The organism is Corynebacterium evansiae (genome assembly GCF_027570065.1).
Taxonomy (GTDB): Bacteria; Actinomycetota; Actinomycetes; order Mycobacteriales; family Mycobacteriaceae; genus Corynebacterium; species Corynebacterium evansiae.
Window position 1 is genome coordinate 288,358 of record NZ_JAKMUT010000003.1, and the last position, 56,517, is coordinate 344,874.

Annotated in this window: 56 protein-coding genes (2 of these 56 cut by a window edge); 14 read left to right on the plus strand and 42 right to left on the minus strand. The window is 63.1% G+C overall.

The features are described 5' to 3' along the window. The 3 genes from L8V00_RS04910 to L8V00_RS04920 all read right to left on the minus strand — a co-directional run. On the minus strand, positions 1–709 hold the 5' portion of the coding sequence (locus tag L8V00_RS04910) for a resuscitation-promoting factor (protein WP_034988183.1). Its footprint begins 467 nt before the window's first position; the window shows 709 of its 1,176 coding nt (coding positions 1–709); the start codon lies at positions 707–709; its stop codon lies off the left edge, out of view. Between the two features lie 313 nt (positions 710–1,022). After that, the gene (locus L8V00_RS04915) at positions 1,023–1,940 is read right to left on the minus strand and encodes a TatD family hydrolase (RefSeq protein ID WP_269944364.1); all 918 of its coding nucleotides are present in this window, start codon (positions 1,938–1,940) and stop codon (positions 1,023–1,025) included. Positions 1,941–1,985: 45 nt separating this feature from the next. After that, complete coding sequence (locus tag L8V00_RS04920; protein ID WP_269944365.1) at positions 1,986–3,269, minus strand: MFS transporter; 1,284 nt, start codon at positions 3,267–3,269, stop codon at positions 1,986–1,988. A 136-nt stretch (positions 3,270–3,405) separates the two neighbouring features. Here L8V00_RS04920 and L8V00_RS04925 point away from each other — a divergent pair, with 136 nt between their 5' ends. After that, positions 3,406–4,086: an HAD family hydrolase gene (locus tag L8V00_RS04925; protein ID WP_034988180.1), complete on the plus strand. Its 681-nt coding sequence runs from the start codon at positions 3,406–3,408 to the stop codon at positions 4,084–4,086. A 4-nt stretch (positions 4,087–4,090) separates the two neighbouring features. Here L8V00_RS04925 and metG read toward each other — a convergent pair whose 3' ends face one another. From metG to rsmI, 3 genes are all read right to left on the minus strand, one after another. Beyond that, positions 4,091–5,929, minus strand: coding sequence for a methionine--tRNA ligase (metG, locus tag L8V00_RS04930; protein WP_269944366.1), 1,839 nt, complete (start codon positions 5,927–5,929; stop codon positions 4,091–4,093). A 48-nt stretch (positions 5,930–5,977) separates the two neighbouring features. Next, on the minus strand, positions 5,978–7,663 hold the full coding sequence (locus tag L8V00_RS04935; protein WP_269944367.1) for a BCCT family transporter: 1,686 nt from the start codon (positions 7,661–7,663) through the stop codon (positions 5,978–5,980). A gap of 172 nt (positions 7,664–7,835) precedes the next feature. After that, entirely contained in the window at positions 7,836–8,759 is a 924-nt protein-coding gene (gene rsmI / locus L8V00_RS04940) for a 16S rRNA (cytidine(1402)-2'-O)-methyltransferase (protein ID WP_269944368.1), read from the minus strand. Between the two features lie 10 nt (positions 8,760–8,769). Between rsmI and L8V00_RS04945 the strand changes: the two genes are divergently transcribed. Continuing rightward, positions 8,770–10,440 carry a dolichyl-phosphate-mannose--protein mannosyltransferase gene (locus tag L8V00_RS04945; RefSeq protein WP_269944369.1) on the plus strand — a complete coding sequence of 557 codons (1,671 nt, stop codon included), beginning with the start codon at positions 8,770–8,772 and terminating at the stop codon, positions 10,438–10,440. Here the strand turns inward: L8V00_RS04945 and L8V00_RS04950 are convergent. The 6 genes from L8V00_RS04950 to L8V00_RS04975 all read right to left on the minus strand — a co-directional run bounded on the left by L8V00_RS04950 (position 10,437) and on the right by L8V00_RS04975 (position 16,149). After that, the gene (locus L8V00_RS04950; RefSeq protein ID WP_035004479.1) at positions 10,437–11,219 is read right to left on the minus strand and encodes a zf-HC2 domain-containing protein; all 783 of its coding nucleotides are present in this window, start codon (positions 11,217–11,219) and stop codon (positions 10,437–10,439) included. The genes L8V00_RS04945 and L8V00_RS04950 overlap by 4 nt on opposite strands. Before the next feature lie 36 nt (positions 11,220–11,255). After that, the gene (locus tag L8V00_RS04955; RefSeq protein WP_080722694.1) at positions 11,256–11,678 is read right to left on the minus strand and encodes a DoxX family protein; all 423 of its coding nucleotides are present in this window, start codon (positions 11,676–11,678) and stop codon (positions 11,256–11,258) included. 15 nt (positions 11,679–11,693) lie between these two features. Continuing rightward, a complete protein-coding gene (gene sepX / locus L8V00_RS04960) occupies positions 11,694–13,088 on the minus strand; it encodes a divisome protein SepX/GlpR (RefSeq protein WP_269944370.1) in 1,395 nt (464 codons plus the stop codon). Positions 13,089–13,197: 109 nt separating this feature from the next. Continuing rightward, positions 13,198–13,911 (minus strand): GNAT family N-acetyltransferase, encoded by a 714-nt coding sequence (locus L8V00_RS04965; RefSeq protein WP_269944371.1) that lies wholly within the window; start codon positions 13,909–13,911, stop codon positions 13,198–13,200. A gap of 7 nt (positions 13,912–13,918) precedes the next feature. Further along, entirely contained in the window at positions 13,919–15,220 is a 1,302-nt protein-coding gene (glp, locus tag L8V00_RS04970) for a molybdotransferase-like divisome protein Glp (RefSeq protein ID WP_049049200.1), read from the minus strand. Between the two features lie 11 nt (positions 15,221–15,231). After that, on the minus strand, positions 15,232–16,149 hold the full coding sequence (locus L8V00_RS04975; protein ID WP_192816650.1) for a UTP--glucose-1-phosphate uridylyltransferase: 918 nt from the start codon (positions 16,147–16,149) through the stop codon (positions 15,232–15,234). 86 nt (positions 16,150–16,235) lie between these two features. Between L8V00_RS04975 and L8V00_RS04980 the strand changes: the two genes are divergently transcribed. Continuing rightward, the gene (locus tag L8V00_RS04980) at positions 16,236–16,850 is read left to right on the plus strand and encodes a 5-formyltetrahydrofolate cyclo-ligase (protein WP_269944372.1); all 615 of its coding nucleotides are present in this window, start codon (positions 16,236–16,238) and stop codon (positions 16,848–16,850) included. A 51-nt stretch (positions 16,851–16,901) separates the two neighbouring features. Beyond that, entirely contained in the window at positions 16,902–17,336 is a 435-nt protein-coding gene (gene mscL, locus L8V00_RS04985; protein ID WP_035004486.1) for a large conductance mechanosensitive channel protein MscL, read from the plus strand. 13 nt (positions 17,337–17,349) lie between these two features. On the opposite strand, the gene L8V00_RS04990 is transcribed toward mscL, so the two are convergent. The 7 genes from L8V00_RS04990 to L8V00_RS05020 all read right to left on the minus strand — a co-directional run bounded on the left by L8V00_RS04990 (position 17,350) and on the right by L8V00_RS05020 (position 22,856). Continuing rightward, positions 17,350–17,586 (minus strand): hypothetical protein, encoded by a 237-nt coding sequence (locus tag L8V00_RS04990; RefSeq protein ID WP_269944373.1) that lies wholly within the window; start codon positions 17,584–17,586, stop codon positions 17,350–17,352. 1 nt (position 17,587) lies between these two features. After that, positions 17,588–18,241 carry a MogA/MoaB family molybdenum cofactor biosynthesis protein gene (locus L8V00_RS04995; RefSeq protein WP_083293821.1) on the minus strand — a complete coding sequence of 218 codons (654 nt, stop codon included), beginning with the start codon at positions 18,239–18,241 and terminating at the stop codon, positions 17,588–17,590. Positions 18,242–18,327: 86 nt separating this feature from the next. Next, entirely contained in the window at positions 18,328–19,824 is a 1,497-nt protein-coding gene (locus tag L8V00_RS05000) for a S1C family serine protease (protein WP_269944374.1), read from the minus strand. 134 nt (positions 19,825–19,958) lie between these two features. After that, entirely contained in the window at positions 19,959–21,512 is a 1,554-nt protein-coding gene (locus L8V00_RS05005) for a sensor histidine kinase (protein WP_269944375.1), read from the minus strand. Continuing rightward, positions 21,509–22,204, minus strand: coding sequence for a response regulator transcription factor (locus L8V00_RS05010; RefSeq protein WP_034988140.1), 696 nt, complete (start codon positions 22,202–22,204; stop codon positions 21,509–21,511). The genes L8V00_RS05005 and L8V00_RS05010 overlap by 4 nt, the downstream gene beginning before the upstream one ends. A gap of 145 nt (positions 22,205–22,349) precedes the next feature. Then, the gene (gene rpmF, locus L8V00_RS05015; protein WP_011273951.1) at positions 22,350–22,517 is read right to left on the minus strand and encodes a 50S ribosomal protein L32; all 168 of its coding nucleotides are present in this window, start codon (positions 22,515–22,517) and stop codon (positions 22,350–22,352) included. 75 nt (positions 22,518–22,592) lie between these two features. Then, positions 22,593–22,856, minus strand: coding sequence for a type B 50S ribosomal protein L31 (locus tag L8V00_RS05020; RefSeq protein WP_005293662.1), 264 nt, complete (start codon positions 22,854–22,856; stop codon positions 22,593–22,595). A gap of 462 nt (positions 22,857–23,318) precedes the next feature. Between L8V00_RS05020 and rpmB the strand changes: the two genes are divergently transcribed. From rpmB to L8V00_RS05050, 6 genes are all read left to right on the plus strand, one after another. Then, positions 23,319–23,555: a 50S ribosomal protein L28 gene (rpmB, locus tag L8V00_RS05025; protein WP_005293665.1), complete on the plus strand. Its 237-nt coding sequence runs from the start codon at positions 23,319–23,321 to the stop codon at positions 23,553–23,555. 2 nt (positions 23,556–23,557) lie between these two features. After that, positions 23,558–23,722 (plus strand): 50S ribosomal protein L33, encoded by a 165-nt coding sequence (gene rpmG / locus L8V00_RS05030; RefSeq protein WP_005279910.1) that lies wholly within the window; start codon positions 23,558–23,560, stop codon positions 23,720–23,722. A gap of 3 nt (positions 23,723–23,725) precedes the next feature. Further along, complete coding sequence (gene rpsN, locus L8V00_RS05035; protein ID WP_005293669.1) at positions 23,726–24,031, plus strand: 30S ribosomal protein S14; 306 nt, start codon at positions 23,726–23,728, stop codon at positions 24,029–24,031. Positions 24,032–24,046: 15 nt separating this feature from the next. Further along, positions 24,047–24,295 (plus strand): 30S ribosomal protein S18, encoded by a 249-nt coding sequence (rpsR, locus tag L8V00_RS05040; RefSeq protein WP_005293672.1) that lies wholly within the window; start codon positions 24,047–24,049, stop codon positions 24,293–24,295. A gap of 265 nt (positions 24,296–24,560) precedes the next feature. Next, positions 24,561–25,352, plus strand: a complete 792-nt coding sequence (locus L8V00_RS05045; RefSeq protein ID WP_269944376.1) for an RDD family protein — start codon at positions 24,561–24,563, stop codon at positions 25,350–25,352. A gap of 53 nt (positions 25,353–25,405) precedes the next feature. Continuing rightward, on the plus strand, positions 25,406–26,350 hold the full coding sequence (locus L8V00_RS05050) for an AEC family transporter (RefSeq protein WP_035004496.1): 945 nt from the start codon (positions 25,406–25,408) through the stop codon (positions 26,348–26,350). Here L8V00_RS05050 and L8V00_RS10055 read toward each other — a convergent pair. The 17 genes from L8V00_RS10055 to L8V00_RS05135 all read right to left on the minus strand — a co-directional run bounded on the left by L8V00_RS10055 (position 26,339) and on the right by L8V00_RS05135 (position 45,031). After that, entirely contained in the window at positions 26,339–26,812 is a 474-nt protein-coding gene (locus L8V00_RS10055; protein ID WP_269944377.1) for a CD225/dispanin family protein, read from the minus strand. The genes L8V00_RS05050 and L8V00_RS10055 overlap by 12 nt on opposite strands. A 94-nt stretch (positions 26,813–26,906) precedes the next feature. Further along, positions 26,907–27,353 (minus strand): DUF2752 domain-containing protein, encoded by a 447-nt coding sequence (locus L8V00_RS05060; RefSeq protein ID WP_269944378.1) that lies wholly within the window; start codon positions 27,351–27,353, stop codon positions 26,907–26,909. After that, positions 27,344–28,537, minus strand: a complete 1,194-nt coding sequence (locus L8V00_RS05065; protein WP_269944379.1) for an acetyl-CoA C-acetyltransferase — start codon at positions 28,535–28,537, stop codon at positions 27,344–27,346. The genes L8V00_RS05060 and L8V00_RS05065 overlap by 10 nt, the downstream gene beginning before the upstream one ends. A 106-nt stretch (positions 28,538–28,643) precedes the next feature. Then, a complete protein-coding gene (locus tag L8V00_RS05070; RefSeq protein ID WP_269944380.1) occupies positions 28,644–29,285 on the minus strand; it encodes a CoA transferase subunit B in 642 nt (213 codons plus the stop codon). Beyond that, positions 29,282–30,058: a CoA transferase subunit A gene (locus L8V00_RS05075; RefSeq protein WP_269944381.1), complete on the minus strand. Its 777-nt coding sequence runs from the start codon at positions 30,056–30,058 to the stop codon at positions 29,282–29,284. The genes L8V00_RS05070 and L8V00_RS05075 overlap by 4 nt, the downstream gene beginning before the upstream one ends. A gap of 63 nt (positions 30,059–30,121) precedes the next feature. Then, the gene (locus tag L8V00_RS05080; protein ID WP_269944382.1) at positions 30,122–31,816 is read right to left on the minus strand and encodes an AMP-binding protein; all 1,695 of its coding nucleotides are present in this window, start codon (positions 31,814–31,816) and stop codon (positions 30,122–30,124) included. 100 nt (positions 31,817–31,916) lie between these two features. Continuing rightward, positions 31,917–32,813 carry an HpcH/HpaI aldolase/citrate lyase family protein gene (locus L8V00_RS05085; RefSeq protein WP_269944383.1) on the minus strand — a complete coding sequence of 299 codons (897 nt, stop codon included), beginning with the start codon at positions 32,811–32,813 and terminating at the stop codon, positions 31,917–31,919. Beyond that, positions 32,806–33,306, minus strand: a complete 501-nt coding sequence (locus L8V00_RS05090) for a MaoC family dehydratase (protein ID WP_035004506.1) — start codon at positions 33,304–33,306, stop codon at positions 32,806–32,808. The genes L8V00_RS05085 and L8V00_RS05090 overlap by 8 nt, the downstream gene beginning before the upstream one ends. A gap of 86 nt (positions 33,307–33,392) precedes the next feature. After that, a complete protein-coding gene (locus L8V00_RS05095; protein ID WP_239387458.1) occupies positions 33,393–34,562 on the minus strand; it encodes an acyl-CoA dehydrogenase family protein in 1,170 nt (389 codons plus the stop codon). A gap of 75 nt (positions 34,563–34,637) precedes the next feature. After that, entirely contained in the window at positions 34,638–36,746 is a 2,109-nt protein-coding gene (locus L8V00_RS05100; protein ID WP_269944384.1) for an acetyl/propionyl/methylcrotonyl-CoA carboxylase subunit alpha, read from the minus strand. A gap of 48 nt (positions 36,747–36,794) precedes the next feature. Further along, positions 36,795–38,408 (minus strand): acyl-CoA carboxylase subunit beta, encoded by a 1,614-nt coding sequence (locus L8V00_RS05105; protein WP_370642231.1) that lies wholly within the window; start codon positions 38,406–38,408, stop codon positions 36,795–36,797. Between the two features lie 195 nt (positions 38,409–38,603). Beyond that, positions 38,604–39,218 (minus strand): TetR/AcrR family transcriptional regulator, encoded by a 615-nt coding sequence (locus L8V00_RS05110; RefSeq protein WP_269944385.1) that lies wholly within the window; start codon positions 39,216–39,218, stop codon positions 38,604–38,606. 50 nt (positions 39,219–39,268) lie between these two features. Then, positions 39,269–40,060 (minus strand): hypothetical protein, encoded by a 792-nt coding sequence (locus tag L8V00_RS05115; protein WP_269944386.1) that lies wholly within the window; start codon positions 40,058–40,060, stop codon positions 39,269–39,271. Positions 40,061–40,142: 82 nt separating this feature from the next. Next, positions 40,143–41,015, minus strand: a complete 873-nt coding sequence (locus L8V00_RS05120) for a hypothetical protein (RefSeq protein WP_239317448.1) — start codon at positions 41,013–41,015, stop codon at positions 40,143–40,145. 117 nt (positions 41,016–41,132) lie between these two features. Further along, positions 41,133–42,755, minus strand: a complete 1,623-nt coding sequence (purH, locus tag L8V00_RS05125; protein ID WP_269944387.1) for a bifunctional phosphoribosylaminoimidazolecarboxamide formyltransferase/IMP cyclohydrolase — start codon at positions 42,753–42,755, stop codon at positions 41,133–41,135. A 25-nt stretch (positions 42,756–42,780) separates the two neighbouring features. Continuing rightward, the gene (gene purN, locus L8V00_RS05130) at positions 42,781–43,347 is read right to left on the minus strand and encodes a phosphoribosylglycinamide formyltransferase (RefSeq protein ID WP_035004515.1); all 567 of its coding nucleotides are present in this window, start codon (positions 43,345–43,347) and stop codon (positions 42,781–42,783) included. Next, positions 43,292–45,031: a cell division protein PerM gene (locus tag L8V00_RS05135; RefSeq protein ID WP_269944388.1), complete on the minus strand. Its 1,740-nt coding sequence runs from the start codon at positions 45,029–45,031 to the stop codon at positions 43,292–43,294. Before L8V00_RS05135 ends, purN begins: the two co-directional genes overlap by 56 nt. Positions 45,032–45,531: 500 nt before the next feature. On the opposite strand from L8V00_RS05135, the gene L8V00_RS05140 reads away from it, so the two are divergent. Continuing rightward, on the plus strand, positions 45,532–46,290 hold the full coding sequence (locus L8V00_RS05140) for a M23 family metallopeptidase (RefSeq protein WP_070487971.1): 759 nt from the start codon (positions 45,532–45,534) through the stop codon (positions 46,288–46,290). Positions 46,291–46,464: 174 nt separating this feature from the next. Here L8V00_RS05140 and L8V00_RS05145 read toward each other — a convergent pair whose 3' ends face one another. The 3 genes from L8V00_RS05145 to L8V00_RS05155 form a co-directional block, all read right to left on the minus strand. Beyond that, positions 46,465–47,265 carry an SGNH/GDSL hydrolase family protein gene (locus tag L8V00_RS05145; RefSeq protein ID WP_049050370.1) on the minus strand — a complete coding sequence of 267 codons (801 nt, stop codon included), beginning with the start codon at positions 47,263–47,265 and terminating at the stop codon, positions 46,465–46,467. Between the two features lie 60 nt (positions 47,266–47,325). Next, on the minus strand, positions 47,326–49,008 hold the full coding sequence (locus L8V00_RS05150) for an acyl-CoA synthetase (protein WP_239317442.1): 1,683 nt from the start codon (positions 49,006–49,008) through the stop codon (positions 47,326–47,328). A 160-nt stretch (positions 49,009–49,168) separates the two neighbouring features. Continuing rightward, entirely contained in the window at positions 49,169–51,865 is a 2,697-nt protein-coding gene (locus L8V00_RS05155; RefSeq protein ID WP_269944389.1) for an ATP-dependent helicase, read from the minus strand. Positions 51,866–51,969: 104 nt separating this feature from the next. On the opposite strand from L8V00_RS05155, the gene L8V00_RS05160 reads away from it, so the two are divergent. After that, the gene (locus L8V00_RS05160) at positions 51,970–52,296 is read left to right on the plus strand and encodes a chorismate mutase (protein WP_034988095.1); all 327 of its coding nucleotides are present in this window, start codon (positions 51,970–51,972) and stop codon (positions 52,294–52,296) included. Between the two features lie 28 nt (positions 52,297–52,324). Here L8V00_RS05160 and L8V00_RS05165 read toward each other — a convergent pair whose 3' ends face one another. From L8V00_RS05165 to L8V00_RS05175, 3 genes are all read right to left on the minus strand, one after another. Further along, positions 52,325–53,182: a S1 family peptidase gene (locus L8V00_RS05165; protein ID WP_269944390.1), complete on the minus strand. Its 858-nt coding sequence runs from the start codon at positions 53,180–53,182 to the stop codon at positions 52,325–52,327. A 135-nt stretch (positions 53,183–53,317) separates the two neighbouring features. Continuing rightward, on the minus strand, positions 53,318–54,577 hold the full coding sequence (locus L8V00_RS05170; protein ID WP_269944391.1) for an acid phosphatase: 1,260 nt from the start codon (positions 54,575–54,577) through the stop codon (positions 53,318–53,320). A 179-nt stretch (positions 54,578–54,756) separates the two neighbouring features. After that, positions 54,757–55,512: an NADPH-dependent oxidoreductase gene (locus L8V00_RS05175; protein ID WP_269944392.1), complete on the minus strand. Its 756-nt coding sequence runs from the start codon at positions 55,510–55,512 to the stop codon at positions 54,757–54,759. Between the two features lie 171 nt (positions 55,513–55,683). Here L8V00_RS05175 and L8V00_RS05180 point away from each other — a divergent pair, with 171 nt between their 5' ends. Together L8V00_RS05180 and L8V00_RS05185 are read left to right on the plus strand one after the other, a co-directional pair. Continuing rightward, complete coding sequence (locus tag L8V00_RS05180) at positions 55,684–56,244, plus strand: LemA family protein (RefSeq protein WP_269944393.1); 561 nt, start codon at positions 55,684–55,686, stop codon at positions 56,242–56,244. Between the two features lie 61 nt (positions 56,245–56,305). Then, positions 56,306–56,517: the start of a M48 family metalloprotease gene (locus L8V00_RS05185; RefSeq protein WP_269944394.1), read on the plus strand. The gene runs 910 nt beyond the window's last position; 212 of the gene's 1,122 nt are visible here — the first part of the coding sequence; the start codon lies at positions 56,306–56,308; its stop codon lies beyond the right edge, outside the window.

Below are 56,517 nucleotides of genomic sequence, written 5' to 3' on the forward strand. Positions count from 1 at the left end.
GCATGTTCGGGTCTTCCTTCACACGCTCCGGAGCCGGGATCTCCTCGACCTTGGTCTCCTCGCGGTTGGCGATGCGGGTGACCTCGACGTGCATGCCCTCCTTCAGAGGGGTGTTGGCGGCCGGGGTGACCTTGTCATCCTTGCCCAGTGGGGTGCCACGCATCTCGAAGATCTCGCCCACGGTGCGGGCAGGCAGGCTCATGCGGCCGTCCTTGCCACCGTCGTTCAGGGTGAACTTCTTCGGGGTAACGATCTCCAGCTCCATGCCATCGAGCGGGATCTCCTGGTTACGCGCCTGGGACAGCTCGCTCGCAGCGTCGCTGCGGCCGATCTGGTCCAGCAGGGAGCCGACAGTCAGTGCAGTGGTATCGATCTTCTCCTGCTTGCCGTCGATAGTCAGAGCCACGGTGCGGGCGCTACGGACAGTGATCTTGGAGTTGTCGCCGATAGCCTCGTCCAGCGCCGGGGTGACCATGGCACGGTTGTCGATCTCCACGCCTGCGGACTTCAGCGCGCCCTCGACGTCGCCGGACATGGTGCTGGCCTGGATAATGTCGCCGTTGACGTCCAGAGTGACCGACTTCTGCCCTGCCACCGCAACGCCACCGCCGACAACCAGGGTCGCGAGCATGCCACCCGTGGCGATGCGCAGCGGGGTGGAGCTGGTGTTGTTAATGCGGTGCAGGTGGGACTTCTTCTTCGGTGACACTAGATCGTTGCCTCTCTTGTTACTGACGCCCTTTAGGTTTCAACTTCGCCACGTTCTGTGCACGTAGCAACGGGGCGCCCGAACGCCGATTTTCTCAACTTTTGTCACAATACGATAACGATCCTTGTTAAACAAAGATCCAGGCCAAATTGTTCCGCAAATCACAAATATGGGGGTACAGCTGCGGTAACAGCAGCCACAACCCCCAACATGCATTAATTTCTATACCTTTTCGTTACCTGGCGTCACACCAGAAACAGGAACCTCACTAGCGGAGACACCTGCAGAGATACCGGTAAAACCACAGTGTGCACTAAGCGCCCAGATCGATCCCGTAGAGCCTTTGAGCGTTCGCGGTGACCAGCTCTCCCAGTTCCTGCGGCGCCATCCCCCGCTGCTCCGCCACGCAGGCGGCGGTGTAGCCAACAAAGGCTGGCTCGTTACGCGCACCCCGGAAAGGCTCAGGGGTCATGTAGGGCGCATCGGTCTCCACCAGAATCTGTTCCGCCGGGGCAATGCGCGCCGCCTCGCGCAGCTCCTCATTGCGCTTGAAGGTCACGTTTCCTGCGAAAGACAGCACGTAGCCGCGATCCAGCGATTCCTTGGCCACATCCAGCGGGGAGGAAAAGCAATGCAGGATCACATTCTCCGGCTGCGGCGCGTCGGCGAGCACCCGCAGCAGGTCGGCATCGGCCTCACGGTTGTGGATCATCAGCGCCTTGCCGGATTCGCAGGCTAGGTCGATGTGGAATCGCAGCGCCTCTTCCTGCACCTCGATGCTCGGGGTTTCCTCCCCGTCTCCTGGATCCTTGCCGATCCAGTACGCATCCAGGCCGGTCTCGCCGATCGCTACGCAGCGCGGGTGGAAGGCCATCTCGCGCAAGCGCTCGCGCACTGCCCCCGTCACCGTCTGAGCCTTAGTCGGGTGCACGGCGCAGGCCGCCCACACGCGGTCGTGGAACTCCGCAGCCTGCAAGGCCTTCTCCGTCTCTTCGATACCGTCACCGACGGTGCACACGCCGCGTACACCCACGGCACAGGCGCGATCCATAAACTCACCCACCAGTCGGCGGTGATCTTCCTCCCCAAACGTCCTATCCCCTGCGTCCGACCCCACCACGTCCTGCCGGCGCTGATTCTTCAGCACTGTGGACCACAGGTGGGTGTGCGAGTCGAACAGCGGGACGATCGGCTCGGGCGGAACGGGTGTCGGACGCTTCTTTTTTGCCATGCCCACCACCCTAGCGCTCCCTTAGGCGGTGCTCCCTAGGCGGTTCTACGCGCGATCGTCCACGAACACCTTCCGGCTGGCCACCAGGCCCGCCGCCAGCAAAACGAAGTTGAACCCCACAAGAACCAACAGTCCGGCGGTCCAGGACGCAGTGGCGTCATAAAGAGCACCAAAACCAAAAGGCCCAACGCAGGCAACCGTGTACCCGATACCCTGCGCGCCCGAAGAAAGAACGGCGGCGGCCTTCGGTTCGCGGGTGCGGGTGGCGATTAGCATCAGCCCCAGCGGGAAGGTAGAGCAGCCCAGCGAGACCAGCGAAATCCACATCACTGGCAGGCGCATCGGGTCGGTGATCACCATCAGCAGCGCCACGAACATGCAGCTGCACGACAGGATCGTCACCCATGCCGCGCCGCGCTCAAAGCGGGAGGTCATCCACGGAACGATAAACGACGAGGCAGTTCCGACCAGCGCGAACACTCCGCCGATGATGCCGCCGAGCTGCGCCGATCCACCGGATTCCACGATGATCTTCGGCGCCCATGTGATGAAGCAATAGGAAATGGAGGACGTCATGGCGAACATCACTACGATCCCCCAGCTCACGGGGTTGCGCCACATGTGCCGATACGTGCCGCGCGACTCGCTGTTTTTGTTCTTTATGACGCCCAGTAGCTTCCGCGGGTGCGCCTGTCGCAACATCTCGCTGCCGCGCTGGGCCGCGGTTCCCGGAGTCACCGAGAACACGAGAACACCCCAGCACAGCAGCGCCAACAGCGGCGGAATCGCCCAGACTCCAATCGCCACGCGCCATCCGCCGAGCTCGGCCAGCGGAACGGACACCACGGATGCAGTAGCCATGCTGACCTGCCCGACGGCCATGTAGGCGATAGACATGACCGTTAGCTTGAACGGGAAGTAATCCTTAATAACAGCAGGCAGCAGGGTGTTGGTGATACCCACTCCAACCAGGCCGATCATCGTCCCGGCGAGGAATGCCAGCTCGTTGGGCGCCGCCATGCGCAGGCCGAATCCGGCGGTGGCCAGCACCATGGCGGTACTGATGACCGCGCGGAAGGATAGCGCCTTGGCTAAAGGACTGGAAAGAACCGCGGCGACGGCGAACATGGCCGTAGGCGCCATGCCGACCAGCCCGATGAAAAGGTCGGAGGCGCCGAGGCCAGTGCGAACTTCGTCGGCGATGGGCGGGAAGGCGCTGACAGGGCTGCGCAGGTTGGAGCTGGTCAACAGCACTGCAAATGCAGCGATGAATGCTACCGCGGAGGGCACTCGGCGGGTCGCACTGGCCGCACTGGTCATCTTCGTCATTTTGTTCACCCCCGGTTCGTCTTAGCTTTGCGTCGGCGCCACTTTCTAGTCACGCGGGCGCGTCACACTAGCTACAAACCCTACTAGACCAGCAACCTCCCGCTACATTGCGACTGCAAAGGCAGGCACCAACACCATGGAACACTTGATCGTCTTCGACCTGGGCGGCGTACTGGTTCAGCGCCGCCACACCCTGCGCGAGCTCACCACCGTGATGATCCGCCACGCCAACATTCAGTCTCGCTCCAACAACGGCAGCCAGACCAGTGTCCCCACCATCATCACCGACCCGTTTAGCTTCGAGGCAGCCTACGGCCGCTACCGCGAAAGCTACAGCCTGTCGATGGGGCCGAACGACTACTTCACCACCCTCTGCCGCGCCGCCGGCGTGCAGCCCACCGAGGAACTGATCGCGGAGCTGCTGGAGACCGACACGCGCCTGTGCTCCACCGTGAACACTTCCGTTCTGAACCTGCTGAACCACCTGAACGCCATCGACCAGCCATGGGGCATCTTCAGCAACGCGCCGCGCCCGGTCATGGAGGCCGTGATGGATCAGGATTGGACTAGTGGTGCGGCCGTCACCTGCTTCTCCCCCGACCTGCGCTTCACCAAGCCCCACCAGGGCGCATTCCGCCGCTTTGAGCAGGCTGCGGCGGCCGCCGGCCACGAGTACGCTTCCCTGATCTACTTCGACGACCGGCAGACTAACCTCGATGCCGCCAAGCGTCGCGGCTGGGAGGCCTTCCCCTGGCACGGAGTCGAGTCCGTCCACGAGGTACTCTCGCCCATCACCGGCCTGCGCCGCGCGGACTAGCCCGCTACTTCTGCACCGGCGCCCACTCCGGGCCGGTCTCCGCCAGCTCCGGGTCGAGCTTCGGGAACAGCGGCTTAGGCTTGCTGAGCTTAGTGCCCGGCTGGATCTCCTGGCGCGCCCACGTGGCCTTTTGCTTGGTGTAGTCGCCCATGATGACGGGGTAGGTGCGCCCTTCTTCGGGCAACCCGACGCCCACCGGTTGGCGCGGAGACTCATCCTTGACCTCGACAACCTCCGGCTGGGCCGCCCAGATGCCCTCGCCGCCGAGAGTTTCGAAGATCTTCTGCGCGGAGAATGGCAGGTACGGGGTCAGCAGGGTGTTCACGTCGGAGACAACCTGCAGAGCGGTGTACAGAACCGTAGCCAGGCGCTCGCGCTGGTCTTCGTCCTTCGCCAACTTCCACGGCTCCATAGCCGCGATGTACTGGTTCGCACGTCCCGCGATGCGCATGGCCTCGGTGATGCCGGCCTTGAAGCGGGAGAGGTTGATGTTATCGCCGACAACCTCGAATGCCTTGGCGGACTCGGCGAGCAGCGCCTCGTCCTCTGCGGTCAGCGGTCCCGGGGTGGGAACCTCGCCGAAGTTCTTGTGAGCCATGGAGACGGTGCGGTTCACCAGGTTGCCCCACTCGTTGGCTAGCTCGGAGTTAATGCGGCGAACGAACTCGTCCCAGGTGAAATCCGTATCGGTGGTCTCCGGCCCAGCGGTGGCGATAAAGTAACGCAGCGCGTCGGGGCCGAATTCCTTCAGGAAGTCGCGCACGTAGATCACCACACCCTTGGAGGAGGAGAACTTGGAACCCGACATCGTCAGGAACTCGGAGGATACGACCTCCGTCGGCAGGTTCAGCGCCGGATCGGCCAGATCGCCAGCCTCGCCGCCCTTGGAACCCTGACCGCCATAGCCCAGCAGCTCTGCCGGCCAGATCTGGGAGTGGAAAGTGATGTTGTCCTTACCCATGAAGTAGTAGGACAGGGCCTCCGGGTCGTTCCACCACTTCCTCCAGGCATCCGGGTCGCCGATTCGCCAGGCCCATTCGATGGACGCCGAGAGGTAGCCCACGACGGCGTCAAACCACACATAGAGCTTCTTGGCGTTGTTGTCCTGCCAGCCCTCGACGGGAATCGGCACGCCCCAGTCGATGTCGCGGGACATGGCGCGCGGGCGGATGTCTTCCAGCAGGTTCAGGGAGAACTTCAACACGTTCGGGCGCCAGTCGGTGCGGCCCTTCAGCCACGTGGTGAGGGCTTCTGCCAGTGCCGGCAGGTCGAGCATGAAGTGCTCGGTGTCGATGAACTCCGGCGTTTCACCGTTGATCTTGGAACGCGGATCAATCAGGTCCTCGGGATCCAGCTGGTTTCCGCAGTTGTCGCACTGATCGCCGCGGGCGTCATTGGCACCACAGATCGGGCAAGTGCCCTCGATGTAGCGATCCGGGAGGGTACGACCGGTGGAAGAGCTGATGGCACCGCGGGTGGTCTGAGTGACCATGTAGCCGTTGTTGTACAGGCCGGTGAAGAGCTCCTGCACGACCGCGTAGTGGTTGCGGGTGGTGGTGCGGGTGAACAGGTCATAAGAAAGGCCGAGGCCCGCGAGATCCTCGACGATGATGCGGTTGTAGCGATCCGCCAGTTCCTGGACGGTCGTGCCTTCCTTCTCCGCCTGCACCAGCAACGGGGTGCCGTGCTCGTCGGTGCCCGAAACCATGAGCACCTCATTGCCAGCCATTCGCTGATAACGTGCGAAAACGTCCGAAGGCACGCCGAATCCGGCGACGTGGCCGATGTGGCGGGGGCCGTTAGCGTAGGGCCATGCAACTGAGGTGAGAACTCGTTTCGACATAACCCTTAGATTAGGTGATCCCCTACCACGACGCGAAAGCAGCCCGGCTTAGGAATGCTCTGCATTGCCGTCTGCGACGGCCTGCGGAACATCGCTCCCGCCGTAACGACGGCTGCGCTTAGCGGCCTTAGCTTCGCTCTGCTCGTTGATACGACGCTCGCGAGCCATACGCAGGGCGTATTCCCGCTGTGCCTTTTCGTCCAGGTACAGCTGGTCGTTAGACAGAGCCTTGTAGATGGAGAACATCAGGGCGATAATCACCAGCAAGAACGGGCTGGCGGCGATGATCGTCACGTTCTGAAGGTTGGTCAGCGCCTCGTCACCACCGGTAAGCAGCAGCATCAGGGCGATAATCGCGGTGAGCGCACCCCACAGCACAGTAACGCCACGGTTGGCGACCAGCTGTCCACGCTGCGACATGGAACCCATGACGGTGGAGGCGGAGTCTGCGGAAGTAATGAAGAAGGTCGCCAGCAGAATCATCGCAACGATGCTTGCCACCTGGCCCATCGGCAGGGTTTGCAGCAGGTTGAACAGCTGGCTGGTCGCCTCGCCATCGCCCCAGATGGAGTTGCCGGTCTCCTCCGCATTAACAGCAGCGCCGCCAAAGATGGAGAACCAGATGATGGTCACCATGGTCGGCACCATCAGGACCACGCATACGAACTCGCGGATCGTACGGCCGCGGGAAATGCGGGCGAGGAACATGCCGACGAACGGAGACCAGGAGACCCACCATGCCCAATAGAAAATGGTCCAGCTGCCCAGCCACTCATCCGCACCGTCGCCGGAGTTGGCGGTGCGGGCGGCCATCTGGAAGAACTGGGACAGGTAGTTACCCAGGGAGGTCGGTATCAGGTTCAGAATCACCACAGTCGGCCCGAGGATCAGGACGAACAGCGCAAGGAGACCGGCCAGAACCATGTTGGTGTTGGACAGGTACTGAATGCCCTTACCCACACCGGAGGCGGCGGAAGCCAGGAAGCACAGCCCCAGGATCACGATGGTGCCGACGATCACCCACGTGCCAGGATTAGAAATCAGCCCCGTGGCATCTAGACCGGACTGGATCTGCACTGCACCCAAGCCCAGGGAAGCCGCAGTACCAAAGACAGTCGCGAAAATGGCGGCAATGTCGATGATCTTGCCCAGCGCGCCCTCGGCGCGCTTCTCCCCGATCAACGGAATAAACGCCGCGGATAGCAACTGCTTACGGCCCAGACGGAAGGTGCCATATGCAATGGCCAGCGCCACGATGGCGTACAACGACCACGGGTGCAGGCCCCAGTGGAACAGAGTGGAGGCGAAGGAGCTGGCCACATCGTTGTTCTGCGCTCCCGGAACACCGTCGCGGTAGTACGTCAACGGTTCGGTCACGCCGTAGAACATCAAGCCAATTCCCATGCCTGCGGCGAACATCATGGCCACCCAGGAAATGCTGTTAAACTCCGGTGGCTCGTTATCCTTGCCCAGGCGAATGTGCCCGAACTTACTGAACGCAATGAACAGAATGAATCCGACAAACACCGTGCCGGCGAGGACGTACAACCAGCCCCAGCTTCCCACGACATAGCTCAGTGCCGTGGAGGCGAAAGCGGCGAAGCTATCGCCACCGAGCACACCCCACAACACGACAGCCAGGATGAGGGCTGCCGCGCAGCCCGTGACCACCCAGTCGATGGACTGTTCCTGATCAGCCTCAGTCGGTGCTACTTCTTCTCTTGATACAGTCATTCCTCAATATTGGGGGGTAGTGTGGGGGCTTTTCAACCGCACCGGTACCCGAACCGCGCCCGGATGGCGCTCTTAACCCCTGCCTCACTCCCTCATAAAGCCCAGTTCACCTGGTTTTATCCCGCACAGAAGCCACCCACCGCGCTGCCTGGTTAAAAACTTTTAAAAAAATCTAACTTTTCTCGCGTCCACGCAGCACAGCCTCATAAAGCTCGCGCTTGCTCACCCCCGTGGCCTTCGCCACGTCCCCGGCCGCCGCCTTCAGGCGCTCCCCCTCCGCCACTTTTTGCTCCACCAGCGAAACCAGCGATTCCACGTCCGGCTCCGCCTGCTCGTCCGCGGCATCCACCACCACGCAGATCTCCCCCTTCACACCGCTTTCCGCCCACTCGGCCAGCTCGCGTAACCCGCCGACCTTCACCTCTTCAAAGGTCTTCGTCAGCTCGCGGCACACCGCCGCCTGCCGGTGATCCCCCAGCTCTTCGGCTGCCACCTGCAAAGTCTTGGCCAGCCTGTGCGGGGATTCGAAGAAACAGACGGCGTAGGGGGCGTCACTAAAAGAACCAAAGAACGAACGCCGGGCGCCGTCCTTGCGTGGGGCGAAGCCCAGGAACGCGAAGTGGCCCACCCCCAGGCCGGATAGCGCCAGAGCGGTCGGCACCGCGGAGGGTCCCGGCAGGCACGTCACCGGCACTCCCGCGCGACGGGCAGCGACGACCAGCGGGAAACCGGGGTCGGAGACGGAGGGCATTCCGGCGTCTGTCACCACCAGCACGCGCCGGCCCTGCTCGGCCTGCTCGACGAAGAACTCCGCCCGTTCGGCCTCGTTGTGGTCGAAGTTGGAGTAGATCCGGCCGGAAATCTCAACGCCTAGCGTGTCCGCGAGCGCCCGGGTGCGGCGGGTGTCTTCCGCGGCTACGATGTCGGCGCTGGCCAGCGCGTCGATCAGCCGCACCGAGGCATCCAGCGGATTGCCCAGCGGCGTGGCCGCCAAGATGATTCCTCCCTGCGGCAGAGGCCTATTCTCGGCGGCGCGGGTAAGCAGCGCAGTAGCTGCGTCGGCGGAAAGAGTCTTGGCATCTACGGGTTCACTCATACCCGCCAGTATGCCCGCCAGTGCGCCCGATTGTCCGGTGCTTCTACTACAGTTGGCTTTCGTGCCGACCACACCGACTCCCCCGCTTGCCGACGCTCCTGCAGTGTCCGCCGACCAGCGCGCCACAACCGACGTGGACAGTCGCGTGTCTACCGCTGCGTCCGGGCGCCACACGTTCACTTTCACCCGGTGGACGGGCATCCTGGTTGTCCTCGGCCTGTTCGGTGCGCTCAGCCGCCTACTGATGCTGCAGCGCCCCACGGATGCGGGCACCCCGGTGTTCGACGAGAAGCACTATGTGCCGCAGGCCTGGCAGATTCTGCAGAGCTGGTCTAACCCGCTGATCGGCGGCATCGAAGACAATCCCGGCTACGGCCTGGTCGTCCACCCGCCCCTGGGCAAGCAGTTCGAGGCGCTGGGCATGGCGGTGTTCGGCTATACGCCATGGGGTTGGCGAATCATGTCCGCCCTGCTGGCTGTGATGACGATCCTGCTGATTGCCACGATTGCGCGCCGAGTGTCGAAGTCCGACCTCATCGGTTTATTCGCCGGCATTATTGCCCTGTGCGACGGGATCCTCTTCGTCACGGGGCGCTCGGCCATGCTGGACCACTTCCAGGTGTTCCTGGTGTGCCTGGCGACTTACTTCGCGGTGCGGGATGCCGAGCAGATGGAGGCCCGCTTCCAGCACGTCTGGGCCGCTGACCGGATCCACGATTTCGCCCTCGGCCCGCGCATGGGCTATCGCTGGTGGCGCTTCGCCGCGGGCGTGGCGCTGGGCTTGTCGCTTTCGGTGAAGTGGAATGGCCTGTACTACATGGCCTTCTTCGGGGTGACGATTGTTGCGGTTGATTACTTTCGACGCCGCCGTTTCGGCGTGCGCCGTCCCCTTCTCGGGACCGCTTTCTTCGACGCTCTGCCCTCCTTCTTTTCCATCGTGATCGTCCCCGCGATTCTGTACGTGGTCAGCTGGCGGGCCTGGTTCGCCTCCGAAACGGGCGTGTTCCGCCACGCCGTGGAGTCCGAGCAGTACACCAACACCACCGGGGATTGGTTCTGGTCTTTCCTGCCCGATGCCCTGCAGAACTTCATCTACTATCACGTGTCCGTCATGCGCTTTCACACGGAGCTGACGAACTCTAACGGCCACCACCACAACTGGGAGTCCAAGCCGTGGTCCTGGCTGGTTTCCAGCCGTTCGCTGATGTACTACAACCCGTCCAGCGACGAGGGCATCCACAAGGTGATCCTGCTGGTCGGCACGCCCGCTATCTGGTGGTTCTGCGTCCCCGTCATGCTGTGGGGGCTATGGTGCCTGATCGTGCATAAAGACCGCCGCTGGGTGGTGCCCGTCATCGGCTTCGCCGCCGGCTTCCTGCCTTGGCTAGTCAACCTCGATCGCCAGATGTACCTGTTCTACGCAGCCAACTTGGCTCCGTTCCTGGCGATTGCGCTGGCGATGGCCCTGGGGCAGCTGCTGCGCTGGCAGCGCCCGGACGTTGCCGCCCAGCCGCACTCCTCCCCTAAGACCTTCGTGAAGGCTCGCCCCGGTCAGCTGCTGGTAGTGATCTACCTGATGCTGGTGGTCTGGAACTTTCTTTACTTCCTGCCGATTTACACGGCCACTCCGCTTTCCGATTTCGCCTTCGACATGCGGATGTGGCTGCCTTCCTGGCGCTAATCCCAGCCCCGCGGTCGCGGCTCGCCGAGCTCGAAGGTGGAGTTGCGTCGGGCGTCGCTCGGGCTGAAGTTCACCGGCTGGGCCATCAGCGCGCGCAGCGACTGCTGCAGCGGCATGAACACGTTCTGCCTGCCAGCCCACACCACGACCAGGGCCACGACCGCCGCCAAGTGCACCAGCAGCAGCCAGAGTGTGGTCAGGCTGCCACCTTCCCCGACCATGCTCAGCACGATCTCCCGCGTTGCGAACCCTAGACCGAAAGCCCATAGCCCCAGGTAGATCGGCAACACTGCGGCAGCCGCTTTCGGGCGCCAAGCTGCCCACAGGAGGCCACCGGCCAGTGCAAAGCGCATCGTCGCCGCGTCGGAGACTAGTCGAAGCTGAGACGAGTCGGCGTCATCCCCAATAGGCGAGCCGAACAACAGCGACAGGCCCCACACAACATAAACCAGCGCCACGGCAACAAGGGCGAAGCGACCAAAGTAGAGAGGCAGCTGACGGCGGCGCAGGCCTCCGCTGATCTGAGGGTTGTGATCGGCCTGCTCGAGCACCTGTGCGAGGAGCGCCGCCTTCTGTTCGTCGCCCGGCTCCGTCGTGGGGCCATCATCCGTTGGGGTGGCGGAGACGTTCATCCGGCGCCCCAGTGCGGTGACGGTGGCATACCAACGTTGGCAGTCTTCACAGGCGGCAAGGTGCGCGTCGACGAGGTCGTCGGACAGCTCGGCGGTCTCGCCGTCGAGCCGGGCGGACATTGAGGTCCTGACCGCTTGACAGTCCATGCGCTTAATCCCGCCTCTTGCGTGCTTGACTCAACTTCAGCCGAAGCGCGAGAGAGCCTTGTCCAGGCTCGCGCGCCCCGCGCCGAAAACAACAATCATCATAAGCGAGACGACCAGGAGCAGCACAAACTCCATGCCCCCATCGGCGACGAAGAAACCGTTGGACCAGTGCACGAAGTACAGCACCAGTGCGCTGTAGATGGCGAAGAGTCCTGCGACTGCCGTGGTAAGCAGACCAACGATGAGCATCGCGCCACCGAGCATCTCGAAACTGGCCGCCGCCCAGGCACTGACCTTTGGTTGCGGAATGTGCAGGCGGTCGAAGGTGGCGACGGTGCCGGTTACTCCGCCCATGCCGTCGATGAAGACTTTCTTCCAACCGTGGGCAATGAAGATCACGCCGGTGACAAGGCGCAGGAGCAGCAGGGCCGCGTCACGCGCTGCGGGGTGGTTCAGCATGCGGGAGGTTTACTCCTAGACCGCGCGGATGCCGGAGCGCGGGTCGAGGTATTCCTCGTCTGCGGCGGAAGCGGATGGTGCGCCCGCGTCGGAGCCCCCGCCCGGTACGTCGAAGAAGTCGCTGCCGTCGGCGTACTCCAGGTTGCTGAAGGCCGGGTCGTCTTCGTCGGTTTCCAGGATCACGGCGCCCGGGCGGATCAGGCGATCCGGCACGCCCAGCTCGTCGTCCTCCGTGTTGCGCACACCCAGGCGGGCGCGGCGCATACGCACCAGGCGGCGGTGGCGCAGCTCGCGCTCCTCGATGGCCTGGCGGCGGAGCATCACCAGGTAGAAGGCGGTGAAGGCAACCATGGCCACGAAGGTCAGCCACACGCCACTGCCCAGGGCCAGGCTGGCGCCAAAGGTCAGGACGCACAGCGCCAGCAGCACCAGCAGCACCTTCTTGCGGCGGTTCTGTCGCTCACGGGCCAGGCGCGCGGAGGCTACCGGGTCGTACACACCGCGACCACGGCGGGACGCCAGGTACTGCAGATCGGCCTCGCTCAGCTCGTCGGAGTCCTCGAGGATGTCCAGGTTCTTGCCCGTCGGTGCTTCATCGACGTGGTCTACCAAATCTGGTGACGCCTTCACGTCCCCACCGCGCACGTACTCAGTCGGGACTGCGGCGTATGCGGCCTGGCGGGCGCTCTGCTCTTCGGACTGCTCGGCGTGCTCCGTGGAATCGCTGGAGTCGCTGGACTCAGAAGACCCAGAAGACTCAGCAGACTCAGCGCTCATCTCCGCCTTCTTCACCGGGGAGAACTCGCCGGTGTCCATTTCATCCTGGGCGGTGTAACGCACTGCGCTGCCCGCAGATGCCGCTGCCACGACCTTTTCGGAGACCTTCTCGGCGCCCCTGCCGAAGCCCTTATCTGCCGTGCCAGAGTCATCGGCGTTCGCGTCCGTCTGCTCGGTCGCCTCCGCGGTCTTCGCCTTGGCATCTACTGCTTCGGCATCTGCTGCTTCGGCGTCCACTACCTCAGCATCGACCATCTCAGCGTCTACCACTTCGCCGTCAACGACTTCAGCGTCCACGCTATCCTCGCTGCGCTCACTGCCCTTCGTGTTCATCAGCGCCCGCAGCCCACGCGGCTTGCCCGACTTCGCGCCGGCTGCGGAATCTTCGTCTTCCAGCAGGACATACTCCGGCTCTGCGTCGACCAGCTCCAGTTCGTCGTCATCAGAGGACATGTACAGGCCCTCGGCCGGCTTGAGCTTGCGCTTCGCCTTCAGGGTGCTGCCACCTCGGTGCAGCACGCGGGTCTCGCTCAGTGCCTGGGCAGTCCGTCGCACGGGTTTCTGGTTGCGCAGCAGAAGCGGCGCCAGCAGCACCAACCAAACGGCGGCAATGAGCAAAAGGGAGCCGGACACGTGTATCAGTTCTCCTCGAAGTTTGTGAAGCTTATGCGGGCAGCGTGAATGGTCAAGTGCTTGCCACGCTACCCGCGTAACCCCTATATCCGCGCTCGCCACGCCGAGGCTAGTTTCGGTTCACAGCCAGCCCCAAGATTCCGCGGTTCACCAGCCTGCGCACCACCCCGTCCGGCGCCGTTTCCTCCTGAGTCTGCGCCACCAGCAGGTGGTCCCGCCATTCGCCGTTGATGTGCAGGTTTCGCTGTAGCTGCCCTTCGATGCGGAAGCCGGTTTTCTCTAGCACTTTTCTGGACGCCACGTTCTCCGGCATGACCGTAGCCTCTATCCTGTGCAGCCCCACTACCTGCATCCCCAAGTCCACGCCCAGCGCTACCGCCGCAGTGGCCACGCCGTGGCCCTGGAACCGCGAGTGCACCCAGTAGCCAATCCACGCGCTGGATACGGTTCCGTATTGGATATTGCCGATCGTCAGCTGTCCCGCGAACTCCCCATCAATGTCGATGACCATCGGCACCAGCAGGCGGTCGGCGGACAGGACCTGCAGGTTGTGGAAAGTCTGCCGCCAGGCCTGCGGGCTGTGTGCTGCTTCCCAGTCCCCTTGCACGGTCGGCTCAAAAGGTTGCAGTAGTTTCTGATCTTCGATCCGCGCGGCGCTCCACTGCGCCCCGTCGGTCGCGCGCACGGGACGCAGAGTTACCGGCAGGGCGACCGTGGGGGCGTCATTAAGATCTCCATACATGTGCCCACGACTCAAAACGGTTCGCGAGCGCTGTTCGGGCACCGCGGTGGGGGCGAAGGCGGCGCGCAGTCGATGAAGCACGGGTGGGCTAATCCTTGTTGCTGAGGAACAGCACGTCCACTTCCTGCCCCGGTGCCACGTCCGTCACATCGGAAGGCACCACAATCAGGCAGTTAGCCTGCCCGTGGCTGCCCAGCAGGTGGGTCGGCTCGCCGCCGTTCACCGCTCCGAGGGGATCCACCAGGAACTCGCGGGTCTCCCGGTCGCGCATCAACTGGCCGCGGATAAAGCCACGGCGACCGGGAGCCGAGGCGATGCCGGCGATCGTGCGGGCGGGAACCACGCGGCGGGTGGCCTGACGGCGGCCACGGATCAGCTGCACCAGCGGGCGCACCATGACCTCAAAGGAAACGAGGGCGGCGGAGGGGTTGGCCGGCAGCAGGAAGGTCGGCACCTTGTCCTGCCCCAACGTGCCGAAGCCCATGACTGAACCCGGGTGCATGGCGATGCGCTGAATGTCCATCTCCCCCATCTCGGAGAGGATTTCCCGCAGCTCGTCGCTGGCCGCACCTCCCACTGCGCCGGAGATCACCACGACCTCGGAGCGCAGCAGCTGGCTTTCCAGCACCTCGCGCATCTTGCGCGGCTCGCCACTGAGGATGCCCACGCGGTGCACGTCCGCGCCGGCTTCGCGGGCGGCGGCGGCCAGGGCATAGGAGTTCACGTCGTAAACCTGGCCCACAGCCGGGTCGCGGTCGATGTCCAGCAGTTCACGGCCGAAGGAGAGCACCGACAGGCGCGGGCGCGGGTAAACCAGCACCTTGGATCGCCCCACAGCGGCCAGCAAGCCCACCTGGGCGGCACCGATGACGGCGCCTTCCTCCACGACAACGTCGCCGGGCTGCACGTCGGAGCCCTTCCGGTGCACGAACTCGCCGGAGGCGATGGCCTCCAACGGGCGGATCTTGCGGCCTTCCTTTTCCACCCAGTCCAGTGGGAGCACCGAATCCGCCAGGGTCGGCAGTGGCGCGCCCATCTCCACCCGCACCGCCTGGCGCGGCTGCAAACGGATCGGACGCAGGGAGCCGGCGGTTACGTCGCCGACGATCGGCAGGGTTTCCTTCACACCGCTGGTGTTCTCCGCGGCCGCGGCATCCTCCGGGTCTCGGTCGGCGTCGCCGCCCCGGGCGGCTGTCAGAGCTTGGCGAATATCCACGCTGCGCACGGCATAGCCGTCGATGGCGGCCTGGTCGAATCCGGGCAGCGGCTCGGCGCCCTCGACCCTTTCGGCGCAGCGCAGCCCCAGAGTCTCGGTGATGGCGATGCGCACTGGCTCAGGGGTCACCGCCGCAGAGGTGATGATTGCCAGTTGTTCTTCGACCGATCGCATGTTTGTTGCCCCTAGTTTTCCTGGTTCAGGCGCTCCCGCAGCCAGGTCTTCAGGCTGGGGCCATATGTCTCATTCTGAAGCGCGAAATCGACACAAGCTCGAATGTACCCACCCGGGTTGCCTAGGTCATGGCGTAGGCCGTGGTGAACGATGATGTGCACAGGGTGGCCTTCGGTAATCATCAGCTCAATGGCGTCGGTGATCTGGATTTCCCCACCCTTGCCCGGCTTCGTGCGGCGCAGAGCATCAAATACCTGTCGATCCAGCAGGTAGCGCCCGGTGGCTACGAAGTTGGACGGAGCATCTTCGACGGCCGGCTTTTCCACCATGCCCTTCACGATCTTCACGTCGGCGTGGTCCGCCTCGTCGATCTCGAAGACTCCGTAGTTGCTCGTCTCCTCGCGCGGCACCTCGAAGGCACACAGCACGGATCCGCCGTACTGCTTGCGCACGGCAAGCATCTTCTCCATCACGCCCATCGGCAGAACCAGGTCGTCCGGCAGCATGACGGCGAAGCAATCCTCGTCGTCATCCAGCACCTCTTCCGCCAACCCGATGGCGTGCCCCAGGCCGAGCGGCTTCTCCTGTTCGACAGCCACCACGTCGATCAGCCCGTCGGTAGCGCGCACCTTGTTCAGCTGGTCGGTCTTGCCGCGCTGCTCTAGCGTACGCTCCAGCTCTTCGTCGGTATCAAAGTGGCCGAGCACCCCGCCCTTCTTCGGAGCCGTCACAATCGCCAAGCGGTCTGCACCTGCATCGGCGGCTTCCTTTGCAATCAGTTCGATCCCGGGAGTGTCCACGACGGGCAGCAGTTCCTTGGGAACGGTTTTGGTGGCGGGCAAAAAGCGGGTTCCAAGCCCGGCGGCCGGGACCACGACGGTACGCAGTGCGGCTTGCTCGGACGTGGAGATCGTAGGGCTAGAAGTCATGCCGGAATAGTAGCGCTTTAAGCTCCGGGTTTCGTGCTCTACACACCACTTAAGGAGAGTTTTCTTTTGCAGTAGGCTTTGAGGCGATGAGCACCCCCTCTGAGTTGAAGAAGCGCGCCCGCGCCCGAGTGCGCGCTGCCCGCGCCGACCGCCTCGACGAGCGCCCCTTTCGCGACCGAAGCATTCAGACTCACCTCTTGGACGCTCTCGCGGATCTCCCCTGCACACCTTCCACCATCTGCGGATATGTCCCCCTCCCGGGCGAGCCGGGCGGCGCGGATCTTCCCGATGTCCTGGCGCGCACTGGAGCGCGAGTGTTGCTTCCTCGCGTTGTTCGTGGTGACGCCCCCAGTCTCGAATGGATCGAATATCAGCCGGACAACCCAAACCTCGTCGAAGGCACGTGGGGAATACTCGAGCCGGTGGGCGAGCCCGTAAGCGACTCGGAGAGTAATGCAATTCACACTTTCCCGACATGCGTCGATGTAATAGTTACACCTGCTCTATCGATTGATTATCATGGGACACGGCTCGGACAGGGCGGTGGCTTCTATGATCGAACTCTTGCCAATCGCCCATCGCATGTGAAGGTGTGGGCAGTGGTAGACCACGAAGAATTCACCCGCGACGTTCCCTGCCAAGACCACGATCTGGTCGTAGACGCTGTGATCCACGACCTCGGATACTTCCCCATCTTTTAATTGCTTTAAAAAGTCTGCGCTAGGTCGCGGACAAGAAAGGTCTTTTGCGCAATGCTTGAAGGTTTTAAGAAGTTCATCATGCGCGGCAACGTCATGGAACTTGCCGTAGCCGTCATCATCGGCGGTGCCTTCACCGCCATCGTCACCGCTTTCACCAACGGCATCGTCGAGCCGCTCCTGGCTGCAGTCGGCGGCTCCCCCGAGTTCGGAATGGGCTTCCACCTCCGCGAGGGCAACGATGCAACGTTCGTCAACATCGGCGCTGTCCTGACCGCCGCCGTCAACTTCCTGATCATCGCTGCCGTCATCTACTTCGTGATGATCATGCCGATGAACAAGCTGGCTGAGATGAACGCTCGCCGCAAGGGCATCGAGCCGGAGGAGGCTGCTGCTACTGAGACCGAGCTGCTGGCCGAGATCCGCGACCTGCTGGTGGAGCAGCGTGGCGGCGAGGCAGAGCCGACCGGCAAGCACGCAGAGAGCTAACCCCCAGCCCCCGTTAGCCCCAGTGCGGCGGGCGCTGTTCCTCTAGGAATCGGCGCTCCTGCTCTGCGGAAGGGCGATCGTCACCCCACTCATCCCGTGAAGGGCTTGAGTGGGGTTTTGCTTTGCCGGAGGCGATGGCGTCAATAAAAGAAGAACCCGAGCCCCCAACCTGGCCGACCTTGCCCACCTTGCCGTAGAACCTGCGACGGCGGCGACCCGGCTGGCTCTTGCCCGAGCGGCCAGTGCTCATGCTAGGCCCGGTTATTCATGTCGCCGACAACGTGGCGAACCAGTGGGCCAAGAGTGGCCATGCCATCGCGGATCGCGCCACGGGATCCGGCGATGTTGACCACCACGGTCGAACCGGAAATACCGGCGACTCCGCGGGACAGGCCCGCGTCCAGGGAGTTAGCCGCCAAACCGGAGGCGCGCAGGGCTTCAGCGATGCCCGGAACCTTGCGGTCCAGCTCGGCGCGGGTGGCCTCCGGAGTCTTATCGCGCGGGCCGGTGCCAGTGCCACCGATTGTGACGACGAGGTCGGCACCGCCGACCACAGCGGTCTGGATTACCTTGCGGATTGCGGACTTGCGGGACTCGACGTTCAGCACGGCATCGACGAGGAAGCCTTCCTCTGCCAGCAGCTCTGCAACCAGCTCGCCGTTCTTGGCCTTTTCCTCCGGGAAGTCGGTGACCAGCACGACCATGGCGCGCAGAGGCGGCTCGTTGCTGAGCTGTTCGCGGGTGCGCTCCTGGGCATCCAGGGTGTGGAACAGTGCGTCGTCCGGCTCCGGGATCTCCTCTGCCAGACGGTCCACCTGTGCGTGATCGACGGAACTCATGGCCATGACCTCGTTGATGTCCGCGTTAATGTCCGCAGATCCTTCTTTAGCCTTCCGAGCTGGCACGGCGATCCTCCTGAATCGATAAACGGATGTAACTAATAAAGTATCCCGTTCGCCCTCGGCTGTACAGGCGAACGGGAATGGGGGGTTTACTCGGCGGCGGTGAGCGTCAGCTCGACCTCCCGTTCCTCGCCATCAGGGCCATCCTTGACCTTCAGCTTGACCTTGTCGCCCACGGCGTGCGAACGGATAGCTGCGATCAGCCCCACGCCCGAATCCACGCGCCGATCATCCACGTGAGTAACCAGATCGCCCTTCTTCAAGCCCGCCTTATCCGCAGGGCTGTCCTTGTTCACATCCGCGATGACGGCACCGTTCTCGCTAGAGCGGGTGTCGACCTTCGCACCGATGATCGGGTGCTCGGCCTTGCCGTTATCGATCAGCTGCTTGGAGATGCGCTCTGCCTGGTTGATCGGGATGGCAAAGCCCAGGCCGATGGAACCGGCCACTTCCCCGCCACCGGTCGAAGCAATGACGGAGGGAATGCCGACGAGTTTGCCCTCCATGTCCACCAGGGCACCACCGGAGTTACCGGGGTTGATGGAGGCATCGGTCTGGATCGCGTCGATAAGGGAAGCCTCGCCGCCGTCCTCACCCGAGGCCTGGACGGGGCGATTCTTCGCCGAAACGATGCCGGTGGTTACCGTGGCTGACAGTCCCAGTGGGGAGCCGATCGCCATCACGTCCTCGCCGACATTCACCATGTCCGAGTCGCCGAACTCGATGGGCTGCAGGTCCGTGACGTCCTTTGCCTTGATAACCGCAATATCCGTGGGCGGATCGGTGGCCACCACCTCTGCCTCGAAGGTGCGGCCGTCGTTGAGGGTAACCTCCATCTTCGCGCGCCCGTCCTGGGCACCCGCGACTACGTGGTTGTTCGTAAGGATCAAGCCGTCGGAGGAAATGATCGAGCCGGAACCTTCTTCTCCGCCCCGGGACGTCATAACTCGGATGGAAACCACAGAGGGCAGAACCTTGTTGGCAATGTCGGTGGTGCTGCCCGGCTTCACCGGGTTGGAAGCCTTCTTATCCTGTGAAGACTTGCTACCGCTGTTGGAGTTATCGAAGGAAGATGTGGCGTTGTTGCTGGCCTGGTTGCCGTTGATCGAATCCATGCCCACGTATGTGACGGCGGAAGCAACTACAGCACCTGCCAGCAGCAGTGCTGCAACGGCCGGGGTGGACCAGCGCTTTTTTTCCTGCGGCTGGTTGCTCAGCTGGGGCTGGTACGGATCTGCGAAAGGTTCCTGCCCCGGCCCCGCCGGTGTAGTAGGCCCCTGCGGTGGCTGCGGCGGAGCCTGCACTGATGTCGGCTGCGGCGACTGCTGCGGGCTCTGCTGCTGTGGGAAGGGCTGCGAGCTCGGTTGCGCCGGCTGTGCCGGTTGTGCAGGCTGCGTAGGCTGTACCGCCGGCCCTACCTGCGTGGCAGGCTCCTGCATCGGCCTCTGCTGTGCCTCCCAGCGCATGTGATCCCGGTGAACTCCACCCTGCGGCCCGCCACCCCCTCGCACCGGCTTCTGGCCACGGTTAGAAAAGTCCGGTTCGCCGGGCATCCGCTGCCCGTCCCCCGAGTTGTTCTCGCCCATATTGTGTTCCCTTTCGTCCATAGCGACCAGTATGTCCGTTATGTATGTAGTTCAGCACTAGGAATGCTGTAGTTTTTCTGCCAGTTTAAGGAAAACTCTTAGAGAAAAGTTCCCGAACCCCCGTCTGGATCCAGTTAACTCGGCTCCCCCGGCAGCACTGCACGCATCAGGGCACCACCGTCGTCCGACTCGTCGGCCACGATCACCCCGTGGTGCCTCTCGATGACCTGCTTGACGATCGCCAGCCCGAGGCCGGAGCCAGGCATTGAACGCGCCTGGATCGAACGGTAGAAGCGGTCGAAGACATTCTCCCGGTCCTCCTTTGGAATTCCGGGGCCAGAGTCCGCCACTCGGATCTCCACTTCCCGGTGTGCTGGAGCGTCGGCATCGGAGCCTGCGGCGTCACCTTCCTCCACAACAATCGGCTGCATCCACACGCGCACCACGCCACCCTCCGGTGACCACTTCGCCGCGTTATCCAGCAGATTCAGCAGCGCGCGCGACAGGGCGAAGGCATCTCCCCGCAGGTGCCAGTCAATCAGGTGCGTATCGAAGGTCACGTCCGGCCGGCGCCGCTGCACACGTTCAATACCCAGCGTGATGAGTTCGGAGATCTCGACGGTGCTCAGAACCACCGGGTTCGAGTCCTCGCGAGCAAGGTCCACCAGGTCGCCGATCAGCCCGCTCATCTCGTCGATCTGTGCGATCACGTCGCGCTCTAGGTCCTTGAGGTCTTCCTCGCTGATGCCGGGACCTTCGCCGTCTTTTCTTTGTGACGCCAACATCAGCAACTCCACGTTTGTACGCAGCGAAGTCAACGGTGTCTTGAGCTCGTGCGAAGCATCCGCGACGAGATTCTTCTGCTTCGTCTGCGCCTCCTGGAGGGCGTTCATCATGTTATTGAAAGAGTCCGTGAGGGATCCGAGCTCGTCATGCGAATAGACGGGGATCTGGCGCAGTTCGCCGGTGCGGGAAACCTCGTCGGCCGCTCGGCGCAGGCGGGTGATCGGTTGAATTCCGGAGTTCGCGACCGCGATGCCCACGATGATGGAGGCGATGAAGCCGGTCACCGCAATCAGAATCAGAACCAACCAGAGGGATTCCAGCGTCTGGTTCGTAAATGCGATGTCCAGACGCAGCACGATCACGCGACCGTCAAGGGCTCCGATGGCGAAGCTGCGCTTGTCGGCTTCCGATTCAAAAGTGTATGGGTCGTCGCCAACGAGGACGGAGATCTCGTTGGGGCTGAGGATGCCCTCGAACTTGTGCACGTCTGCCTGCCGTCCCGCCTGGTCAGCGGGCACGACGAGGACACTCATGTTGTTATCGGAGTCGAAGAAGCGAGGGCGGTAGTCGTCGCCCTCCCCTGTCTCGCTGACCGGAAACTCAAAGCCCGAGTCGATGTAGGCCTGGGCCTGCGTCTGCAGCGTCTTATCCATCTCCTGCGACAGCACCTGCTTCACGGTGGCGTAGGAGGAGATGGTGATGATGGCGATACACAGCATCACCACCATGGCGGTGAGGGCAGCCAGTCGCGTGCGCAGAGATAGTCCGCGCACGGAAAAACGGAGGGACTGGATCAGCCGGTCCCTCCTGCTATCCCCTCGAGTGTCCGCGCCCCCGTTCTCTGCAGAGGCGTACTCGGGCTCTACCGCGAGGTAATCCTCCGGGAGCCTACGCAGGATCACGGTGCGGTCTCACGCAGCGCGTAACCCACCCCACGAACAGTGTGAATCAAACGAGTCTCGTTATTGGCCTCCGTCTTACGGCGCAGGTAGCCGATGTAAACTTCCAGTGCATTTCCGGAGGTCGGGAAGTCGTAACCCCAGACCTCTTCCAGGATGGTGTTGCGGGAAAGCACCTTGCGCGGGTTGTTCATCAGCAGCTCCAGCAGGGCGAACTCCGTGCGGGTCAGGCTGATCTGTCGATCTCCGCGGAAAACATCGCGGGTCTCCGGGTTCAGGGTCAGATCCTCGAAGCGCAGTGGCTCGTGCGCCTCCCCTTCCTGGATCGCGGGACGTGCCGCGCGGCGGAACAGCGAACGAGTGCGGGCAAGCAACTCTTCCAGGGCGAAGGGCTTGGGCAGGTAGTCATCTGCACCGGCGTCCAGGCCGGCCACCCGCTCCTCGACGGAATCGCGGGCGGTTAGCAGCAGGATCGGCAGGTCGTCGCCGTGGCTGCGCAGCTCGCGGCATACGTCCAGACCGTCCTTCTTGGGCATCATCACATCGAGGATGGCCAGGTCCGGTCGTTCGTCAGCGATGAGCTTAAGGGCCTCCTCGCCATCCGTTGCCAGGACGACGGTGTAGCCGTTGAAGATCAGGGAACGGCGCAGGGATTCGCGCACGGCCTGATCATCATCTACAACAAGAATCTTCATGTGCTCCATTGTGCCTATGAAATTGTCACAACGCCCGTGCAGACCCACATTTTTAAGGAAAGCTCAGTATTTCTTAGGCCTGTTTCGCCAATGCAAAACCCCGCCACACGTGCATGTGTGACGGGGTAACGCTACTGGGCTCGTATTAATCCAGGTCGATGAGACCCAGCTGAGCTGCCTTCACCAGACGGCGAGGAATCTGAACATCCTGGCCCTGAACCTTAACGTGCTGCAGAGCAACGTTGTCGGCCTTCCACTGGGAACGGCGGGAGTGCGTGTTTGCACGGGACATACGGCGCTTCGGAACTGCCATTGTCTACTACCTCCTAATTAAAGGTATTGAAAGTGTGAAATAGGTTTCTTGTGATCTTCGTGGTGTGAAGAGGTCTTACTTCTTCTTGCGGCGGGTCATGTTGCCGTAGCGACGCTGGAACTTCTCCACGCGGCCGGCGGTATCCATGACGCGCTGAGCGCCGGTCCAGAAGGGGTGGGACTCGCTGGTCACGTCAACGACGATGAGCGGGTACTCGTTGCCGTCTTCCCATTCAACGGTGCGGTCGGAGGTAGCGGTGGAGCGAGTGATGAACTGGTGGCCAGTGCTCGCATCCTTGAAGACTACGGGGTGGTAGTCGGGGTGGATATCCTTCTTCATGGTTTCCTCTTATTCCCTTAGGTACGTGTACATCAGGTCGGTCCCGTGCGTTACCTGCACGGGTCGTGCCTGAGTCGGGTCATAAAAAGCAGCGCGCCTTCTTTTACCTGACGCCCTTTAGGCCACTCCGCTAAGCGGGTGGATTTTGGGCGCGACAAAGTCGGTCGCACAACGAGGGTTTATCATAGCGAAGGATAAGGCCATAAAGAAAATCGCGTTTTCCTAGCTGGAATGGGGCGAACTGGGGCGTAGGGGCGTCAGAAACAGCGATTAGGTTATGGCGCGACGGTGCTGTAAAGTTAGCTCCCGCTGTTGTCTATGTAAACGTCATCGCCGGACAGATTTTAGGCTAGATACGCTAGATGCAGCGCCCCACCACCTAAGACTCTTGGCCCGTCTAACCATGGGTTTTGGAAGTGCGCGGCGCAGGCACCTGAGATCTCCGGCGGAAGGAGAAAACCCATGTCGGCATATTGCCAGGTCACGGGACGCAAGCCGAGCTTCGGCAAGTCTGTGTCCCACTCGCACCGCCGCACGAACCGTCGCTGGAACCCGAACATCCAGCGCCGTACGTTCTACTTGCCCTCTGAGGGCCGTTCCATCACGCTGAACGTGTCCACCAAGGGCCTGAAGACCATTGACCGTGACGGCATCGAGTCTGTCGTTGCCAAGATCCGCGCCCGTGGGGAGAAGATCTAACTATGGCACGTAACGATATCCGCCCAATCATCAAGCTGAAGTCTACGGCTGGCACCGGTTACACCTACGTCACCCGTAAGAACAAGCGCAACAACCCGGATCGCATCACCCTGAAGAAGTTCGATCCGATTGCCCGCAAGCACGTCGAATTCCGCGAGGAGCGATAGTTTATGGCTAAGAAGTCCATGATCGCGAAGAACGAGCAGCGCAAGGAAATCGTCGCCCGCTACGCGGAGCGTCGCGCTGAGCTCAAGAAGATCATCAAGAACCCGAACAGCACCGACGAGGAGCGCCTGGATGCACAGTGGGAGCTGAACCGTCAGCCCCGCGACGCTTCCCCAGTTCGCGTCCGTAACCGCGATGCAGCTGATGGCCGCCCGCGCGGCTACCTGCGTAAGTTCGGCCTGTCCCGTGTACGTGTCCGCAACATGGCTCACCGCGGTGAGCTGCCGGGCGTACGCAAGTCCAGCTGGTAAGGGGGAGCTTTCACAATGAAGCGCACCAACATGAAGAAGGCGCGGATGGAACAGTCCCGCCGCCCGAAGAAGAACCCGCTCAAGGCCGAGGGCATTGAGACGGTTGACTACAAGAACTACGACCTGCTGCGTAAGTTCATCTCCGAGCGTGGCAAGATTCGCTCTCGCCGCGTGACGGGCCTGACCCCGCAGCAGCAGCGTCAGGTTGCCACCGCCGTGAAGAACGCACGCGAGATGGCCCTGCTGCCCTTCCACAGCCGCTAAGCCGCTGTGCCCTTTCGGGCTGGCAGCATAAGGCTGCAGCCTGGAGACGTTTAACAGACACGATCAAGACCCACCGCCCCGTGCGAAAGCGCGAGCTAGGCGGCGGGTCTTTTTCGTGCCTTTTTGCCACCCGCCCGGCGGCCTGTCTGCTTTCTTCGCTAAGCTTGCACAGTAAAACTCTTAAGCGCTCCCCTTTGCCTGCCGGGTTGAGAAGGGGCGCTGCCCCCATCGGGCGCAAGCCGAACAACAGTTAGGAAGCCTGCAGTTGAGCAATAACAACAACTATCCCAACGGCGACTTTGGTTCCAATGATCTGCCGGATTACAACAGCTACACCGGCGGTAACTCCGACGGCTCCAACCCCTACGAGCAGGCCGGCTATGGCGCTGAACAGAACAGCTATGGAGCCGAGCAGGCCGGTTACGGTGCTGAGCAGGGTGGCTACGGCGACGGCAACTACGGCGCCGGCGCCCCCAATGCTTATGGCGCGCCCGCATTCCCGAATGCTGCGGCCAATAACGGTGCCATGTTCGGCAACGACCGCCCGGGCGCTTGGAAGCGCCTGCTGGCTCTCATCATCGACAGCCTCTTGGTGCAGGTGGTTATCGGCAGCATTGTGATGTTCGCTATCGCTGGTCAGGACCTAATGGATTGGTTCCAGGCCACTGTCAACGCAGAGTCCCCCGATGCCGTGGACGTGCCCTACCCGACCACCAAGGTGATGATCTCCAGCGTCATCATGCTGGTCGTTTGGTTGACCTACCGTGTTCTCATGGAGTCCAAGAAGGGAGCCACCCTCGGCAAGATGGCTATCGGCGCCCGTGTGGTCACCGCCGACGGCCAGAACATCGATCCGGTAGAGTCGCTGAAGCGCAACAGCTGGTACATCATCGGCGTTGTCCTGGGCATGATCCCGAACGTCGGTGCTTTTCTGCAGCTTGTCGTCTACATTGCAGTGGGCGTGACCATCGGCCAGAACTCGGAGAAGCAGTCCTTCACCGATAAGTTCGCCAACGCCTACGTGGTGGACAAGTCCGCGTACTACGGGGTTAACTAAGGTCGCGACTACTGCGCTTAAGGCGCAAACACTTAACACACTTACATAGCCTCATGTTGAACGTCCTCTCCGGCTTCGCCGTCGTCATCTTCGTCATAGCGATCGGCTTCGGAGTAGGGCGTCTTCGACTTTTAGGCCCCAATGCGGTCTACACCCTGAACATGTTCGTATTCTGGATCGCGCTGCCCTGCACGCTGATCACGTTCATGTCGAAGACGGACATTGCCCAGCTATTCGGCCCGAACCTACTGGTCGTGGCACTGTCCACCCTCACCACGGGCTTCTTGGCTTTCCTTGGCTATCGCTGGATTACGCGACGGTCCACCGAGGATTCCATCATCGCGATGCTGGCCTGCACCTACTGCAACGGCTCCAACCTGGGCATCCCACTAGCCGCCCATTTGATGGACGACCCCACGCTCACCCTCCCGGTGATCCTCTTCCAGGTCGGCTTCTACGGCCCGCTGAGCGTTCTGGCCCTGGACATGCGCACCGGCAAGCAGACCACGAACTTCGTGTGCTCTACGCTGCTGACGATCCTGAAGAACCCTCTGATCATCGGCGCCACCATCGGCATCGTCATCTCTCTTCTGCAGCACAACACGGGCTTTACCCTGCCGACGATCGTCGCGGATCCGCTGGGGATCATCGCGGACGCCACCGTCGGCTGCGCTCTGATCGCCTTCGGCATGTCCATGGCGGAGGTACGTGTGCTCCAGCCCGGCCTGTCGCCCCGTCGCTCCGTGTGGGCGGCGTCGTTGGTCAAGACTGTCGTGCATCCCGCCATCGCCGCGTTCTACGGTGTCTTTCTTTTCGACGCCACGTCCCAGCTGCTTTTGGCCATGGTTCTCCTGGCGGCCCTCCCGACCGGGCAGAACGTCTTCACCTACGCCCAACGTTTTGGCGTGAATAAAGTTTTAGCGCGAGACACCGCGGTGGTTTCCACGGGTCTCGCGCTACCGGTGATGGCGCTGATTATGGTGCTTCTACATGTCTGATAGTTCACTCAAGCTTAGGCCCAGGATTCCGACGAAAAAGACGAAGTACAGGAGGATAAAGGCAGCGGATACCACCACAGATGCAATGGCTAGGTTCTTTGCCTTGTCCGATGCATCCTGTGCACCTGGATAATCGCCGCGGTACCAGCGGCTTTCTACCTGTGAGGAGTAGTAGATGCCTACTGCACCGAGGGGCAGGCAGCACAGGAGGGTGGCTAGAATAGTCGCCCACATCCAGTTATCCGGCGGGGTGCTGCCCACGCCCGGCTGGTAATTCTGCCCCAGCTGCGCGCCGTAGCCGGCGGACTGATTCGGGTAACTGTTGTTCTGATAGCTGCCGTAACTCGGCGGCTGGTTCTGGCTCGGGTTCTGGTTGTACCCGCTGTTGTAGGGGTACCCCTGGTTTCCCTGCTGGCCGAAAGGGTCCTCGTTGGAAGGGGTCTGGTCGTAAGGGTTGGTCACTGACTTCCTCGGCTAACTTCTTGGAGTTGGTTGGTAACTGAAATACGTCATTAAAATACCAAAGCAGAGCAGAATGTTCCCGAACCGAAAGAAACTATACGCGCAATTCTACAAACGGCGAGAACGGCAAAATGCGTGCGATGAACCATAGCCCGATCACTACCCCCACTGCCATGGGGGCATGTCGGAAATGCTCCCAGTTGGGAATCCGCTTCCCCCATGATCGTGCGGTCCAGGCCAGCCAGCTCCAAATCAACAGGATGACGGCGAGGATCCCAACCGCGTTGTAGTGCAGCGCGGCGCTGAAATCCCCCTGAACCAGCGCCTGGATCATGCGCATCGATCCACAGCCGGGGCAGTTAAAGCCGAATAGTGCCTTCGTGGGGCATTCTGGGATCACCCCGCCCGGGGTCTGCGGATCGGCTGCGGCTATGGCGCAGCACGCACACACCGCTGCCGCGCCGACTGCCAGCGGCAGCAGCTTTTTGAAAGCACCGGTTCGAATATCGCCACCGGCGCCTGACCGCGTTCCTAGCGCCACAGCAGCAGCGCGTCGCCCTGACCGCCGCCGCCACAGAGGGAAACGGCAGCCTTGCCGGAGCCGCGGCGCTTCAGCTCGTGCGCCGCGTGAACCACCAGGCGGGCACCGGAGGCGCCGATCGGGTGGCCCAGTGAGATGCCGCCGCCGTGGATGTTGGTCTTCTCCAGCGGGTAGTCCAGGTCCTTGATGGACTGTGCAACCACGGAAGCAAAGGCCTCGTTGATCTCCAGAAAGTCCAGGTCGCTGGCCTCCCAGCCGGCCTTCTTCAGCGCTGCGGCGGTAGCCTGCGACGGCTGGGAGTGCAGCTTGGTGTCCGGGCCGGCGGTCTGGCCGTACTCGCCCAGGGTGGCCAGGATCTCCAGCCCCTTGGCCTCAGCGTTCTCGCGGGTGGTCAGCACCACGGCTGCCGCACCGTCGGAGATCTGGGAGGCAGAGGCGGCGGTGATGGTGCCGTCCTTCACGAAAGCTGGGCGCAGCTTCGCCAGCCCCTCGGCGGTGGTACCGGGGCGGATGCCCTCGTCGGCGGAGACGGTCACGGTCTCCTTGCGGCCCTTGACCTCGATGGAGACGATCTCGTCGTTGAAGACACCATCGTTGGTAGCGGCCTCGGCCAGCTGGTGGGAGCGGGCTGCAATCTCGTCCTGCTCCTCGCGGGTGATGCCGCGCTCGGCGTTACCCTCGTCGGTCTCCAGCCCCATGGCGGTGCCCTCGTTCGGGTCAGACAGGCCGTCGCGCTCCAGGGAATCCTGCAGCGCCAGAGAGCCATAGCCCTTGCCCGCGCGCACGCCCGCGGCGATGTGCGGGGCGTTCGTCATGGACTCCTGACCACCGGCGACAACGATGCTGGCATCGCCCAGACGGATCAGGCGGGAGGCGTTAATCACGGCATCCAGGCCGGACAGGCACACCTTGTTCACGGTCATTGCGGGGACGTTCATCGGGATGCCAGCGGCCACAGCGGACTGCTTCGCGGGGTTCTGCCCGGAGCCCGCCTGTACAACCTGGCCCATCAGCACGTAATCCACGGCATCCGCGGCCACACCAGAGCGCTCCAGCACGGCCTTGATGGTCTCTGCGCCCAGATCGACCGCGCTCTTCTTCGCCAGCGCGCCGAGCATGCGCCCCTGCGGGGTGCGTGCTGCGCCTACAACGACAATGTCCTTCGGGTCTTCCTGCAAGGTCATCTGATAAATCCTAACTTTCGAAACTAGTGGCGTCATCGCTTAAAAAAGCCTGCGTCGTGCCCTCAAGTATGGCACGAACGATGGCCCAGCGAGGCCGATTGGGGGTCTACCCCAGTGCCGTCTTAAACAGCACTGCGGTCTTTTCTTCTACCTCTTCTGTGGTGACGCCAGGTGCCAGCTCCACCAAGGTCAGCCCACCTTCGTCGCGGTCGAAAACCGCAAGGTCAGTGATGATCCGATCGACCACGCCGAGGCCGGTAGTCGGCAGCGTGAGCTCCTCGATGAGCTTCGGCTCCCCGGTCTTGGTGGTGTGATCCATGAGGACGATCACCCGGCGCGCGCCGACGACCAGATCCATGGCGCCGCCCATGCCCTTGACCATCTTGCCGGGCACCATCCAGTTGGCGATGTCCCCGCGGGCGTTGACCTCCATGGCGCCGAGGATGGCGACGTCGATCTTGCCGGCGCGGATCATGCCGAAGCTTAGGGCGGAATCGAAGTAGCTGGTGCCGGGCAGTGCCGTCACTGTCTCCTTGCCTGCATTGATGAGGTCCGGGTCTGCGTGGCCCGCTTCCGGGTAGGGGCCGATGCCCAGCATGCCGTTTTCCGATTGCAGGGAAACGGTCACGCCTTCCGGCACATAGTTCGGCACCAGAGTGGGCATGCCGATGCCGAGGTTTACGTACTGGCCGTCCTCGAGCTCCTGGGCGGCACGGGCGGCCATTTCTTGCCTAGTCCAGCCGGTCATCGCACGGTCTCCTTTTCAATCATCTTGTCGGCTGCCTGTTCCGGGGAAAGCTCCACGATTCGGTGGACGAACACGCCGGGCAGGTGAATGTCGTCCGGGTCGAGCTCGCCGACCTCCACGACCTTTTCGGCCTCCACGATGCAGATCTTGCCGCTCATAGCAGCCAGGGGGTTGAAGTTGCGGGCGGTCTTGGCGAATCGCAGGTTGCCGTCCTTGTCGGCGACGGCGGCGCGGACCAGGCCAAAGTCGGCGCGGATGGCGGTTTCCAGCACGTAGTCCTCGCCGTCGATGGTGCGGGTTTCCTTCGCGGGAGAGGCCACCTCCACCTTGGTCTTGTCTGCCTGGTCGTACTTCCACGGCATACCTCCCTCGGCGACGAGCGTGCCCACCCCGGTGCGAGTGAAGAAGGCACCAATGCCGGAACCGCCTGCGCGCAGACGCTCCGCCAAGGTGCCCTGCGGAGTGAGCTCTACCTCGAGCTCACCATCTAGATACTGGCGGGCGAACTCCTTGTTTTCGCCGACGTAGCTGGCCACAATGCGGCGCAGCTGGCGGTTCTCCAGCAGCAGCCCCAGACCGCGGCCATCCAGGCCTGCGTTGTTACTTACTGCTTCGAGGTCTTTGACCTGCGTGCGGCTGAGCTCTTCGAGCAGAACCTGCGGGATGCCGCACACGCCGAATCCGCCGACGGCCAGGGTGGCGCCGTCTTTAATGTCAGCGATTGCCTCCGCGGCAGTGCGCAGTTTTGAATGATGCGGCGCTGTGGTGCTCACGGTTGCTTCCTTTCTGTTTGGGTCAGTTTGGGTCTGTTTGGGTTTGTGGGTTCGGGTTGGTGCTTATTTCTGGTAGATCCCGAGCAGCTCCACAGCGTGCTCACGCAGCTCTACCTTGCGGACCTTGCCCGAAAGCGTCATCGGGAAGGATTCCACGCACTCGACATACTTCGGGATCTTGTGGCGGGTCAGTTCGCCATCGCAGAACTCGCGAATGGCCGCCTGATCCAACGGCTCAGTGTCCTCGCGCATGATGATGAAGGCCATCAGCTCCTCGCCGTACTTCTCGTCCGGCACGCCCACGACCTGCACGTCGGAGATGTCCGGGTGAGTCATGAGGAACTCTTCGATTTCCCGCGGGTAGAGGTTCTCGCCACCGCGGATCACCATGTCCTTCGCGCGTCCGGTGATGCGTGCGTAGCCTTCCTCGTCCATCGTTCCCAGGTCGCCGGAGTGCATCCAGCCGTCCTCGTCGATGGCATCCGCCGTCTTGCCGGGCATGTCCCAGTAGCCCTGCATCACCAGGAAGCCACGGATCAGGATTTCGCCCTGCTCGCCACGCTTCACAGTTTCGCCGGTCTCGGAGTCCACGATCTTCACTTCGATGTGCGGGTTGGGGCGGCCGACCGTACCCACGCGCTTCTCGATCGGATCGTCCACCAGCGTCTGGTGATTCACCGGAGAGGTTTCCGTCATGCCGTAGGCGATGGTGATCTCGTTGATGTTCATGATGTCCATCACCTGCCGCATCGTGCGGGTGGGGCAGGCGGTGCCAGACATGATGCCGGTGCGCAGGCTGGACAGGTCGTAGGTCTTGCCCTTGGCCTTGGCGTGCTCGATCTCGTCGAGCTCTGCCATGAACATCGTCGGCACGCCGAACAGGCTGGTGGCCTTGCCGTGCTCAACGGCCTCTAGCACCGACTGTGGGTTGAAGACCGGGCCAGCGATGATCGTCGTTGCACCGTGGGTGATGGCACCCAGGTTGCCCATCACCATGCCGAAGCAGTGGAAGAAGGGAACGGGGATAACGACCTTATCCTGGTCGGTGTACTGCAGGGTCTCCCCCACCAGGTAGCCGTTGTTCAGGATGTTGCGGTGGGTCAGGGTGGCGCCCTTGGCCATGCCGGTGGTGCCGGAGGTGTACTGGATGTTGATGGGATCGTCCGGGTGCAGCTGCTCGCGCACCGGGTTCAGGTCCAGGATCGCGTGGTTGGCCAGCTCGTCCCAGCGCTCGGAGCCGAAGAAGATCGTCTCCTTGTAGTTGTGGCGGCTGAACTGGCTTTCCGCAGCGTCGATCATCGCGCGGTAGTTCGAGTCCTTGAAGCGGCCCGCGGAGAACAAGCCCTTCACGCCGGATTGGCCCATGGCGTAGACCAGCTCCTTGTGGCGGTAGGACGGGTTGATGCAGACCAGAATCGCACCGATCTCGGCGGTGGCGAACTGCACCAGCGTCCACTCCCAGCGGTTGGGCGCCCAGATGCCGATGCGGTCGCCCTTGCGGTAGCCGGCGGCGTGCAGGCCGGAAGCCAGGCGCTGCACCTTGCGGTAGAACTCCGTGTACGTCAGGTGTACGTCACCGTAGAAGTCGATGATCGCGTCGTGGTCCGGGTACTCGGCCACGATGCGGGCGAGGCACTGGCCGATGGTCTCGTCCAGCAGGTCCACGTCGGTACGTCCAACCTGGTGCGACAGGGTGGGGTCCAGATCCGCCGGGTCGGAAATAACAATCGGGCGGTCGTTGCGAGTCGGGGTAGTCATGGTTATCAACCTTTTCGTGGGAAAGGAATCTTGCGTTGAAGCAAAGTCGGGTGGGCGGGTGGAATGGGCGGGGTGAAGAAGCTGGTCAGCGAAAGGGGAACTAGCGAATCCTGGCGGCGATCACTTCGGCCTGGCGCAGCAGAGGCGCATCGATCATCTGGCCGTCCAGCGCGAACGCTCCGGAGTTCTCGGCCGCCCCTTCGATGACCCGGCGCGCCCAGGTGGCTTGCTCCTCGGTGGGCGCGTAGGCCTCGCGGATGACGGGCACCAGGCCGGGGTGGATCGAAACGGTGGCCGCGAAACCACTGGCGGCTGCGTCGATGGCCTCGGCGCTGGCGCCTTCCGTGTCCTTCGTGTCCGCGTGGATGGAATCCAGCGCCACGATGCCCGCTGAGGCTGCGTGCAGCAGCACCATTGCTCGGGTCAAGCGTGGGACCTCCCGGTAGCCTCCCGGGTGGCCGGACGGCCCGCCGCCGGGGGTGGGAACCTCTCCGGCGCCGTAGCGGGAGCTCGTCCCACCGAGTGCCGCTGTGAGGTCCTCGGCACCCCAGAACAGAGCCACCACCTGCGGGTCTGCGGCGATCTCCGCGAGGTTCACCACGCCCCTGGGGGTTTCAATCAGGGCGATCGCGCGAAAGTCTTCGGGAAGCGCCCGGCGGTTGGAGCCGGCGTCACCAAGAACAAGAGCGCTTTCCACCTTCGGCACCATCACGGTTCTAAACGGCGAGTCCGTGACGGCGGCGAGGTCCGCGGCGAAATCGGGCGAGTCGATGGGGTTAATGCGCACGATGGTGCGCTCCGGGTCCAGGTCCGCGTGGATCACGTTCTGCCTGGCCTCGGCGCGGTTTTCGGCGCGGCAGCCGTCCTCGAGGTCGAGGATGACCATGTCGGAACGGTCGGCGGCCTTAGCGAAGCGCTCGGGGCGGTCGGCCGGGGCGAAAAGCAGTGCGGGTCCCTGTGGTAGCCATGCGGTGTTGGACACTGCGGTGTTAGACATCTTCACCCGAACCTTCCGGTGCGCACTGCATCAGCGTCTTGCGCGTGGCCTTGCACACGATGGTGCCGTCCTGGTTGCGCCCGATGTGTTCCAGCTCCACGATGCCCTGCCCGGGGCGCGACTTCGACAGTCGCTTACCCACGCAGCGCGTTTCGGCGTACAGGGTATCGCCGTGGAACATGGGCGCGGGGAAGGAAATCTCGCTGAACCCCAGGTTGGCCACGATGGTGCCCAGGGAAAGCTGGCTGACGGACAGGCCCACCACCGTGGACAGGGTGAACATGGAGTTCACCAGCCGCTCGCCGCGGAAGCCATCCTGCGTGGCGGCCCATGCCGCGTCGATGTGCAGCGGCTGGGTGTTCATGGTCATGGTGGTGAACAGGGTGTTATCCGCCTCGGTGACGGTGCGCCCAGGTTGGTGCCGGTAGACCACGCCCTCGGTGAACTCCTCGAACCACAGGCCGCGCTGCACAACTTCTTTTTCTGCGCTCATTGTCGCTGGTCTCCTATACTTTTCGCTTGCTTGCTGGTGCTCTTTTATTGACGCCTTCTCGTCCCCGCGCCCCATCGACGTGTGGCTTACACGCCCAGGGCTCGGGCGATGAGCATTTGCTGCACCTCGGTGGTGCCTTCGCCGATCTCGAGGATCTTGGAGTCGCGGTAGTGGCGGGCAACGCGGTATTCGTTCATGAATCCGTAGCCGCCGTGGATCTGCGTGGCATCGCGGGCGTTATCCATCGCGGCCTCGGAGGCGACCATCTTGGCGATGGATGCTTCCTTGCTGAAGTTCTCCCCCGCGGCCATCTTCGCCGCGGCTGCGTACCAGGCCTGGCGGGCGGTCCAGGCGCGGGCTTCCATGCGGGCGATCTTGAAGCTGATGGCCTGGTACTCAGAGATCGGCTTGCCGAAGCTGGTGCGCTCCTTGGCGTAGCGCACGCACTCGTCCACGCAGCCCTGGGCGGCACCCGTGGCCAGCGCGGCGATGGCGATGCGGCCTTCTTCGAGGATGGACAGGAAGTAGGCGAAGCCGCGGCCGCGCTCGCCGACGAGGTTCTCCTCCGGCACGCGGACGTTGTCGAAGGTCAGCGGGTGGGTGTCGGAGGCGTTCCAGCCCACCTTGTTGTAGGAGGGCTCGGCGGTGAAGCCAGGAGTGCCACTGGGCACGATGATGGCGGAGATTTCCTTCTTCCCGTTCTCCCGCTGGCCGGTGACGGCGGTGGCGGTGACCAGGGAGGTGATGTCCGTGCCGGAGTTGGTGATGAACTGCTTGGAGCCGTTGATGACCCACTCGCCGCCGTCGAGCTTGGCGGTGGTCTTGGTGCCGCCTGCGTCCGATCCGGCTTCGGGCTCGGTCAGGCCGAAGCCCGCCAGGTTCTTGCCCGCCACCAGGTTGGGCAGGTAGGTCTCCTTCTGCTTGTCACTGCCGAAGCGGTAGATCGGCATGATTCCCAGGGAAACTCCGGCCTCCAGGGTGATGGCGACGGACTGGTCCACGCGGGCGAGCTCTTCCAGTGCCACGCCGAGGGCCATGTAGTCGCCGCCCATGCCGCCGTATTCCTCGGAGATCGGCAGGCCGAACAGCCCCATTTCTCCCATCTGGCGGACGACGTCGTAGGGGAAGGTGTGGTCGCGGTCGTGCTGGGCGGCGACGGGGTCGACCACGCGGTTGGCGAAGTCCTCCACCGCGTCGCGCAGCTCGTGCAGCTCGTCGGAGAGGTAGGGGTTGCGGTTCTTGGTGCTCTGGCTCATGGTTTGGGTCCTCTTTCTGGGTTGGATGTCTGGGTTGGGTGTGTGGGTTAGGGAGATACGTGTGAAGTGAGGTTTTTAGTTGTCGCTGCCATCGGCGCTGTCGGCGGCGATGACCTCCGCCAGAACTTCTCCGGTGCCGACCTTCTGCCCGACGGCGGCGTGGATCTTGACCCGCCCGTCGCAGGTGGCCTCGAGGGTGTGCTCCATCTTCATGGCCTCGATGACGATCACGGGCTGGCCCTCGGTGACGTCGTCGCCATCGGCGACTTCCACGGCGATGACCGTGCCGGGCATGGGGCTCAGAATGTCCGGCGACTCCTCCGAGCTGGCTTCCGCGTCGTTCGCAGTGCCGGAGAACACCTCCACCACGTGCGTGCCATGCGGGCCAGTGATGCTGCCGCTGGTAGTGGCGCTCCACTTCTCTGCCGGGCCGCCGTCGAAGGAGAGCCGCCATTCGGTGGCTCTGCCCTGCGGGTTGGCGACCACCTGGATGCTCCTGGTCTCGGCCTGCACCGGCGCGTCCTCGTCGTCACCGCTGGTCAGCGGAGTGAGCTGCACCTCCCAGCTGCCGTTGCTGTACTCCGCGCGGGCTTCCACGGGCGCCGTGACGCCACTCGGATCCGCCAGCACCAGCCGCAGCGGGGCGCGATGCCCAGCGCCGCGCCAGCCGTCGCGGGCGGTCCACACACTGCCCAGCGGGGTTGCGGTTGCCTTTGTTTCGGACGCCCCTTCGGCTCCGCCAGCCAACGTCCCAGCCAGGTGCAGCAGCGCGACGGCGAAGGTATCCGCGGGGACCTCCCGGGGCTGGAACTCTTCGACAATGGAGTCGAGCAGTCCGGTGTGCAGGTCTCCCGCCACGACCTCCGGGCGGGTGACCAGGAAGCGGTTGAAGTCGATGTTGGTGGTCAGTCCCTCGATGCGGGTGTGGGAAAGCGCCTGGTCCAGGCGCTCGAGGGCTGCCTCACGCGTGTCGGCGTGGGTGATGATCTTCGCCAGCATTGGGTCGTAGTCGGAGCTGACCTCTTGGCCCTCCACCACGCCGGCGTCCACACGAATCCCTTCCCCGCGCGGCCAGGAAAGACCCGTGATTAGTCCGCCGGTGGGCAGGAATCCGGCGGCGGCATCCTCGGCGTAGACGCGAGCCTCCACCGAATGCCCGTTGAGCTGCACGTCATCCTGCGTGATTGGCAAGGCCTCGCCGCGGGCCACGCGGATCTGCCATTCCACCAGGTCGCGGCCTGTAACCATCTCGGTGACTGGGTGCTCGACCTGCAGGCGGGTGTTCATCTCCATGAAGAAGAAGCGCTCGGGCTGCTTGGCGGAAACAATGAACTCCACGGTGCCCGCGCCGCAGTAGCCGCAGGCGCGAGCCGCGTCGCAGGCGGCCTCGCCGATCTCCTGCCGGGTCTTCTCATCCAGCAGGGCCGACGGTGCCTCTTCGATGACCTTCTGGTGGCGGCGCTGCAGCGAACACTCGCGCTCGCCCAGGTGGATTACGTTGCCGTGGGAGTCGGCGACGATCTGCACTTCGATGTGCCGGGGCGTGTCCACGAAGTGCTCCAGGAACAGCGTGTCGTCGCCGAAGGAGCTGGCGGCCTCGCGGCGGGCGGAAACTAGCGCGCTGGCCAGCTTCTCCGGCTCTTCGACCAGGTGCATTCCCTTGCCGCCACCGCCGGCGGAAGGCTTGATCAGCACCGGGAAGCCCACCGAGTCTGCAGCGTCGATGATCTCCTGATCCGTCAGGTTCGGCCGGGAGATACCGGGCACGGTCGGCACGTCGCGGGATTCCACGGTGGCGCGGGCGGTGATCTTGTCGCCCATCTTGTCGATAGCCCCGGCGGGCGGGCCGATGAAGATGATTCCCTCGTCCTCGCAACGCTTGGCGAAGGTCGCGTTCTCCGAGAGGAAGCCGTAGCCGGGGTGGATGGCGCCGGCGCCGGTCGCCTTGGCGGCGTCAATAACCTTGTCGATGTTGAGGTAGGACTCCGCAGCGGCGGCAGGGCCCAAACACACGGCCTTGTCGGCGGCGTGCACGTGCGGGGCGGCGGAATCCGCCTCGGAGTAAACGGCCACGGCCTTCAGCCCCATGCGGTGCACGGTGCGGATCACGCGCAGGGCGATCTCGCCGCGGTTGGCGACCAGCACCGTATCGAACGGGCCGGTGAGAGCATGTGTGTCACTCATGTCAGATTCTCTTTCTTGTGGTGGATACTTAGGCAGCTTGAACAGGAGTTACATGCGGAATACGCCGAAACCGGTTTCCTCGCGCGGAGCCTGAGCGCAGATGTCGAGGGCCATGGCGAGGGTGCGGCGGGTGTCCGCGGGGTCGATCACCCCGTCGTCCCAGAGGCGCGCGGTGGAGTACCAGCAGGTGGATTTTTCGTCGAACATTTCGCGGATGGGAGCCTCGAAGGCCTCTTGCTCCTCGGCCGACCACTCCTCGCCCCGGCGCTCGATCTGCGCGCGGCGGACGGTGGAGAGGGTCATGGCCGCCTGGGGGCCGCCCATCACCGCGATGCGCGCGTTCGGCCACATCCACAGGAAGCGCGGCGAGTAGGCCCGCCCGCACATCGAGTAGTTGCCCGCGCCGAAGGCAGCGCCGGTGACGACGGTGAGCTTGGGCACCGATGCGGTGGCCACGGCGTTCACCATCTTCGCCCCGTGCTTCGCGATTCCGCCCTCTTCGTATTGACGCCCCACCATGAAGCCGGTGGTGTTCTGCAGGAAGATGATGGGGATGTTCCGCTGCTCGCAGAGCTCGATGAAGTGTGCGCCCTTCATGGCGGCTTCGGAGAAGATGATGCCGTTGTTGGCGATCACTCCGACCTGGTGGCCTTCCAGCCGGGCGAACGTCGTGATGATGCTGTTGCCGTATTCGCTCTTGAACTCCGACAGGCTGCCCTCGTCACACAGGGTTTCGATGACCTCGTGCGCATCGTAGGGAATCTTCGGGTCGGTGGGCACGATGTCGTAGAGGTCCTCCTGCGGGCGCGGGGCCGGCACGGGGGTGCTGCGCTTCCAGGGGGTCGGCTTGGATTCCGGCAGGGTCTCAACGATGTTGCGCATGATCCGCAGCGCGTCCTCGTCGTCGGCTGCCAGGTGATCCGTCACGCCGGAGATACGAGAGTGCATCGCGCCGCCACCGAGTTCCTCAGGAGTTACGTCCTCGCCGGTGGCGGCCTTCACCAGCGGCGGGCCGGCCAGGAAGATGGTGCCCTGGTTCTCCACGATGATGGTCTCGTCGCTCATGGCGGGAACGTAGGCACCACCGGCGGTGCAGGAGCCCATGACGGCGGACAGCTGCGGGATTCCCTTGGCCGACAGGTTGGCCTGGTTGAAGAAGATGCGGCCGAAGTGGTTGCGGTCCGGGAACACGTCATCCTGCTGCAGCAGCATCGCGCCGCCGGAATCCACCAGGTAAATGCACGGCAGGTGGTTCTGCTCGGCGATCTCCTGGGCACGGAGGTGCTTCTTCACGGTCATCGGGTAGTAGGTGCCGCCGGAGACGGTGGCGTCATTAGCGGCGATCAAGCAGAGGCGACCACTAACGAGCCCGACTCCGGCGACGATGCCCGCCGCCGGCGCCTTGCCGTCGTACATGTCCTCGGCTGCCAGCGGCGCGATCTCCAGGAACGGGCTGCCGGGGTCCAGCAGCAGGCGGATGCGGTCGCGTGGCAGCAGCTTGCCGCGGTCGGTGTGGCGCTTGCGGGCCTTCTCCCCTCCTCCGGCCTGAGCACGGGCGAGGCGCTGGCGAAGCTCTTCGACGAGCTCGCGGTGGCTCGGGATTTCGCGAGCGGCGCCGCGGGGGTTGGCCGGATCTGTCGCTTGGGTGGTTGCAGTATCCACGTATGCAGCTCCTAGGAAGATGACGGAAGGTGGCGGAATCCGAGTGCCAGAGCGCCGTCGAGCGCCCCGCGCTTGAGATTCAGTTACAAGTGATTAACTAACTTGTTGCCGTCACCTTAAGTGACCTAGACCACTTTTGCTAGTGAATCTAAAAAGTTTCCCCTCTTTAACTACCCCCGAAAGCAGTACCCCGCCTTAGGCCAACCCCACAGCAGCGCGCGCCGCAGCCACCGTCTGCCGCCGCACCAACGCGGCAGAAGCCCAGCCGCGAGTCAACTCCGAGGAGTTAATCATTCCCATCACCAGCTGCGCAGTGATGCGGCCCGCCTCTCCCTTGTAGCGCGGATCCATCTCCCCCAGCGCCTCCGCAAACATCTTCAAATAGCTTCCCTGCGCGGAACGCACACGGCCACGACCCTCCTCCCCCATGCGGAAAAGCTCGCGGTTATGCAGGCGAATTAGCTCTGGCTGGGACAGCGCGAAGTCCACCTGGAAGTCAATCAGCACCGCCAGGCGCTCGCGCGGATCCACCAGGCCGTCGACGATTTTGCGCGCCTCGGATAACAGGTGCTCCGAAATGCCCGTCATCAGCTCCGTCAGGATCTCTTCCTTACCGGAAAAGTGCCGGTACACCGCCGGCCCGGAGACCCCCACGGCATGCCCGACCTCTTCCAGGCGAGTTCCATGGAACCCCTTGTCGGACATGATCTCAGCAGCTGCGCGCAGCAGCTCCACCCGTCGCTGTTCTTTCGCCGCGGCACGCGCGGACAGGCCTTCTGTGGCGGGCTCGGCCAGATAATGAGAACGCATAACCAACACCCTACTGGTTAAGAGTCGCTAACTGAATACCTTCTGGGCGATTAGCAGGCCGCCTCCGGCAGGGTGTCCACCTTCGACCGTAGGAACTCCGCCGCCGCCGTCAGCTCCGCCTGCCCGGCCTCGTAACTGCCATCCGGACTTTCCACGGCGATGGCAACGGCCACATAGCCCGCGCCATCAGACTTCGGGATCAGCCCGAACTGCCGCAGCCCATACGCGCCCGCGGCGTTCGGCCCCCAGCCACCCTTGAAGATCGCTCCCGGGATCGTCCCCAACCCATAGCCCCCGCCGTTGCCGATGTTGCCCATGGCGGAGACCACCAGCTCCGACCCCCGAATACACCGCAGGTGAGAGGCGAAATCGGCCTGCGCGCTCAGCGACCAGTCGCTCTGCCCGAAGGAACTAAACCCCGGGCGCACCACCTGGGACTCCACCCGCGCACTACTGTTGCCCTCGCGGATGACCGCGCTAGTCGCCTCCGCAGCCTGCTCCGGGGATCCCAGCGAGCCCCAAAGCGTTTCCGCCGCCGCATTGTCAGAGTTCTGGATCGCCTGCATCATCGCGCCCTGCAGGCTCGGATCCTTCCGCAGCGCGGCAATCGCAATCGGCACCTTCGCGGTCGACCACGGAGCCACGGACGTATCCCCCGCGCCACCCATACCGGCCACCGCGATGGCCGCTGCACCGTCGTAGCCGAGCTCTCCGTGCTGCTCTTCCTGCGGTTTTTCTGGTGTGGACGCCCCAGTGGTCGGTTGCGGACCACGGGACTTCGGCTTCCCGTCCTGTTGGGCTGGAGTGGACGGATCGGAGACGGTGGCGTCATCCCTTTCCACATCCCCAATCGTGCAACCCGCAACGGCAACGCTCGCAGCGCAGAGCACGGCGGCGACCAGACCGCGGCGAAGCGGGCTGGGGCTAGGAGATGTAAACGATGGCATTGTTGCCTCCGGTGCAGGTCACGTACTCGCCGTTATCCCTGCACTTCATGGAGTAGGTCTGCCCCGTGACGGACGAATACGCGGAAACCGTGCCGTTTGTCCTGTCGGTATCCAGGTAGTGGGTCACAAAAGCATCGCGTACGGCCACTGCGAAAGGCTTAGAAGTAAGGTCGCTGCCGGTGTAAACGTTGTTGAAGTCGCCCGCAGGCTTGCCTTCCTCAGCTGCGCTGTTGGCCGGCGCCGCGCCGGAGGGCAGTTTCGGATGAGCCGGGCGGGACTCCTCCTCGTCGTCCGTGGCTTCTTCCTCGTCGTCGGTTGCGGCGTCTTCGTTTTCCGCGGCCGCATCCTCGTCGTCAGCGCCTTCGCCTTCTTCGCCCTGCGACTGGGAGGAGCTGCTCGCAGCCTTGCCGTCGCTGCCTTCCGTGCCGTCCTTGTCGCCAATCCAGCCCATGTAATATGCCGCGCCCGCGACCAGGGCAAGGGCAAGAAGCACAGCCAGCACGACGCCTAGGATCGGCAGGAACTTGCTTTCCTTCTCCGGCTCCTGCGCGTAGGCGTACTGCTGGGCTTGCTGGTCGGGCTGGTACTGGGGTTGCGGGGGCTGCTGGTACTGCTGCCCCTGCCAGTTCTGCTGCTGATTCTGGGGCGGCTGCGAAGCCTCCCACTGCTGCCAGCGCTGCTGGCTCTGATCCCCCTGCGTACCCTGTGCACCCGAGCCGCCGCTCTGTTTCGACGGCACCTGCCACTGATTCCTCCCCGCACCCTGCTCATTGTGGCGGTACTGCGGCGGCTCCGGCTGATCTGGGTTGTTCTTTCCGACGCCGGGATCAGTGGGGTGCTCGTTAGACATAACCGGGGAACTCCTGCGTTGAAACGTCTTGTCAGTATTTAAACTAATCCAACTTTAGGCGCTCTCCCGGCCTCGCGGGTAGCGAACCATTAAGCCCGCTCACCCCGAGTGCGCACTCTAGTGCGCGAAGTGGCGCTCACCGGTGAGGTACATGGTGACGCCCGCCTTCTCCGCCGCCTCGATGACCTCCGCGTCGCGGACCGAGCCGCCCGGCTGCACAACTGCGCGGACGCCAGCATTAGCCAGCACCTCAAAGCCGTCGGCGAAGGGGAAGAAGGCATCCGAGGCCGCAACTGCATCCTCGGCGCGCTTCTCGTCGCCTGCCAGGGAGTTTGCACGCTCCACGGCCAGCTTGGCAGCGTCCACGCGGTTTACCTGGCCCATGCCCACGCCTACGGTGGCGTCATCCTTGGCCAGCAAGATGGCGTTCGACTTCACCGCGCGCACGGTGCGCCATGCGAACTCCAGCTCACGCAGGGTGGCCTCGTCGGCAGCCTCGCCAGCGGCCAGGGTCCAGTTGCTCGGGTCGTCGCCCTTGGCGTCGATGGCGTCCACCTGCTGCACCAGCAGGCCGCCGGAGATCTCGCGGCCCTGCAGCTCCGGCTCCTCACTCGGAGCATCCGCCTGCAGGATGCGGATGTTCTTCTTCTGGGACAGGACCTCTACTGCGCCCTCCTCGTAGCCCGGCGCGATGATGACCTCGGTGAATACCTCGGCTACCTGGTTGGCCATTTCCACGCTGACCTCACGGTTCACTGCGATCACGCCGCCGAATGCGGACATCGGGTCGCAGGCGTGTGCCTTCTTGTGAGCATCGGCGATGGACTCGTCGGAGACCGCAATGCCGCACGGGTTGGCGTGCTTGATGATGGCCACGGTCGGGCGCTTATGATCCCACGCGGCGCGCCAGGCAGCATCCGCGTCGGTGTAGTTGTTGTAGCTCATCTCCTTGCCGTGGAACTGCTTGGCGCCGGCCAGGCCGGTGCCGTCGGAGTACAGCGCCGCAGCCTGGTGCGGGTTCTCGCCGTAGCGCAGCACGTTGGCACGCTCATAGGAGGCGCCGATCCACTCGGGGAACTGCACGCCTGCATCCGCCTCTGCGCCTGCCTTGGACTGTGCTGCGGTCTGCTCGCCCATCCAGGTCGCAACGGCCACGTCGTAAGCGGCGGTGTGGCGGAACGCATCCACAGCCAGGTCGGTGCGCTCGGCGCGGGTGAAGCCCCCGGCATTGGCGGCGGCCACGACGTCCTCGTAGCGGTTGGGATCCACCACAACGGCCACGGACGGGTGGTTCTTTGCGGCGGCGCGCACCATGGACGGGCCACCGATGTCGATCTGCTCCACGCAGGCATCGAAATCAGCGCCGGAAGCCACCGTCTCGGTGAACGGGTACAGGTTCACAACAACCAGCTGGAAGGCCTCAACATCCAGGTCCTCCAGCTGCTTCAGGTGGTCTTCCTTGCGGGTGTCGGCCAGGATGCCCGCGTGCACGCGCGGGTGCAGCGTCTTCACGCGGCCTTCCAGCACCTCCGGGAATCCGGTCAGCGCTTCCACCTCGGTCACGGGCACTCCGGCGTCCGCGATCTTCTTGGCGGTGGAGCCGGTGGAGACGATGTCCACGCCCGCGGAGTGCAGCCCCTTGGCTAGCTCCTCCAGGCCGGTCTTGTCGTACACGCTGATCAGCGCGCGACGGATTTCCTTCTTGTCTGCGCCGTTGGTTGCTGTGGTGCCATCACTCATGGTTTTGGATCCTGGCCTTTCGTTCCTAGAAGGTTCCCTGTTCTTGAAAATCGTGCAGCACCTCTACCAAGAGTGTGCGCTCCACCTTCTTGATTCTCTCATGCAAGCTGTCGACCGTGTCGTCCCGCGCGACCTCCACCGCCTTTTGGGCGATGATCGGCCCCGTGTCCACGCCACTATCTACAACATGAACTGTAGACCCGGTTACGCGAACACCGTAATTTAGTGCGTCTTCGACGGCGTGCGCCCCGGGGAATGCGGGCAGCAGCGCCGGGTGGGTGTTGATGATCTTCCCCTCAAAACGCTCGACCACCTTCGGGCCGATGATGCGCATGAAGCCGGCGCTCACCACCAGGTCGGGCTCGTAGCTGGCGAGCTTGTCCGCCAGCTCTTCGTTCCACTTCTCCCGATCGGTCTGCTTTGGCACGTATTCGACCAGGAAGTTCTCGATGCCCGCGCGCTCAGCGCGCTCCAGCGCCTCGCATGGTCGGTCGCTACCCACGGCGAGGATCTCCACCCGCGAGCGGTCGACGTTATCAATCACGCTCTGGAGCAGAGTCCCCGTCCCGCTCGCCAGAATCACTATCCTCATCGTCTGTTTCTTCCTCTGTTTCTGTGTCTTCTTTGTCTTCTTTGTCTTCTGTGTCTGCTGGATCTTCTCGTTCTTTCTTAGTGACGCCCCCATCTTCCCCGTCCTCCGGTTCCTCCGTAGGGGCGTCATCTTCAGAAGAGTCAGTGTCCGTGCTTTCCGCACCGTCTGCTACATCGTCAGCATCGTCAGCGCCTGCCTCGGCATCATGCTCAGTCTCAGTCTGAGCCTGCTGGGATGCGCCAGGCTCCACAACCTCGGCCTCCGGGATGTCCTCAGTCACAGACTCGCCACGGCGGGCCGTGAAGAACATCATGACGGCGGCGGGCACCAACAGCCAGGCAGCGAGCTCTACAGCAAACAGCCACTCGACCGCACCCGCGCGCCCGTACACGCCCAGCTCACCACCAGCCAGCCAGGAGGTGCAGAAGCCGATCAGCCCGGCGCAGGCACCAGCCCCCACTCCTTGCAGAAGCGGCGCCTCCACATAGGTGCGGCCACGCAGGAACGTGTAGACGCACGCGACCGCCACACAAGCGGGGACGGCCAGCAGCACAGCGCCGAAAGGAATCTGATCGTTGGGGACCGCCGCCAAGGCCGGCAACGGCGGCAGGTTCACGTTGTTGGCGGTAAAGAGGCTGACCGCGCCGTTACCGACGTGGAACTCGCCGCCCAGCAGCACCGCCATCGCCGCGACCACCACATTTGGCACATACAGCAACGCGACGAAGGTCAGCCCCAGAACACCCATAGTGGAGGAGGTGATTTCGTAGGCCTTGCCGACTGCCTCCATGTTCGTCAATAGATATACGGCAGCGGCGAGGGCACCGGCTGCAGCCATCCACTTGAGGAAGCGTCCGGCTAGCAGCATCGACTCCACCGGCCACGTGGACCAACCACGGCGCAGCAACAGTGCTCGCCACACGCGGGCCCGCATGCCGATAACAATCGCAGCGCCGTTCACCAGCGCCGTGGAGATCAGCGCCACCAGCAGGTTCGGCGGGGTGATGTCGTAGACCCTGGAGGCATCCCACAGCATCACCCACGCAATGCACGTCAGCAGCATGGGAATCAGCAGGCTTAATGTGGTGAATACCCGCAGGCCGCGCACGCTTATCGAATTGCCCAGCACCGTGGTCGCACGCTTCGCATGCCCCCACACCAACACCAGCGCGGGCAGCAGCGGCACGAAGCCCAGCTTCGCCCCCGCCATCTCGATGGGAGCCAGGTTGAACACCATCCACATCGAGGCGATGCTGGCGGGGATTACACTAAAGCCCGCGCCGATGCCGATGAGTACGGCGATGATGACGATGACGCCCAGAGTTACAGCGTGATTAATCATTAGCTGGGGGCCGAAGCGTTTGACGTGGGACTTCCACTTCGACCACCAGTCCGCGACCGCAGCCTTCACACCGCCAGCCGACGCATCTGCGGCGGCCTTGGACTTGGCCTTCGGAGTGGCCTTAGCGTTCGTGGCGCCGGTCGGCTTCGCCGCTACAAAGCGTTCGTGCCCCGAGCCTTCGGAGATGTGGGCGCCGGTGCCTTTATTGCCAGTGCCTTTAATTCTGTCTGCACTGCTGGCAGCCGACGTCCGCCTGGTGCGGCTGGAGCCGGGGCGTCGGGAAGACGCAGATCGTCGGGATCCGGGTCGTTGGGCAGCAGAATCTTTACTCACCCGTCCCATTGTGCCTAACAGTGGCAGCTACCTGGCGGACTGACCCACCTTCTAGGCCCCCTTCTACGCCCGTTTAGCATTCACCCTGCGTCCGGACTGCACCCCCGTTACACCCACGCCGTACCCTCTCTACCCCCTTTAGCGCCGACACACTTAAGGTAATACTTGAGGGTTTGAGGGTAACGTAACCAAGATCACTAGCGGGGTTTGATCGCCATATAACCAGTAAAAAATCGTCTGGAACAGGGGGAATGCATCCTTATAGCCAGATAAGACTGACTCCACTACCCCCGCAATGTAACCAAAGCGTTATTTTTGACCGATTTAGTTGCCGCAATGTTGCCAAACCGATAGTGTTACGTTCCGTTGATAACAAAGTGGTTACAAATTGCTTTCGCAACAGACTCAAGCCCCAACCGTGAGGCTCGAGGAAGAGCGAAAGCGATAGTGCGAAATCACATGTGACAGTTGTTAAGAAACATCGATTAGGTCAAAGGGTTACTAGGACAGTGCGAAACACTACTGAAGCGAGCCGTACCGGCATCCACCGCAAGCAGGAGCACACCGCGAAGCGCCGCTTCGCGCTCGTGGCCGTCGCCACCACCGCTGTGACTACTGCTGGCGCTGCCGGCGCTACCGCCGGTGCATCCCAGAACTCCAAGGACGACATCGCCCTGGCTTCCGAGAACACCACCATCCTCGCCCAGGGCGAGGGTGCTCAGGGCTCTGCAGCTCCGGCGGACGCTCAGGCGACCGCCAACGAGGCTCCGCAGATCCTCGAGGTTCCGCAGGCTAAGCCGGTTTCCGATCTGTCTCAGCAGCTCGACTCCGCCCTGCGCTTCGCCAAGGAGCGCACCGAGGCTGACCTGGCTGCCCGTATGCCCGAGTTCGTCAAGCCCGCCGAGGGCACCTTCACCTCCGGCTTCGGCCCGCGTTGGGGCACCTTCCACTACGGCGTCGACATAGCCAACGCCGTGGGCACCGCCATCCGTGCAGTCCACGACGGCACCGTCATCGACTCCGGCCCTGCTTCCGGCTTCGGCAACTGGATCCGCATCAAGCACGACGACGGCACCGTCACCGTCTACGGCCACATGGCCACCCTGGACGTTAAGGTTGGCGACCGTGTAACCAGCGGCCAGAAGATCGCTGGAATGGGCTCCCTGGGCTTCTCCACTGGCTCCCACCTGCACTTCGAGGTTCGCCCGAACGGTGGCGAGGCTATCGACCCGAAGCCTTGGCTCGCCGAGCGCGGCATCCAGCTCTAAGGCTTAGCTAAAGCCACTGGCCGATTAAGGCCACACAAAGCAAACCTCCCGACTGCCTCTTGCAAGGCGGTCGGGAGGTTTTTCGTCTGCCTCTCGTGCGGTCTCCGGAGACGAGGCTGCCTGAAAGGCTGCCCCCACCCCCGGAAGCCGAAACTTCCCGAAGCTTTACTAGTTTTACTTCAGAGCAGCGCCGATCTGCTTAGCCGCATTGGTCACACCGTCGTGGGACATGTGCAGAGTCAGGTTGTAGTGCGGAGTCTGGGTATCGATGACTCCGGCAACCCAAGCCTTACCGCCCGGCTGGCAGGTATCGTGCCCGCGGGTGGAGCGGTGCAGGTCAACGAAAACGCCACCGTTGCGCTTGGCGGCATCGTTAGCCTGGCGCCACAGCTGACGCTCGGCTTCCTTCACGATCGGGAACGGAGCCTGAATCGGCGGCAGACCGTTCAGACGGATCAGGCACAGGCCTGCACGATCGTTCGTGAGGTGCGGGTAGCTTACGAACTGGATGCGAGCGTTCGGAGCAGCACGCTTGATCTTCTTAGCGAGGCGGTCGTAGGAACGAGCCGCTGCGTGATTGTTGATCGGATCCAGGGTGCGGTAGGTGTCGTTTGCACCAACCATGATCGGCACGTTGCGCGTGTGGCGGTTCAGCTTGCCGTCGCGGATAGCCTGATCAAGGCGAGCCTCCAGCGGCTCGCGGCCCAGGTACAGCTCCTTGCCGTTGCAGGAGTAGTCATCCACGCGCGCGCCCGTCAGGCGCTGCAGCTCAGTTGCCACGCGGAACTTGCCCTTGATGCAACCACGCGCGCCACCGCGCTTGGCGTCAATAATCTGGTTGAGCGTCGTGTTAGCAAAGTAGGAATCACCGAGCAGCACGGTGTTTCCCGGGGCAGCCTGGGCAGCAGGCGCCAGACCCATGACAGATCCCGCTACGGCGACAGCCGCAGTCAGAATGCGTGCAATTTTCTTCATCAGTTTCTCCCGTATGTGTTTTTATGCCGTATTAAGGCTATCGATCGAGAATCGAAAATGTTAGCTGTTCGGAAGTTTTGCCGGCATGACCTTACCAGTTGGGTTGCGCGGAAGCTCATCCAGGAACGTGACTTCGCGTGGAACGGAGTGTTCCGCCAGGTTGTCCCTGACCCATTCCTGAACAGACTCCTTGGTCAGCGCCTCGCCTTCCGGGTTGTCTTCACGCACGATCCAGACCGCCATGCGCTTGAAGCTCTCTTCGTCGTCCACGCCCTTCGCGTAGAGGTCTCGAATGCCAGGCATTGGCGCCAGCACCTCTTCCACACTGCGCGGATACACGTTCTCTCCACCGACGATGATCATGTCGTCCGCCCGGCCGAGCACAAACAGGCGACCTTCCTCGTCGAGGTACCCACGGTCGCCGATCTCCAGCAGGCCGTGCTTGATCTTCATCTGATCGCGCGTGTGCGCGTAGCGGCGCATGGTCATGGTGCCCCGAGCATAAATGCGGCCCGGGGTGTTCGGCGGCAGCACGTTGCCGTCGTCGTCCAGAATCTTGACGCGCACGCCGCGAACCGGCCGTCCGGCGAGAGCCGGGTTCTCGACCAGTTCCTCTCGCTTCGCAATGGCGACCACACTGTTTTCAGTGGAGCCGTAGAAGTTGCAGACCACGGGCCCGAACTGCTTGTGCAGGCCGCGGAGCAGATCTTCGTGCATGGCATTGCCGGAGGACACGATGAACTCAATCGACGAAGCGTCGTAGTCGCCGTTCTGCGCGACCTTGAGCTGTTCCTTAATGAAGATGGGCGAGGTGATGATGCCGTTGACCTTGTAGCGCTCTACATCTTCCATTGCCTGAACAGGGTCGAAGTCACGGCGGAATACCACTGTCGCACGGTGGGCAAAAATCAGGTTCAGGTTCGCCCAGCCCCACGAGTGGAACATCGAGGCGGTCTGCTGGATCATCATCTCCGCCCGCCACGGGATCCAGGTGACAAGGTCCGCCAGCGGAGTCGGGATGGGCGGCTCCCGGTGCACTACGGCCTTCGGGGTACCAGAGGTGCCGGAGCTCAAGATGGTGATGAAGCCACGCTTCGGGATCGTGGGCAGTTTCTCCTCCGCCTCGGAGGGGGCGCGGTCAATGACCTGCTGGAAGGTTTTCCATTCCGGGTTCGGAGCCTGCGGGTTCTCCAGATCCTCCGCATAACCGATGATCACCTTGGCGCGCGAATAGTCCGCGGGCAGCCTGTCCGCGAACTCCTCATCAATGATGATGGTGTGAACATCCAGCTCATCCATACTCTTCTGCAGCTGGACTGGACTGGAAGCCGGGTTGAGCAGGCTAATGTCCGCCCCGATGAATCCCTTGGCGACCAGCGCGTAGACGACCACGCGGGAATTGCGGGCCATGACCGCAATATTCTTTCCCGGTCCCAGACCCATACGCTGCAGTGCGCGGGCGAAGGCCAGCGAATCGCTACGAACCTCCGCATACGTACGCTCGCCGATGTCATCGATGATGGCCGTACGGTTCGGCGCCACTTCTGCGGCGTACCACGCTTGACGTCCAGCGGTGAAGCCGTAGCGGGCGATGCTCTCGACCAGCTTGGCTTTCCCCTTAACCCCGCCACCCCTGACGACTACGCCCGATTTCAGCGCAGTCCCCAGGCCGGTGGCAATAGCGTGGGTCTCCGCCCAGGCGGCCTCGCCCAGGTGCTTAAGGTCTTGCAATTTGGAAGTCACTTGTTGATTGTTCTGCATTAATACCCTTCTAGTTACGCCCAACCCATCGAAAGAGGATGCTGTTACGTTACATTAAGAAAACATTTTCTGCGCAACATTAGCCACATTCGTCACTCCAGCAACACGCCTGCTCGGGCGTGCCGCCACAGCCCCCAGGGGTCTAGAGCTTCTCCATCGGCACGCCGCCGAACAGCATCAGACGCACCGTGCCCTGGCTGCCGAAGTCGATCATGCAGGTCGTGTGCGATCCGCTACCGTCCACGCTCTTCACCGTGCCCAGGCCGTACTTGTCGTGGTTGACCTTGTCCCCCACCGCCAAGTCCAGATCCTGGTTCTTCTTCGCTCCGGCCCCGAAGACAGGCTTCGACTTCTTCGCCGGCTTCCGGTAGGACTGGCCGCCCCAGCCGCTGGATCCCGCACCCCAGCCGCCTGAGCCGCCGAAGCTGGTGCCATCGGCATAGCCACCGCCACCCCAGGCGGAATCCACACCACTGCCGAAGCGGGCGGGCTCCTCGCGGATCCACTCCATCAAATCCTCCGGCACCTCGGACAAGAAGCGCGACGGCGGGTTGTTCACTGGCGCGCCCCAACCGCTGCGCGTAATCGCGCGGGTAAGGAACAGTCGCTGCTTCGCGCGGGTAATGCCCACATAGGCCAAGCGGCGCTCCTCGGCCAGCTCCATCGGGTCGCCCAGGGCGCGCATGTGCGGGAACTGTCCGTCCTCCCAGCCGGTCAGGAACACCACGGGGAACTCCAGCCCCTTGGCGGTGTGCAACGTCATGAGAGTCACCATGTCCTGCTCGTCCGCGGGAATCTGGTCCGCGTCCGCCACCAGGCTCACGCGCTCCAGGAAAGCCTGCAAGCTGCCCAGCGGCGCCTCACCTTCGGCGAGCATGGCGTCGGCAGGGTCGGCACTGTTCTCGGCGCTGTCGTCGGCACCGTCGCTCCCACCGCTGCCACCCGGCATCTCCTCGTACGCCTTCAGGTTCGCCGACTCCTGCGAGAACTCATGTCCCACGCTCACCAGCTCGTTCAAGTTGTCCAGGCGCGCACCGTCCTGCGGGTCGTTGGACTTCTCCAGCAGCTCCTTGTAGCCGGTCACATCCAGCACCGCGGAGATCACCCGCCCCAGGTCGGGCAGCCCCAGGCCGGACCCATCCGAGGCCGTCATCTCCATCGACTCTGTCTCCGCCCGCAGCGCGTCCATCATTTCCAGGAACTTGCCAATGGAATTGCGGCCGCGTGCGGAAAGGCCGGCGACCTTCCCCGCGGCGGCGTCACCAAGAGCAGCCGAAAAACCAATCCCCTGGCCTTCCGCATGCACAGTGACCTGCGCGATGGCCTTATCACCGATTCCGCGGCGCGGGGTGTTGATGATGCGCCGCAGCGCCACCGTGTCGTCCGCGTTGTCCAGAACCTTGAGATAAGCCACAATGTCGCGGATCTCGCGGCGCTCGTAGAAGCGCGTGCCACCGACGACCTTGTACGGCATACCGGAGCGCACCAGCACGTCCTCGATCGCACGAGAGGCGTTATTGGTGCGGTACATGATCGAGATGTCGCCGTAGGAGTAGCCCTCGTTATCCACCAGGTCGTCGATCTGCTCGACGATGAAGTTCGCCTCATCATGCTCGTTGTCCGCAACGTAGCCGCCGATCAGCTCGCCATCACCCAGATCCGTCCACAGCTTCTTCGGGCGGCGCCCCTGGTTCCGGTCGATCACTGCGTTGGCTGCGGACAGGATCTTCTGGGTGGAGCGGTAGTTCTGCTCCAGCAGGATCGTGTGGGCATCCGGGTAGTCGCGCTCGAACTCCTCGATGTTGCGGATCGTCGCGCCGCGGAAGGCGTAGATCGACTGGTCGGCATCGCCCACCACGCACAGCTCGCACTCGGCCTTCCCCTTACCCGCGAGCGCTGCCACCAGCTCGTATTGCGCGTGGTTGGTGTCCTGGTACTCGTCGACCATGATGTGGCGGAAGCGGCGCCGGTAGTGCTCGCGCACGTCCGGGTTGTTGTTCAGGATCGCCACAACCTCACCGATCAGATCGTCGAAGTCCACCGCGTTCGCCGCCCGCAGGCGGTTCTGATACGTCTTGTACAGCGTGGCGATCTGGGCGGTGTGGGGGTTGGAGTCGCGCTGCGCTTCCTCTAGCGCCCCGGCCGGACCGACCAGCTCGTTCTTCCAATTGGAGATCACATTCAGCACCCCACGGGGCGAGAACTCCTTCAGATCCAGCGAGGCATCCTTGATGATCATCGTCATCAGGCGCTTGGAATCATCCGAGTCGTAGATGCTGAAGTTCGTGTTCAGCCCCGGCGCGAGGTGCGCATTGGCGCGGAGCACGCGCACGCAAAAGGAGTGGAACGTGGAGACCCACATGCGCTCCGCCTGCGGCCCGACCATGTCCACCACGCGCTCGCGCATCTCCGCCGCCGCCTTATTAGTGAAGGTGATCGCCAGGATCTGCCACGGCGCCACCCCATTTGCCAGCAGGTACGCGATGCGGCGCGTCAGCACACTCGTCTTGCCGGAGCCCGCGCCCGCCACGATCAGCAGCGGGCTGCCCATGTGCTCGACGGCCTGCCGCTGCTGCGGGTTGAGCCCTTCGAGGAGCTTTTCTTTGTGACGCCCCTTCTCCCCCGCGACCGCCCCAGCATCCCTGCGCGGTTGCGCCGGTGTGTGGTGCGGCTGTGTTGGCTGCGGGACAGGCTGCGGACTATCAGAGTGCATGTTCGCCAGCACGCTTTCGTACCCCTCCGGCGGCAGCTCGTCCTCCGGTGGCGGAACCTCATCGTCGAAGAGCGTCGGTTCTTCAGGCAGCGGCAGGTCGGCGAACGGATCGTGCTGGTTGTTCATGTTTCCCTTCGTGCTCCCTCAAAAAATTTCCCGAAACCCGCTGGCGCCTCTCTCCGGGGGCTCTTGCGGATCTCGGCTTCCGGACTAGCGGTAGAATACAACGCATGAGCGACAACGATTCTGCGGCTTCGTCGAAGCCCAACGAGTTCACCGTCCGCATGCCCTCGGGCACGGACGATCCCTTGTCGGATTCAGAAATTCAATCCTACCGCGAGGAGATCAACCGCCTCGACCGCGTCATCATCGACGCGATCCACCGTCGCAGCGAGGTATCGAAAGCAATCGGTAAGACGCGCCTGGGTTCCGGTGGCACGAAGCTGGTCTATACCCGCGAGGTCGCCATCATTAACCAGTTCCGCGCGGAGTTCGGCCCAGAGGGCGTAGAAATAGCAAAGGCCCTGCTGCAGCTAGGCAGAGGGCGCTTGGGCTAAGGGTCAGCTGGGGCCCGCCGGAACTGGACTAGGCCAGGCGGAATCCGGCTCCCACACCGCCGGCCGCGTTGAGGTCCGCGGCGATCACGTTCCACGCCGCACCGGCCGTCGGCGCGTGCAGCGGCCCCTGCAGCGGGGTGGTGCAGGAAGGCAGGTTGGCCACGCCTCCGTTGACGATGCCGACCAGACGGTTGCCGACGTAGATCGGGCCGCCCGAATCCCCCATAGAGCCACACAGGTGGGAAACCAGGAACGGCCCGGAGATGGCCAGCATGGGGCCGCAGGAAACTCCGGTAGCCACACCGGTCTTGCACATCTGCTGCAGGCTGGCCGGGGTGGGGCCGCCAAGGGCGTTCAGGTGAACGTTGTTGTAGCCGCGGGTCAGGCGCACCTTGTTGTTGAACTTAATCACGGCGTAATCCGGGTAGCCGTTGCGGACGACGGTGCCGATCTGGCCAGCCCCCTCGGCGTCCATAGAAATAACCGGGGTGCCGGGGCCACCACAGTGGCCTGCGGTGATGCCCACCTTGTTCCCGGCCTTGTCGTAGCCGACCACGCCCAGGGTGCAAATGTTGTTGCCAACGTAGATCGGCATGGAAGGCCCAGCCAGAACGCTGGGCGCCGCGGCACGCTGAGCCTTCGGAATGCCTGGAGAGGTGAAGTAGTGACCCGGAACGCGGTGCGGTCCGGGCTGGCCGGTGGCCTGCAAGAATGCATCTGCGGAACCAGCGGGCGCGGCTGCGGCCTCTGGCGCGGTGAATGCGGAGCCAAAAACGGCGGAGGTAGCCAACGCCACGCCCGCCATCAGGGCTCCGATTCGGCGACGGGTGGCGCTGCGGAAGGAGCGCCCAGGTGAGGTGCGAGTGTATACAGATGCGGCTGACATGCACCTAACCCTAGCGCAGAAGCTCGGTTTCACATGCGTCACAGAGGTAACAATTTGGACAAGGTTACCCCTGCTCCCCCGCCTCCCTTTTTGCGCTGCCGACTAGCTGACGATTAGCCGCCAGCTAGCCAGCAATTAGCGAAGAACGGTGACGCTGCCGTCGCCGTTGACCTTGACCTTCGCAGCGAATGCAGCAGCCATGTTCAGGCGCTGCCAGGAGCCACGCGGACCCTGATCATCCAGCGGGGAACCGGACGGGATGGCGGTCTGACGCAAGATAGAGGCGCGCTGCTTGTAGCTCAGCTTCGGGAACTTCGGTAGCAGCAGATCCGGCGCGGCCTGCGGTACGATCATCGGCGCATCCTTGCGGTAGATCTTCGGGAAGCCGTAGGTCATGCGGTCGGTGTACTCGCGCACAGCCTGGTCGGTGGAGCGGTAAGCCTTGTCGCTCTTCACAACCTCGGCAATCGGGCGACCCGCGCGCCACTCCAGCTCCGCGCGCAGCTCCTTGCCCGCCTGTCGGACCGCGTCGCGCATCTTCGGATCGTTCCAGCGGTCAGCGGCGGCAGCGGTGCCGGACATGCGGCCACCCATGACGTCCAGCGGGTAGTGCACGCCCATGACAATGCGGTTGTTACCAGCCTCGGAACCGCGAGCCAGAATCTGCGGAGCCAGCTCCGGCAGAGTCAGGGCCAGCAGAGTGGTGGACCACACGGCCTGGTTGGTGTGACCAGATGGGTAGGACTTGGAGGTGCCGTAGTACTTGTTCTGACCGTCCTCGTACTTCTTGATGCGCTCCGGAGCGACCACGAACGGACGGTCGTAACCAAACACCATCTTCTCCACGAAGGTGGAGGATGCAACTCCGCCTGCGCGTGCCAGGTAGCCGTTGCCCAGCAGGAACTGGGTCTTCGGCAGGCGGTTCTCGCGCAGGGCAGCACGGAAGTGGCGGCCAAGCTCGTCGCCCAGCGAGTCAGAGAACGCATCCAGCACGCCAGCCTTGTCCGCGCGAGCGTCCTTCTGTGCGCGCTGGATAGCAGACGGATTGCTCTGCGCAGCGTTGTTGATCTCCACAACCTTGTCCAGGTTCTGCTTCATGATCGCCGGGTGGTTGGCGCGCACATCGTTGAAGCCATCGACGACATCCAGGTAAATGCCGTAGCCGTGGGAGCTGATGTCAGAGATGTAGCCGCCCAGGTACTCCGGGCCGAAAGGCTGCGGGGTCGGGGCGCCCTTGTGCTGCACGGGGTGCGGGTAGCTCGGCAGCCCCTCGGAGCCAGCAACCGCCGGCACGCTCGGTGCAGCCTCCACCGGCGCGACGTTCACTGCGGAAAGGGACATGGTCGTAGCCATCATGGCTGCTGCCGTGATCTTTAGGCTCTTGGTTTTGGTCACTTTTTCTCTCACCCTTGAAGTCTCGTCCTGCGATTCTTTTTGACGCCAAGCCTCCTGGCTCGCCCGGCGCCTATTGCGATAGTTTTATAAACTCCTTCGGACACTAACCCAGGTTTCTGAACGGCAGGTTAATTTGAGGTTAGGCGCGAATGACAGTGAGGGCGTCACAAAGAACAACGCTAAACAATAAAGCCTTGCCAGCGCGCAGCTTGCAGCGAGTCATCATTGCTGTCCCGGGTGAAGGGGAAGTTCTTTAAGACCTGATTGGTGAAGCTATCCACGCGCTGGTTGGCGTTGCGCAGGTCGTAATAGGTCGTCATCTCCGCATCGTATTCCGCCAGGTCGGCGGTCAGATTCTCGCTGGTCTGGTAGCCGTTTTCCATCACGCGGAACTGGCGCGGCATGCGAGGCTTCAGCTGCGGATCCTGGTTCGGCCAGCCCAGGGTAAGCCCCACCACTGGGAAGGTGTAGCGCGGTAGCTCGAGCAGTTCGATAACCCCGGCAGTGTCGTTGTGGATATTGCCCAGGAAGTTGGCGCCCAGGCCGAAGGACTCCGCGGCGTTCACCACGTTCTGCGCCATCAGGCAGGCATCGGTGAATGCCTCCACAAAAGCCTTCGTGCGGCCAGCCGCTCGCGGGTCGCCCCCGTTTTCCTGCAAGATCTGCGCATTCCGCGCCGTATCCGCCAGGAACAACAGGTACACGGGCGCGCGGCGGACGTACTCCTGGTTACCGATCTCCGCCAGGCGTTCCCGCAGCTGCGTATCCGTCACGCGAATGATGCTGGCCTGCTGCATCCCGCGGGAAGATGCCGTGCGCATGGCTACGTCATAAATGGTTTCCAGGGTCTGGTCGTCCACCGGCTGATCCGTGAACTCCCTGATCGTGCGGTGGGAAAGCTGGCGTTCGACCATAGAGTTTGTGTTTTTAGGCATGGCCCCAACCCTAGCTAGAGATTTTTCCAAGTTTTCCGGCCTGCGCCGGGAACAAACGTTAGCGATAATACATTCCAACACTGTTAGCCTGTGCGGGTCACTACCGAACCGCCACGCGCCGAGAATTTCTAGATAGGTACGTTCAAGAGTTTCCAGGGAAGTTTTGCTTACATGATCATCGCAGTTATCATCCTCGCCATCCTCGTAGTCCTCGCCATCATCTGGTTCGCCATGTACAACAGCCTCGTCAAGAAGCGGAACACGGTTAACGAGGCTTACGCCCAGATCGATACCCAGCTGCAGCGCCGCGGCGACCTGATCCCCAACCTGGTGGCCACCGTCAAGGGGTACGCCAACCACGAAGCCAAGGTATTCCACGACATCGCGGAGCTACGCACCGCCACCGACCGCGCCCAAGCGACCGGCAGCGTGCAGGATGCCTCCCAGGCAGACGCTGTATTCGGTCGCACCATGGCTACCCTGCGTGCCACCGCCGAGGCGTACCCGGAGCTGCAGGCTTCCCGCAACTTCCAGCAGCTGCAGGAGGAGCTCGCCTCCACCGAAAACAAGGTGGGTTTTGCCCGCCAGTACTACAACGCCTCCACGAACACCTACAACACCGCCATCCAGTCCGTGCCGACCAACATCGTCGCTTCCGTGCACGGCTTCCAGCCCTTCGCGTTCTTCCAGGTGGAGGAATCCAAGCGCCAGGCTCCGGACGTTTCCTTCTAGCCTTCTTGCCCTGCCCGGCCGCGCTTGCGCACTGAGAGGCTGAAAGGACGGATAACGGACAATGGCCAACCAGCCGAGAACCTTTGATGAATCGCTTTCGCAGCTACGCAAAGGCATCGCTGTCGCGTGGATTGCGAACGTATTTGTGCTGCAGCTTTCCATCGTCGCGTGCGCCTGTGCAGCCTACGTGGGTATCCAGGGAAGCGATATTGACTACAACACCCTGGGCAAGGTCATTCTGATCTCCGCCGGGGTCGCCATCCCGGTTGCCGC

Bases quoted from the DNA above. Each gene is read 5' to 3' on its own strand.
- L8V00_RS04915 (WP_269944364.1), bottom strand. From the start codon at position 1,940: ATGGCAAAAAAGAAGCGTCCGACACCCGTTCCGCCCGAGCCGATCGTC.
- L8V00_RS04920 (WP_269944365.1), bottom strand. From the start codon at position 3,269: ATGACGAAGATGACCAGTGCGGCCAGTGCGACCCGCCGAGTGCCCTCC.
- L8V00_RS04925 (WP_034988180.1), top strand. From the start codon at position 3,406: ATGGAACACTTGATCGTCTTCGACCTGGGCGGCGTACTGGTTCAGCGC.
- metG (WP_269944366.1), bottom strand. From the start codon at position 5,929: ATGTCGAAACGAGTTCTCACCTCAGTTGCATGGCCCTACGCTAACGGC.
- L8V00_RS04935 (WP_269944367.1), bottom strand. From the start codon at position 7,663: ATGACTGTATCAAGAGAAGAAGTAGCACCGACTGAGGCTGATCAGGAA.
- rsmI (WP_269944368.1), bottom strand. From the start codon at position 8,759: ATGAGTGAACCCGTAGATGCCAAGACTCTTTCCGCCGACGCAGCTACT.
- L8V00_RS04945 (WP_269944369.1), top strand. From the start codon at position 8,770: ATGCCCGCCAGTGCGCCCGATTGTCCGGTGCTTCTACTACAGTTGGCT.
- L8V00_RS04950 (WP_035004479.1), bottom strand. From the start codon at position 11,219: ATGGACTGTCAAGCGGTCAGGACCTCAATGTCCGCCCGGCTCGACGGC.
- L8V00_RS04955 (WP_080722694.1), bottom strand. From the start codon at position 11,678: ATGCTGAACCACCCCGCAGCGCGTGACGCGGCCCTGCTGCTCCTGCGC.
- glp (WP_049049200.1), bottom strand. From the start codon at position 15,220: ATGCGATCGGTCGAAGAACAACTGGCAATCATCACCTCTGCGGCGGTG.
- L8V00_RS04975 (WP_192816650.1), bottom strand. From the start codon at position 16,149: ATGACTTCTAGCCCTACGATCTCCACGTCCGAGCAAGCCGCACTGCGT.
- L8V00_RS04980 (WP_269944372.1), top strand. From the start codon at position 16,236: ATGAGCACCCCCTCTGAGTTGAAGAAGCGCGCCCGCGCCCGAGTGCGC.
- mscL (WP_035004486.1), top strand. From the start codon at position 16,902: ATGCTTGAAGGTTTTAAGAAGTTCATCATGCGCGGCAACGTCATGGAA.
- L8V00_RS04990 (WP_269944373.1), bottom strand. From the start codon at position 17,586: ATGAGCACTGGCCGCTCGGGCAAGAGCCAGCCGGGTCGCCGCCGTCGC.
- L8V00_RS05000 (WP_269944374.1), bottom strand. From the start codon at position 19,824: ATGGGCGAGAACAACTCGGGGGACGGGCAGCGGATGCCCGGCGAACCG.
- L8V00_RS05010 (WP_034988140.1), bottom strand. From the start codon at position 22,204: ATGAAGATTCTTGTTGTAGATGATGATCAGGCCGTGCGCGAATCCCTG.
- rpmF (WP_011273951.1), bottom strand. From the start codon at position 22,517: ATGGCAGTTCCGAAGCGCCGTATGTCCCGTGCAAACACGCACTCCCGC.
- L8V00_RS05020 (WP_005293662.1), bottom strand. From the start codon at position 22,856: ATGAAGAAGGATATCCACCCCGACTACCACCCCGTAGTCTTCAAGGAT.
- rpmB (WP_005293665.1), top strand. From the start codon at position 23,319: ATGTCGGCATATTGCCAGGTCACGGGACGCAAGCCGAGCTTCGGCAAG.
- rpmG (WP_005279910.1), top strand. From the start codon at position 23,558: ATGGCACGTAACGATATCCGCCCAATCATCAAGCTGAAGTCTACGGCT.
- rpsN (WP_005293669.1), top strand. From the start codon at position 23,726: ATGGCTAAGAAGTCCATGATCGCGAAGAACGAGCAGCGCAAGGAAATC.
- rpsR (WP_005293672.1), top strand. From the start codon at position 24,047: ATGAAGCGCACCAACATGAAGAAGGCGCGGATGGAACAGTCCCGCCGC.
- L8V00_RS05050 (WP_035004496.1), top strand. From the start codon at position 25,406: ATGTTGAACGTCCTCTCCGGCTTCGCCGTCGTCATCTTCGTCATAGCG.
- L8V00_RS05065 (WP_269944379.1), bottom strand. From the start codon at position 28,537: ATGACCTTGCAGGAAGACCCGAAGGACATTGTCGTTGTAGGCGCAGCA.
- L8V00_RS05070 (WP_269944380.1), bottom strand. From the start codon at position 29,285: ATGACCGGCTGGACTAGGCAAGAAATGGCCGCCCGTGCCGCCCAGGAG.
- L8V00_RS05080 (WP_269944382.1), bottom strand. From the start codon at position 31,816: ATGACTACCCCGACTCGCAACGACCGCCCGATTGTTATTTCCGACCCG.
- L8V00_RS05085 (WP_269944383.1), bottom strand. From the start codon at position 32,813: ATGTCTAACACCGCAGTGTCCAACACCGCATGGCTACCACAGGGACCC.
- L8V00_RS05090 (WP_035004506.1), bottom strand. From the start codon at position 33,306: ATGAGCGCAGAAAAAGAAGTTGTGCAGCGCGGCCTGTGGTTCGAGGAG.
- L8V00_RS05095 (WP_239387458.1), bottom strand. From the start codon at position 34,562: ATGAGCCAGAGCACCAAGAACCGCAACCCCTACCTCTCCGACGAGCTG.
- L8V00_RS05100 (WP_269944384.1), bottom strand. From the start codon at position 36,746: ATGAGTGACACACATGCTCTCACCGGCCCGTTCGATACGGTGCTGGTC.
- L8V00_RS05110 (WP_269944385.1), bottom strand. From the start codon at position 39,218: ATGCGTTCTCATTATCTGGCCGAGCCCGCCACAGAAGGCCTGTCCGCG.
- L8V00_RS05120 (WP_239317448.1), bottom strand. From the start codon at position 41,015: ATGTCTAACGAGCACCCCACTGATCCCGGCGTCGGAAAGAACAACCCA.
- purH (WP_269944387.1), bottom strand. From the start codon at position 42,755: ATGAGTGATGGCACCACAGCAACCAACGGCGCAGACAAGAAGGAAATC.
- purN (WP_035004515.1), bottom strand. From the start codon at position 43,347: ATGAGGATAGTGATTCTGGCGAGCGGGACGGGGACTCTGCTCCAGAGC.
- L8V00_RS05135 (WP_269944388.1), bottom strand. From the start codon at position 45,031: ATGGGACGGGTGAGTAAAGATTCTGCTGCCCAACGACCCGGATCCCGA.
- L8V00_RS05145 (WP_049050370.1), bottom strand. From the start codon at position 47,265: ATGAAGAAAATTGCACGCATTCTGACTGCGGCTGTCGCCGTAGCGGGA.
- L8V00_RS05155 (WP_269944389.1), bottom strand. From the start codon at position 51,865: ATGAACAACCAGCACGATCCGTTCGCCGACCTGCCGCTGCCTGAAGAA.
- L8V00_RS05160 (WP_034988095.1), top strand. From the start codon at position 51,970: ATGAGCGACAACGATTCTGCGGCTTCGTCGAAGCCCAACGAGTTCACC.
- L8V00_RS05165 (WP_269944390.1), bottom strand. From the start codon at position 53,182: ATGTCAGCCGCATCTGTATACACTCGCACCTCACCTGGGCGCTCCTTC.
- L8V00_RS05175 (WP_269944392.1), bottom strand. From the start codon at position 55,512: ATGCCTAAAAACACAAACTCTATGGTCGAACGCCAGCTTTCCCACCGC.
- L8V00_RS05180 (WP_269944393.1), top strand. From the start codon at position 55,684: ATGATCATCGCAGTTATCATCCTCGCCATCCTCGTAGTCCTCGCCATC.